44 protein-coding genes and 1 tRNA gene (2 of these 45 only partly in view) are annotated in these 57,671 nt (G+C 70.2%); 30 read left to right on the top strand and 15 right to left on the bottom strand.

Annotated elements, in window-relative coordinates; genetic code table 11:
• The 4 genes from ACMCNK_RS33415 to ACMCNK_RS33400 all read left to right on the top strand — a co-directional run.
• On the top strand, window positions 1–65 hold the end of the coding sequence (locus ACMCNK_RS33415; protein ID WP_412740308.1) for a protealysin inhibitor emfourin. 418 nt of this gene lie to the left of the window's left edge; 65 of the gene's 483 nt are visible here — the last part of the coding sequence; the start codon falls outside the window, past its left edge; its stop codon occupies window positions 63–65.
• A gap of 467 nt (window positions 66–532) precedes the next feature.
• Complete coding sequence (locus ACMCNK_RS33410; protein ID WP_412740307.1) at window positions 533–670, top strand: hypothetical protein; 138 nt, start codon at window positions 533–535, stop codon at window positions 668–670.
• Between the two features lie 359 nt (window positions 671–1,029).
• Window positions 1,030–1,956: an ATP-binding cassette domain-containing protein gene (locus ACMCNK_RS33405; RefSeq protein ID WP_412740306.1), complete on the top strand. Its 927-nt coding sequence runs from the start codon at window positions 1,030–1,032 to the stop codon at window positions 1,954–1,956.
• A complete protein-coding gene (locus tag ACMCNK_RS33400) occupies window positions 1,953–3,575 on the top strand; it encodes an ABC transporter permease (protein WP_412740305.1) in 1,623 nt (540 codons plus the stop codon). Before ACMCNK_RS33405 ends, ACMCNK_RS33400 begins: the two co-directional genes overlap by 4 nt.
• Before the next feature lie 878 nt (window positions 3,576–4,453).
• Here ACMCNK_RS33400 and ACMCNK_RS33395 read toward each other — a convergent pair.
• Together ACMCNK_RS33395 and ACMCNK_RS33390 are read right to left on the bottom strand one after the other, a co-directional pair.
• Complete coding sequence (locus tag ACMCNK_RS33395) at window positions 4,454–4,936, bottom strand: RICIN domain-containing protein (RefSeq protein ID WP_412740304.1); 483 nt, start codon at window positions 4,934–4,936, stop codon at window positions 4,454–4,456.
• A 614-nt stretch (window positions 4,937–5,550) separates the two neighbouring features.
• Entirely contained in the window at window positions 5,551–7,953 is a 2,403-nt protein-coding gene (locus ACMCNK_RS33390) for an EAL domain-containing protein (RefSeq protein ID WP_412740303.1), read from the bottom strand.
• Between the two features lie 70 nt (window positions 7,954–8,023).
• Here ACMCNK_RS33390 and ACMCNK_RS33385 point away from each other — a divergent pair, with 70 nt between their 5' ends.
• The 3 genes from ACMCNK_RS33385 (at window position 8,024) to ACMCNK_RS33375 (ending at window position 10,692) form a co-directional block, all read left to right on the top strand.
• A complete protein-coding gene (locus tag ACMCNK_RS33385) occupies window positions 8,024–8,515 on the top strand; it encodes a DUF6431 domain-containing protein (protein ID WP_412740302.1) in 492 nt (163 codons plus the stop codon).
• A gap of 59 nt (window positions 8,516–8,574) precedes the next feature.
• Window positions 8,575–9,732, top strand: coding sequence for a beta-ketoacyl synthase N-terminal-like domain-containing protein (locus ACMCNK_RS33380; protein WP_412740301.1), 1,158 nt, complete (start codon window positions 8,575–8,577; stop codon window positions 9,730–9,732).
• A 294-nt stretch (window positions 9,733–10,026) separates the two neighbouring features.
• A complete protein-coding gene (locus tag ACMCNK_RS33375) occupies window positions 10,027–10,692 on the top strand; it encodes a class I SAM-dependent methyltransferase (protein WP_412740300.1) in 666 nt (221 codons plus the stop codon).
• A gap of 785 nt (window positions 10,693–11,477) precedes the next feature.
• On the opposite strand, the gene ACMCNK_RS33370 is transcribed toward ACMCNK_RS33375, so the two are convergent.
• Complete coding sequence (locus ACMCNK_RS33370; RefSeq protein WP_412740299.1) at window positions 11,478–13,052, bottom strand: methyl-accepting chemotaxis protein; 1,575 nt, start codon at window positions 13,050–13,052, stop codon at window positions 11,478–11,480.
• Window positions 13,053–13,276: 224 nt separating this feature from the next.
• Between ACMCNK_RS33370 and ACMCNK_RS33365 the strand changes: the two genes are divergently transcribed.
• A complete protein-coding gene (locus ACMCNK_RS33365) occupies window positions 13,277–14,125 on the top strand; it encodes an ABC transporter substrate-binding protein (protein WP_412740298.1) in 849 nt (282 codons plus the stop codon).
• A gap of 229 nt (window positions 14,126–14,354) precedes the next feature.
• Here the strand turns inward: ACMCNK_RS33365 and ACMCNK_RS33360 are convergent, their stop codons facing one another.
• From ACMCNK_RS33360 to ACMCNK_RS33350, 3 genes are all read right to left on the bottom strand, one after another.
• Complete coding sequence (locus ACMCNK_RS33360; RefSeq protein WP_412740297.1) at window positions 14,355–15,359, bottom strand: hypothetical protein; 1,005 nt, start codon at window positions 15,357–15,359, stop codon at window positions 14,355–14,357.
• A gap of 31 nt (window positions 15,360–15,390) precedes the next feature.
• Window positions 15,391–15,738: a PadR family transcriptional regulator gene (locus ACMCNK_RS33355; RefSeq protein ID WP_412740296.1), complete on the bottom strand. Its 348-nt coding sequence runs from the start codon at window positions 15,736–15,738 to the stop codon at window positions 15,391–15,393.
• A 310-nt stretch (window positions 15,739–16,048) separates the two neighbouring features.
• Window positions 16,049–16,717: a LuxR C-terminal-related transcriptional regulator gene (locus ACMCNK_RS33350; protein ID WP_412740295.1), complete on the bottom strand. Its 669-nt coding sequence runs from the start codon at window positions 16,715–16,717 to the stop codon at window positions 16,049–16,051.
• Between the two features lie 541 nt (window positions 16,718–17,258).
• On the opposite strand from ACMCNK_RS33350, the gene ACMCNK_RS33345 reads away from it, so the two are divergent.
• The gene (locus ACMCNK_RS33345) at window positions 17,259–17,555 is read left to right on the top strand and encodes a helix-turn-helix domain-containing protein (protein WP_412740294.1); all 297 of its coding nucleotides are present in this window, start codon (window positions 17,259–17,261) and stop codon (window positions 17,553–17,555) included.
• 239 nt (window positions 17,556–17,794) lie between these two features.
• Window positions 17,795–18,439, top strand: coding sequence for a hypothetical protein (locus ACMCNK_RS33340; RefSeq protein ID WP_412740293.1), 645 nt, complete (start codon window positions 17,795–17,797; stop codon window positions 18,437–18,439).
• A 92-nt stretch (window positions 18,440–18,531) separates the two neighbouring features.
• Here ACMCNK_RS33340 and ACMCNK_RS33335 read toward each other — a convergent pair whose 3' ends face one another.
• Window positions 18,532–22,473: a S8 family serine peptidase gene (locus tag ACMCNK_RS33335; protein ID WP_412740292.1), complete on the bottom strand. Its 3,942-nt coding sequence runs from the start codon at window positions 22,471–22,473 to the stop codon at window positions 18,532–18,534.
• Window positions 22,474–22,697: 224 nt separating this feature from the next.
• On the opposite strand from ACMCNK_RS33335, the gene ACMCNK_RS33330 reads away from it, so the two are divergent.
• The 6 genes from ACMCNK_RS33330 to ACMCNK_RS33305 all read left to right on the top strand — a co-directional run bounded on the left by ACMCNK_RS33330 (window position 22,698) and on the right by ACMCNK_RS33305 (window position 31,496).
• Window positions 22,698–23,675 carry a TrmB family transcriptional regulator gene (locus tag ACMCNK_RS33330; protein WP_412740291.1) on the top strand — a complete coding sequence of 326 codons (978 nt, stop codon included), beginning with the start codon at window positions 22,698–22,700 and terminating at the stop codon, window positions 23,673–23,675.
• An 81-nt stretch (window positions 23,676–23,756) separates the two neighbouring features.
• Complete coding sequence (locus ACMCNK_RS33325) at window positions 23,757–24,248, top strand: zinc ribbon domain-containing protein (protein WP_412740290.1); 492 nt, start codon at window positions 23,757–23,759, stop codon at window positions 24,246–24,248.
• A gap of 153 nt (window positions 24,249–24,401) precedes the next feature.
• The gene (locus ACMCNK_RS33320; RefSeq protein ID WP_412740289.1) at window positions 24,402–25,247 is read left to right on the top strand and encodes a S1 family peptidase; all 846 of its coding nucleotides are present in this window, start codon (window positions 24,402–24,404) and stop codon (window positions 25,245–25,247) included.
• Between the two features lie 430 nt (window positions 25,248–25,677).
• Window positions 25,678–27,390, top strand: a complete 1,713-nt coding sequence (locus ACMCNK_RS33315; RefSeq protein WP_412741074.1) for a DEAD/DEAH box helicase — start codon at window positions 25,678–25,680, stop codon at window positions 27,388–27,390.
• A 490-nt stretch (window positions 27,391–27,880) separates the two neighbouring features.
• Window positions 27,881–28,993 (top strand): serine hydrolase domain-containing protein, encoded by a 1,113-nt coding sequence (locus tag ACMCNK_RS33310; RefSeq protein WP_412740288.1) that lies wholly within the window; start codon window positions 27,881–27,883, stop codon window positions 28,991–28,993.
• Window positions 28,994–29,669: 676 nt separating this feature from the next.
• Window positions 29,670–31,496 (top strand): acyl-CoA dehydrogenase, encoded by a 1,827-nt coding sequence (locus ACMCNK_RS33305; RefSeq protein ID WP_412740287.1) that lies wholly within the window; start codon window positions 29,670–29,672, stop codon window positions 31,494–31,496.
• A 225-nt stretch (window positions 31,497–31,721) separates the two neighbouring features.
• Here ACMCNK_RS33305 and ACMCNK_RS33300 read toward each other — a convergent pair whose 3' ends face one another.
• Window positions 31,722–32,978 carry an MFS transporter gene (locus tag ACMCNK_RS33300; protein WP_412740286.1) on the bottom strand — a complete coding sequence of 419 codons (1,257 nt, stop codon included), beginning with the start codon at window positions 32,976–32,978 and terminating at the stop codon, window positions 31,722–31,724.
• A 56-nt stretch (window positions 32,979–33,034) separates the two neighbouring features.
• Here ACMCNK_RS33300 and ACMCNK_RS33295 point away from each other — a divergent pair, with 56 nt between their 5' ends.
• Window positions 33,035–34,009 carry a helix-turn-helix domain-containing protein gene (locus ACMCNK_RS33295; protein ID WP_412740285.1) on the top strand — a complete coding sequence of 325 codons (975 nt, stop codon included), beginning with the start codon at window positions 33,035–33,037 and terminating at the stop codon, window positions 34,007–34,009.
• Between the two features lie 558 nt (window positions 34,010–34,567).
• Here ACMCNK_RS33295 and ACMCNK_RS33290 read toward each other — a convergent pair.
• Both ACMCNK_RS33290 and ACMCNK_RS33285 read right to left on the bottom strand, forming a co-directional pair.
• Window positions 34,568–37,177 carry a DEAD/DEAH box helicase gene (locus tag ACMCNK_RS33290; protein WP_412740284.1) on the bottom strand — a complete coding sequence of 870 codons (2,610 nt, stop codon included), beginning with the start codon at window positions 37,175–37,177 and terminating at the stop codon, window positions 34,568–34,570.
• 166 nt (window positions 37,178–37,343) lie between these two features.
• The gene (locus tag ACMCNK_RS33285; protein WP_412740283.1) at window positions 37,344–37,544 is read right to left on the bottom strand and encodes a hypothetical protein; all 201 of its coding nucleotides are present in this window, start codon (window positions 37,542–37,544) and stop codon (window positions 37,344–37,346) included.
• Here ACMCNK_RS33285 and ACMCNK_RS33280 point away from each other — a divergent pair.
• The gene (locus tag ACMCNK_RS33280) at window positions 37,509–38,327 is read left to right on the top strand and encodes a YwqG family protein (RefSeq protein WP_412740282.1); all 819 of its coding nucleotides are present in this window, start codon (window positions 37,509–37,511) and stop codon (window positions 38,325–38,327) included. The two genes, ACMCNK_RS33285 and ACMCNK_RS33280, sit on opposite strands and share 36 nt — an antisense overlap.
• Before the next feature lie 117 nt (window positions 38,328–38,444).
• Here the strand turns inward: ACMCNK_RS33280 and ACMCNK_RS33275 are convergent, their stop codons facing one another.
• Entirely contained in the window at window positions 38,445–39,239 is a 795-nt protein-coding gene (locus tag ACMCNK_RS33275; RefSeq protein ID WP_412740281.1) for an SCO6745 family protein, read from the bottom strand.
• Window positions 39,240–40,121: 882 nt separating this feature from the next.
• Here ACMCNK_RS33275 and ACMCNK_RS33270 point away from each other — a divergent pair.
• Both ACMCNK_RS33270 and ACMCNK_RS33265 read left to right on the top strand, forming a co-directional pair.
• Window positions 40,122–40,691 carry a recombinase family protein gene (locus tag ACMCNK_RS33270; protein ID WP_412740280.1) on the top strand — a complete coding sequence of 190 codons (570 nt, stop codon included), beginning with the start codon at window positions 40,122–40,124 and terminating at the stop codon, window positions 40,689–40,691.
• Between the two features lie 35 nt (window positions 40,692–40,726).
• A complete protein-coding gene (locus ACMCNK_RS33265) occupies window positions 40,727–41,062 on the top strand; it encodes a hypothetical protein (RefSeq protein ID WP_412740279.1) in 336 nt (111 codons plus the stop codon).
• A 314-nt stretch (window positions 41,063–41,376) separates the two neighbouring features.
• On the opposite strand, the gene ACMCNK_RS33260 is transcribed toward ACMCNK_RS33265, so the two are convergent.
• The 3 genes from ACMCNK_RS33260 to ACMCNK_RS33250 form a co-directional block, all read right to left on the bottom strand.
• The gene (locus ACMCNK_RS33260; protein ID WP_412740278.1) at window positions 41,377–41,964 is read right to left on the bottom strand and encodes a hypothetical protein; all 588 of its coding nucleotides are present in this window, start codon (window positions 41,962–41,964) and stop codon (window positions 41,377–41,379) included.
• A gap of 415 nt (window positions 41,965–42,379) precedes the next feature.
• Window positions 42,380–43,015 (bottom strand): hypothetical protein, encoded by a 636-nt coding sequence (locus tag ACMCNK_RS33255; protein WP_412740277.1) that lies wholly within the window; start codon window positions 43,013–43,015, stop codon window positions 42,380–42,382.
• A gap of 53 nt (window positions 43,016–43,068) precedes the next feature.
• On the bottom strand, window positions 43,069–43,284 hold the full coding sequence (locus ACMCNK_RS33250; protein WP_412740276.1) for a hypothetical protein: 216 nt from the start codon (window positions 43,282–43,284) through the stop codon (window positions 43,069–43,071).
• A gap of 439 nt (window positions 43,285–43,723) precedes the next feature.
• Here ACMCNK_RS33250 and ACMCNK_RS33245 point away from each other — a divergent pair, with 439 nt between their 5' ends.
• On the top strand, window positions 43,724–44,785 hold the full coding sequence (locus ACMCNK_RS33245; RefSeq protein WP_412740275.1) for a recombinase family protein: 1,062 nt from the start codon (window positions 43,724–43,726) through the stop codon (window positions 44,783–44,785).
• Between the two features lie 505 nt (window positions 44,786–45,290).
• Here the strand turns inward: ACMCNK_RS33245 and ACMCNK_RS33240 are convergent.
• Window positions 45,291–45,374, bottom strand: a tRNA-Leu gene (locus ACMCNK_RS33240).
• Window positions 45,375–45,586: 212 nt separating this feature from the next.
• On the opposite strand from ACMCNK_RS33240, the gene ACMCNK_RS33235 reads away from it, so the two are divergent.
• From ACMCNK_RS33235 to ACMCNK_RS33195, 9 genes are all read left to right on the top strand, one after another.
• Window positions 45,587–46,810, top strand: a complete 1,224-nt coding sequence (locus ACMCNK_RS33235; RefSeq protein WP_412740274.1) for a tetratricopeptide repeat protein — start codon at window positions 45,587–45,589, stop codon at window positions 46,808–46,810.
• A gap of 111 nt (window positions 46,811–46,921) precedes the next feature.
• Window positions 46,922–49,591 (top strand): fibronectin type III domain-containing protein, encoded by a 2,670-nt coding sequence (locus ACMCNK_RS33230; RefSeq protein ID WP_412740273.1) that lies wholly within the window; start codon window positions 46,922–46,924, stop codon window positions 49,589–49,591.
• Between the two features lie 25 nt (window positions 49,592–49,616).
• Window positions 49,617–50,603, top strand: a complete 987-nt coding sequence (locus ACMCNK_RS33225; RefSeq protein WP_412740272.1) for an AAA family ATPase — start codon at window positions 49,617–49,619, stop codon at window positions 50,601–50,603.
• Between the two features lie 269 nt (window positions 50,604–50,872).
• Window positions 50,873–51,973, top strand: a complete 1,101-nt coding sequence (locus ACMCNK_RS33220) for a DUF58 domain-containing protein (RefSeq protein ID WP_412740271.1) — start codon at window positions 50,873–50,875, stop codon at window positions 51,971–51,973.
• Window positions 51,967–54,579 carry a transglutaminaseTgpA domain-containing protein gene (locus tag ACMCNK_RS33215; RefSeq protein ID WP_412740270.1) on the top strand — a complete coding sequence of 871 codons (2,613 nt, stop codon included), beginning with the start codon at window positions 51,967–51,969 and terminating at the stop codon, window positions 54,577–54,579. The genes ACMCNK_RS33220 and ACMCNK_RS33215 overlap by 7 nt, the downstream gene beginning before the upstream one ends.
• Before the next feature lie 152 nt (window positions 54,580–54,731).
• Window positions 54,732–55,376, top strand: coding sequence for a DUF3159 domain-containing protein (locus tag ACMCNK_RS33210; protein WP_412740269.1), 645 nt, complete (start codon window positions 54,732–54,734; stop codon window positions 55,374–55,376).
• A 161-nt stretch (window positions 55,377–55,537) separates the two neighbouring features.
• Window positions 55,538–56,746, top strand: a complete 1,209-nt coding sequence (locus tag ACMCNK_RS33205) for a pyridoxal phosphate-dependent aminotransferase (RefSeq protein ID WP_412740268.1) — start codon at window positions 55,538–55,540, stop codon at window positions 56,744–56,746.
• 169 nt (window positions 56,747–56,915) lie between these two features.
• On the top strand, window positions 56,916–57,152 hold the full coding sequence (locus ACMCNK_RS33200; RefSeq protein WP_412740267.1) for a hypothetical protein: 237 nt from the start codon (window positions 56,916–56,918) through the stop codon (window positions 57,150–57,152).
• Between the two features lie 201 nt (window positions 57,153–57,353).
• Window positions 57,354–57,671, top strand: partial view of a hypothetical protein gene (locus tag ACMCNK_RS33195; RefSeq protein ID WP_412740266.1) — the start only. Its footprint extends 372 nt past the window's final position; only the first 318 of its 690 coding nucleotides appear in the window; its start codon is at window positions 57,354–57,356; the stop codon falls past the right edge of the window.

The raw sequence follows: 57,671 nt of genomic DNA, 5'->3' as shown, positions 1-57,671 counted from the left end.
TGTGGCAGACGATCAATCTCACCCGGCAAATCAGCCTCGACGTTTCGTCGACGCCCACCCACTGAGCAAACCCAACAGCCGGCCCGCGCCGTGGCGCGGGCCGGCGGCCTGCGCACAGGAGTTGCGTGACGTCCGTGCCGGACCGCGCACGCCCCTGGACTCCCACCCGAGGGCCCACGGGTCCACTCGCCGCGATCCGCCGGCCGGTCGACGGGCCCTGCGATTACGGGTCATCAGGCCCTGACCACCGACACGCAAGCGGCGAAGGCGGGGAATCGGAAGGAGTTAGCCATGCTCATCCGTACCCGGCTGCTGAGGTGGACCTTGACCGCCGTGGAGGGCACCGTCGCCGCCTCCGCGATGTACGGCGCCGTCATGCTCGTCGCCGGCGCCTGGCACCTTCCGGTCAGCGGCCTATCACCGCCTCCCTTGCACAGCGGCCGGAGTCAGCGGACTGGTCGCCGTCGCGCTCGGTGTGACCGGTGTTCTGTGCGAAAGGCCGTGGCCAGGTCCGGAGTCGTTGCCGGACTTCGTGACGGAGCATCGCGGACTGATCGTCGCGCAGAGCGTCTTCTTCGTGTCGAGTGCGGTCGTGCTGCTGATCTTCCTGAGCTCTCTGCGTGCGGTCCTGTCGGATTCCGCTGTGCCCGCGATGGCTACGTGGCGCTGACATTGGCCACGCTGCTCCCGTTCCCCTTCATCGTGTGGGGTGTCGACGATCTGGCCCGCTGGATCGGGCGGCGGGTGCCAGTGACCGGGCATTCGGGTTCCGGCCGATGACCTTCCGCCCCCTGCACACCGAACACCCCACCTGTCGTATTTCTCGCCCTACCCGGTCGTCGACAGCTGGGACGTCCACCGCCTGCGCCGACACTGCGGTACGCCGGGCCCATTGGCTGGTGATCAGGGGGCTACAGGCCCTGACATTCGACACCGCTACGGCGTGACCCTGGCCATGGACGATGTCGGCTTCCCATCAGCCGTTCGCGCGGCCGAATCCGGGCCTGACGACCTGGCGAGGTGACGACGATGACAGCCGTGATTTTGGCCTCGGGGCTCGTGAAGGCCTTCGGGCGGACACGGGCGCTGGATGGACTCGATCTGACGGTATCCGGCGGTGAGATCCACGGATTCCTCGGTCCCAACGGGGCCGGCAAGACCACCACCATCCGGATCCTGCTCGGGTTGCTGCGCCGCGACTCCGGCGAGGTGAGCCTGCTGGGCGGCGACCCATGGCGGGACGCGGTCCGGCTCCATCACCGCCTGGCATACGTGCCCGGTGAGCTGAACCTCTGGCCGAACCTGACCGGCGGCGAAGTGATCGACCTGCTCGGCGCGCTGCGCGGCGGGCTCGACCCGGCACGCCGCGCCGATCTGTTGGAGCGATTCGCGCTGGACCCGACAAAGCGATGCCGTGCCTATTCCAAGGGCAACCGCCAGAAGGTGGCGTTGGTCGCCGCCTTCGCCTCCGATGTGGAGCTGTATCTGCTCGACGAACCCACCTCAGGCCTGGACCCGCTGATGGAAATGACATTCCAGGACGTGGTACGCGACGCGCGTACGGCTGGGCGGACGGTGCTGCTGTCCAGCCACATCCTTTCGGAGGTCGAGGCCCTGTGCGATCGGGTGACCATCGTGCGATCCGGCCGGACAGCCGAGTCCGGCACGTTCGCCCAACTGCGTCACCTGACCCGGACGAGCATGGTGGTGGAAACAGCACGCCCCACCGCGGCGCTGGCCGCGCTGCCCGGCGTGCACGATGTGTACGCCGAGGGCGGGCGGGTGCACTTCACCGTCGACGACGGCCGTGTCACTCCGGTCCTGCGAGAGTTGGCGGAGCTCGACGTGCGTGCCTTGGTCAGCTCCCCGCCGACTCTCGAGGAGCTGTTCCGGCAGGCGTACGAGCAGGATGACGGCTCCGTGCGGGAGGGCGCGGACATGGCGGGTGCACGATGAACGCCATCGCCGGTGTCCTTCCGCTGACCCGGCTCGGTCTGCGCCGCGACCGGATCACCATCCCCGCCTGGGCGTTGGGGCTGGCCGCCTTTACCGCCGCCACTACGGCCCTGTGGGCCGCCGACTTCGCCGATCCCGCGGACCTGGTGCAGGAAACCCGGCTCGCGGCCGCCAGCCCCGGCATCCGCATGCTCGGGCTGACGTCCGCGCCCACCATCGGCGCGTACGCCATGGTCCGCAACTTTGTGCTGCTCGCGGTGCTGGCCGCGTTGATGAGCGTCTTCTCCGTGGTGCGGCACACCCGTCAGGGCGAGGAAACCGGCCGTGCCGAACTGGTGGGTGCGGCCGTCGTCGGCCGACACGCCGGCCTCGCCGCCGCACTGGCTGTCACGGTTGTCGCCGACGCCGTTCTGGCGGTCCTGCTCGCCCTGGCGTTTGTCGTCGTCGGGCAACCTGTTGCAGGGTCGTTCACCGCGGGGGCCGCGGTCGCGACGGTCGGTCTCGCCTTTGCGGGCGTGGCCGCGGTGACCACGCAATTGTCGACCACCGCGCGCGGCGCCAGCGGCGAGGCCGCCGCGGTCCTCGGCGTGGCGTTCCTGGTCTGCGGCGTCGGGAACATGGCCGGCCGGGTCGATTCCAGCGGTCTGCACGTACGCAGTGCTTGGCCGGCGTGGCTCTCCCCGATCGGATGGGGTCAGCAGGCCAGGCCGTTCGCGGGTGACCGCTGGTGGCCGCTCGGGTTGACGCTGGTGCTGTTCGCAGCCGCCGTCGTCTTGGCCGTCTGGCTGGCCGGACGACGCGACTTCGGGCACGGGGTCGTGGCGCAACCCGCCGGCCCGGCCCGGGCCAGTCGTCTGTTGGATGGTCCGCTGGGCCTGGCGTGGCGCCTGCAGACCGGCGCGTTGCTCGGCTGGGCGTCCGGCATGCTCGGCTTCGGACTGATCATGGGTGGCCTTGCCGAACAGGTCACGAACGCCACGGGCGCAGCCCGCGACTTCTACACCCGGATGGGTGGCAGTGACGTCATCCTCGACGCTTACCGTACTTCGATCCTGCAGATGGCCGGCATGGCCGCGGCAATCTACGTCGTCCAGGTCCTCGTGCGCCTGCATGCCGAGGAAGCCGACGGTACCGTAGAACCCGTTCTGGCCGCCGGAACCAGCCGGAGCCGATGGGCGCTCAGCTACGCGCTCGCAGCAGCGATCGGTGCGATCATACTGCTACTGCTGTTCGCGACCGGAGCGGGCCTAGCCGCCGGGGCGGCCCTTGGCGCTCCGGTCGGGCAGGTGCGTACGTTGATCCTGGCAGCCCTGGTGCAACTGCCCGCGGTCCTGACGATCGGCGCCTTGGTGGTTGTTGTCGTCGGCTTGCTACCTCGCTTCGCCGGCGTGCTGTCGTGGGTCGTCCTCGTCGCGGCCATTCTCATCGGTCCACTCTTCGGCGCCACGCTACGGCTGCCGCAAAGGGTGCAGGACCTATCGCCGTTCACCCATCTGCCGAAAGCACCCGCGATGCCTGTCACCGTTGCGCCGGTCGTCGCTCTGACCGTGGCACTCGCTGCGCTGACGCTGGGCGGCCTGTTCGCTCTGCGCCGTCGCGACCTGTCGCTCCCGGCCTGAGCGGTGGTTTCGGTGGCCGCCGCTCAAAGGCTGAGCTGGCCCACCAACGCGACCACCTACGGGTCACCAGCCGCAAAGAGCCGGCCAGTGGTGCCAGCGCGGAAGCGTCAGGAACGCCGCCACCGTCGCTGGCGTCATCCGCCGTATCGTTCGGGCCGAACCGCGGCCGACCGACCGTACCCAGGATCGGATCCCGTCGCGCATCGTCTCGTCGGGATGCGAGGCCGGCTGATCCATTCACGCCCCCCAATGTCGCGCCTATGGCGACGGTACGCGACGAGGACAACACGCACCGATACCCGGGCGTGGGTTGGGGGCGAGTCTTTGGCCGCTCCGCGCCACGGCGGCGGCACGTGCGCGACGATCCCATCGGCGCGGGCTGAAGCCCCGGTGGCGCACCTCGGTGACTGCCCGACGGCCACAGCCGCCCACCGGGAAGTCAACTTTGATCTCGCCGATGCCCTCGAGCTGCGGAGCATGCCGACGCCTCTGGCACGCTCGGCCGGCCAGGCGTGGATGCGATCGCATCCCAACGTTCGCCAAATGGACCGCCGTTGTTTGACCTATGCCGCCTCGGCCGCGATGCATTGTGAAGATATCGGTGGCCACCGATGTCCAAGACGTAGGCGTATCGCGGTCCGGCGCAATAGCACCGGTTCCCGCTCTCGCCGGGCCCCGGCAGTCAGCACGACTCGCTCCAGTCGGACGTGGACGCAACCTGCTCGCCGGGACTCCGGAACCCGGTCCGCCCAAGCCTGAATACCGAGGACCGGCAAGGCGTGGGTCCGAGGACGCGACGCCGGTTGATCGCGGATCTCACCGTCGGCGAGCATTGCCGGGTGCGCGAGGGAGCCGCACACCCGGGATGGGCTGCAGTCCTAGAAGCCGAGTCGCCACTGTTGGTCGGCGCTTCCCCGACAGGTCCGTGGAATGATGGGCGCGCCCTCTGCGGTGCTACCTCCGGCCACGGTCAGGCATTTGCCGCTGTGCCGTGCCACGGCCAGGTAGTTGTTGCCCCCAACGTACGGAAACGACCACTGCTGGTTGGCGGCGCCGGTGCACCTCTGCTGGACCACGCTGCCGCCATCGACGGTGCCGGCGTCCGCTTCGGCCAGGCACTTTCTGCTGCGCCCTGCGATCAACATGTAATGAACGTCGTCGACGTTCAGGAAGGTCCAGAATTGGTTGTACGCCGTGTCGCTGCACGTCTCCTGGACCACGGGGGCGCCATCGGCGGTGCTGGCGCCCGCCACGGTCAGACATTTGACACTCTTCGTCGAGGTGATCCAGAAGTAGTACGGCAGGGCGCTGCCGGGCCGCGTGGCGGCCTCCGAGGCCGTCGGACAGGTGAGCACAGCCACGGCGGCCACGATCAGGGCGGCGAGCTGGCGCCAGATGAGTCTCGGTACATGCATGGTTCCTCCCCCTGCTCGAACAATTAGATCGATATCGATCTATGACCTCCCCCATGTTCCCCGCACGTGCGAAAGTCCGCGTTAACGACCGACGAAGGTCTTGTTCCAGGCCAGGACCACGAATCCAAGCGCAGGACTCCGGGAGGCCTCCGATTCGATCGCGAACGGGGCCTCCGCGCAATTGGCGTAGGTCATGGTCTGGCAGCGGTCGACGATCAGTGGAACCGATGGAGGAAGGCCGGGGCGCCGACCTGTCGACGGCCCCGGCCGCGCTCCTGCTAGGCCGTGACGACCTGCTCAAGCAGGGTGCGGCGGCGGATCATCCACCCGGCGGCACGGGCTCGCCCACAACGGCGCCGGGTCGGTCGAGTCCGGAATGATCCCGGCCCGAACCGCCTCGGCGAAACAGTCCCGGATCGCGAACTCGATCATTCTGCTGACCACTGCTAGCCGATCAGCCTTGGGCAAATCGTATCCGTCGAGGAACAACCGCAGCTGCCGACGCGGGTGTCCGCGTCGGGCAGGGGCGCTGGACGGGCTGGTGGCCGTGACGCGAAGTCTCAGGCGGGGAAGGTATCCGGCTGCACCGTGGGACGGCCGAAATGGAAGCCCTGGGCCAGGTCGCAACCGAACTGCTGGAGTACCTCGAGCTGCTGCTCGGTCTCCACCCCCTCGGCGACGACGGTGAGGTCGACCGCGTGCGCCATGGCGATGATGCTGCGCACGATGGCGTCGGCGTCGCGGCTTTCGCCCAGGCCGTTGACGAACGACTGGTCGATCTTCAGCGTGTCCAGCGGCAGCCGGCGAAGCTGGGCGAGCGAGGAGTAGCCGGTTCCGAAGTCGTCGATGGCTAGCCGGACGCCGAGCTCGCGCAGGGCGTTCAGTCGCTGGGTGGCCGCGGCTTGATCGCGCATCAGCATGCTTTCGGTGATCTCCAGGCAGAGCGCGCTCGCCGGTAGCCCACTGCTGTCCAGCGCCGCCCGCACCGTCGAGCAGAGCCCCGGGTCGTCCAGCTGCGCCGGGGACAGGTTGACCGCGACGTGCAGGTCCGGGTGGGTAACCGCGCGGCGCCGGGCCACCTCGTGGCTGGTCTCCCACAGCGTGTGCGGGCCAATCTCGAGAATCAAGCCGCTCTCCTCGGCGACCGGGATGAACTCGGCGGGCGAGATCGGGCCGTGCACCGGGTGGTTCCAGCGCAGCAGCGCCTCGACGCCCACCATGCGGCCGGTGGGCAGCTGAACGACCGGCTGGTACGCCACCCAGAGCTCGTCATTGTCCGTCGCCGCCCGCAGGTCCTGCTCGAGGCCGAGCCGGCGCTGCATCCGCTCGCGCAGCGCCACGTCGAAGAACTCGTGCCGGCCGCGCCCGCGCGTCTTCGCCTGGTACATCGCCAGGTCGGCGTCGCGCAGTAGTTCCTCGGCGGTGCGCGGGTCGGCCGGTTCGGCGACGACGATGCCGACGCTCGCGTCGAGGTGTAGCTGGCGGCCGTCGATCGCGACCGGTTCGCGCAGCGCCGCGCCCACTCGCTCGGCCAAGCTACGCACCTGGTCCGGCCCGGTCACGTCGGCGGCCATAACGGCGAATTCGTCGCCGCCCAGCCGACTCACCAGGTCGGTACTGCGCACCGCCCGGCGCAGCCGCTCGCCGGCCACCTTCAGCACCCTGTCGCCAATGGCGTGGCCGAGCGAGTCGTTGATGACCTTGAACTTGTCGAGGTCTACGAAGAGGACGGCGGTACGCGTGGTACCCCGAACGGCGGTGATCCGCTGGATGGCCAGCGCCCGGTTCGCCAGACCCGTCAGCGGGTCGTGGCTGGCCTCGTACGCCAGCCGCTGCCCGATCGCGCGCTGCTCGGTGATGTCGGTGAACGAGGCCACGGTCGCGTAGGGCGCGCCGGTCTCGGCGTCCAGCGGGTGACAGCTCAGCGAGATCCAGACCTGCCGCCCGTCCGGGCGCCGTACTCGCACCGCCCGGCCGTTCTGGGAGCGCCCCGTGCGGCGGGTCTGCCCCACCGGTCCCATCAACGCCGAGTTGGACAGCTCCGAGTCGGCCACGTCCGCCGCAGTGACGCCGAGGATCCGTTCCGCCGCGGGGTTGACCGACTCGACGAGCCCGGTCGCGCCGACCACGAGTACGCCCTCTTCCAGCGCGGACACGACAGTCGTGTAGTGCTGCTCGGCTTGGCGCAGTGCCGCCTCGCTCGCCTTCTGCGCGCTGATGTCGCGCAGGATCACCTGGAACGCCGGCCGGCCCTCCCACATGGTCCGCACCGAGACCGACTCGGCCGGAAAGACGCCGCCGTCCAACCGCACCATCGCCGCCTCGGCCGGCTCGGACGCCGCGCCGAGGGCGTCGAGCGTGGCAAGTCGGCCCATCATTTCCGGTACCGAGTCGGGATGCACGAAGTCGCTGATCCGCAGGCCGATCACGTCGGCGCTCGACGTGGCACGCATGGACCGAAGGGCGGCCGGGTTGGCGTACACCACGAACCCGTCCTGGTGTACCGCGATCGCGTCCGGGCCGAGCTCGACCAGTGCGCGGTACCGCTCCGCCAGGTCGGCCAGCGCCTGCCGGGACTCGTGCCGGTCGGTAACGTCGGTCGCGATGCCGACCAACGCCCGCTGGCCGTCCTCGTCGACGATCCGGGCGCGGAAGTGGACCCAGCGGGTGGCGCCGTCAAACGCGACCGACGGCTGCTCCAGCTCGAGGTCCTGCCACACGGTCGCGGTGTGCGCCGCGGTGGTCATCGGCGCCAGCAGTTCGCGCAGCCGCGCACCGAGCGCGGCGCCGTCGGCACCGGGCAGGCCCAGGACCTCCGCGAAGCCCGGACTCCACCTCAGCGTCCCGTCGGACAGCGCCAACCGCCACATCACCATCGAGCTCGCCGACAGAGCCAGCTCGACGACGTCCTCCCGGCCACCGCTACGGGTGAGCCAGTCCAGGTCCACGAGATCCGTTCTCATGCTGTCCGATCCGCCCGCCTTGAACCCGCGCTTGCGGTTACCTCATCGGCGTGGCTGACTCGATGCTGAGATGCGATGGCGTTGCGGGAAACCGGACACCGGGGACGTTATGCGGGTAGTGAGCGGTAACGGGGCGGCGGTTGACGGGGCGCTGCACGCCGGTACCCTCGCATGTCCGCGCTGCGGCGGGGCGCTGCGGCCGTGGGGGCGGGCCCGGCCGCGCACCATCCGGCTGGGTAGGGCGGCGCAGCGTACGGTACGGCCGCGGCGGGCGCGGTGCGGCTCCTGCGGTACCACCCATGTGCTGCTGCCTGAGTGGATGCTGCCGCGCCGGGCGTACGCGGCCCGGGTGGTCGCGAACGTGCTCGCGGCCCGGTCGCGTGGCATCGGGTACCGGCGCATCGCCCGGCGGATGCGACTGCCGGCGGCGACCGTGCGGGACTGGGTGCACGCCCTCCCTGGTCTCCCTCTCCACAATGGGGCGGAACCGGCTCCTCTGAGCGCGCGCAACACGAGTCCGCGCCACCCCGCCGACGGGCGGCGGTCAGCTCGACCGCCCTGACCCCGATGAGTGCCGCGAGCCCGTTCGAATGCGGCGGGCGACGCGACAGGAGAGGGACGATGGTTTTGCGCGGAATCGACATCTGCGGCGTGGGTACGGTGACCGGGTACGGCTGGGGTACTGGGCCGTTCTGGGACGGCCTGGTCTCCGGGAAGCCGGCCGCCACCCTGACCCCGGGATACGGCCTCGATGGAAACGAGCTCGCCTGGGTGGCGCGAGTGCCGGACGGCGGCGAAAGGGCCGACGGCCGCAGCCGCTTCGCGCGGGCCATGCGGGCCGCCGCGCGCGCCGCCATCACCGACGCACGCGAGCGCGGCTGGCGCCCCGGCCGACAGGTCGGCCTGCTGCACGCGGTCGTACTCGGCGAGGTGGACCTGTGGCGGAACTTCTACCGCAGCGGGCCGCCGAAGCAGATGCGCGACTACCTCGCGCAGATGCCGTCGACGCCGATGTCCACGCTCATGCAGGAGTACGGCTTCCACGGGCCGGCGATGAACGTGTCGGCGATGTGCGCGTCCGGCAACGCCGGCCTGCTGACCGCAAAGGCGTGGCTGGACGCTGGGATCGTGGACGACGTCGTGTTCGTCGCGACCGACCTGTCGCTGACGCCGGACAACGTCGAACAGTTCGTCCGGTTGGGCGTCGCCGTGGCCGACACGGAACCGCTCGATGGCTGCCGGCCGTTCCAGGAGGGCAGCCGCGGTTTCGTCATGGGTGAGGCGTCGGCCGCGATGGTGCTGTCCCGGCAGACCGACCGGGCATACGCGCGGATCCTCGGCGGCGCGATGACGCACGACGGGCACCATGTGACGTCCATCGAGCCCGGGCTGACCGAGGTGCAGCGATGCTTCCGCGAGGCACTCGCGAACGCCGGGGTGTCGCCGTCGGACGTGCGGTACCTCAACGCGCACGGGCCGGGCACCGCGCAGTGCGACCGGGCGGAGGGGACGGTACTGGAGACGTTGTTCCCCGCCGAGGCGCGGGTGTACTCGGTCAAGCCGCTGGTCGGGCACTGCCAGGGCGCGGCGTCGGCGGTCGAGGTCGCCGCGGCGGCGCTCGCGTACGAGCACAGCGTCGTCCCGGCCTCGCCGATCGTCGCGCCAGCGCATCCGCAGCTGCTCGACGGCGCCACTCCCATGGACGGGGGCATCACCGTCAAGTCGTCGCTGGGCATGGGCGGGCACAACTCGGTACTGGTACTGGCGCCGCCGGCCTGAGTGGGCGCACCCGCGACCTGCGCCGCCCACAGGACTGGTCGTCGGGGACGGCATCCCGAGATCGTCCAGGCTGACCCTGAGCACATCGGTGGGCTCTGCAGCATGTGCACGGCCAGGCAGACCTGGCAGTCGTTGTCGGTTGGGGACGGCAAACTCTGAACCGGGACGCGCCAGTGCTCGGCGTTGGGGATCATGTCGCACATGTAGACGCGGCCCCGCGTCGCGGCCTGATGGCAGGACTTGCTGAGTCGTCGTGACGTCGATCGACTGTTCCGTGGTGGATACAGTGCGCCTATGCGTTACGCGGGTGCGGGGCCGGGTGTGATCACTCCGGACGGATGTGCGGTGGAGTACTACTCGCTGCTACCGACCATGGGGGAACCGGAGATCGTCCATGCAGCGGTGCCTGGCGGCGCGTCGATCCTGGAGCTGGGCTGCGGCACCGGCCGCATCCTGCGTTCCCTTGCTGCGCTCGGCCACCGGGTGCACGGGGTGGACGAGTCACCCGCGATGCTGCAGCGGCTGGGTGACCTACCCAGTACGTTGGCGCGTCTGCAGGATGTCCGCTTGAGCCAGTCCTACGACGTGGTGCTGCTGGCCAGCACCATGATCAACGGAGACCCGCAGCTGCGTCGGGCGTTTCTGGTCACCTGTCGGCACCACGTCGACCCCGCCGGTCTGGTCGTCTTCCAGCAGAACGCACCAGCCTGGTTCGACACGGTGACTGCGTCGTCCGCAGAGATCGCCGGCATCCGGCGCGTGGTACGTTCCGCGCGGCGCCACGAGGACCGGGTGGACGTCGTCGTTGACTATCACGTCGGTGATCAGAGCTGGACGCACGAGTTTCCCCGGTACGCCATCACCGAGGACGAACTTGTGCAGAACCTGCAGGAGGCAGGACTGCAATTCGACCGGTACCTCACCGAGGATCAGTCCTGGTTCACGGCCCGTCCCGTCTGACACGCGTATACCGGACAACTGAGTGCCGTCGCAGTACGAGAAACCCGGCCGAACCCGGCGGGCCACGTCTGCGGCAGACGCCTGACGCGCGCGAAGGTGGCGCTCAATCTCACCGACATTGATCACGCCGACCGGCCCGAGCCGGCTCTGCCGGGATCGGGCTACCGCATACGCGGCCCGAGAGATCACCGCGCAGGGCTTCACCGGCAGCTGCCCGATCGTCCGCAAGCTCATCGAGCCGTACCGCAGCAGACCCGACCTGACCATGTCGCTTCGCCCACCGTCGGTGCGGCAGGTGGCCGGATGGATCTGCCGGCACCCAGACAATCTTGTCAATCGCGACACCGAGCAGCTCCGCAAGATCCTGGACCGCTGCCGAGAGCAGCTATCCGACAGGCCCTGGCTACCGGGGACACGCCGCTGCACAAGGTGTCGTTCGGCGCCTACGGCACCATCCGGGCATCGAGAACGACGGCACGAGGCAACCAGTGACCGGCGACCTGACCACGCTGCCCCGCGTATACCGGCGGCCCCGACGGCCGTATGCAGGTTTCGACCCAGGAAATCGTCCGGGCGCTCGAAAGGCACGGGATAGTCGGCTCGATGGGGTGTACAGGGTCGATGGCAGCGGTCCTCTTAGGACAATGTCGGGTCGTTTGATATCGCCCACGGGCGCTCCCTGTGCCAGCGGGCGCCATCCGCGCTTGGCTGGGCACCGCCCAGCTCAACGGCGAACAGGGATGAGTGATCAGGGGGTTTGCGGCAGGCGCCGGTTCGCGATCGAATCAGTGTCGGAACTGCCCGACGAGGTTGCTCAGCCGGTGGGCGAGGGTGGCCAGTTCGCTTGCGGCCGTCTCCGTGTCGTTGGCGGCCTTGTGGGTCACCCGGGTCATCTCGACGACGCTCACGATTGAGTCTGCGACGCTAGCGGAAGATTCGTTGGCCACGTTGACGCTGTCGGCGATCTGTCGCGTCGCCTCCGACTGGTTTTCCACCGAGGAGGAAATGCTGCGTTGCAGCTCGTCGATGCGTCCGATGACCTCGGTGATCCGGGAAATGGCATCGATGGCGCCGGCGGTGTCGGTTTGCATGGCCAGGACCTTGTTGCGGATCTCCTCGGTGGCCTGCGCGGTTTCCCGGGAAAGATCCTTGACCTCGCTCGCCACCACGGCGAAGCCCTTGCCCTTCTCGCCAGCGCGGGCGGCCTCGATTGTGGCGTTGAGGGCGAGCAGGTTGGTCTGCTCTGCGATCGATGTGATCATGTTGACCACGGCCGATACTTCATCACTGGAGCTGCGCAGCCGGCCGATGGTCCGGTTGGTTTCCGCGGCGAGCTGTACCGACTCGTCCGCGACCGAGCTGGCCTCAAGGACAGCCTGGGAGATGTCGCCAATGGACTCCTGGAGCCCATGGGTGGCCGCGCTGGTCGCCGCGACGCTTTCCGTCACATGGTCGATGTGCGCGGTGGCGGTCTGGGCTTGCGACGAGGCGGTGCCGGAGCCGACGGCCAACTGTTGGCTGGTCACGGTCAGCTCCTCGGAGGCTGTGGAGAGCGTCCGAGCGTTCTCGGTGATCTCGGAGAGGGCCTCCCGCAGCGAAGTGACGATCTCGTCGAGGCTGGCGGCCAGCTCTGCCAGTTCGTCGCTGCCATCCATCGCGGCGCTGACGGTGAGGTCGCCCGCGGCGACCGCTCGGGCCACGTCCAGGCAAACCTGCACCCGGCGAGCGATGCGGCGGCCGACCAGCAGGGATGCCCCACCGAGCGCCAGGGCGGCCAGCAGACCGATGATCATGGTTAGCATCTTGCCCCGGTTGGCGTCGGAGACGGCGGCGTCAGAGCTTTGCCGGATCGTGGTGCTCAGAGCGGTTTCGAGGCCCTGCATCGCCTCGTGCAGCTGCTGGTTGTGGGCGTCGAAGTCGGGTCGGGCGGCGAGGGCACCCGTCCGTTCGGGGTCCGAGGCGACCTGGCTGGCGAGGGCTACCACATGTTGCCCGCTGGCGATGAAGTCGTTCAGCGGCTTGAGGGTCCCGTCGATCTGGGGACGCAGGGCCCGGTTGTAGCGGATCGCCTCGTCGAGGCTGCCGCGGATCCGCTGGACCTCTTTGCCCAACTGGTCAAGGGTAGCCTGCCGTTCGGTGCTGTTACGGGTGCTCAAGGCCACGAGGACTTCACTGTGGAAGCTCGCCCGGGCCGAGTCGGCGGACTGCACCGCACGCAGCGCGGTGGTGAAGTCCCGGGCTTTGACCTGCTGGTCCGCCAGCCCGGAGGCGCCCAGGTAGCCCACGGCGCCGGCGCCGGTGACGAACGCGAAGCCGGCGACGGCCAGAGCGGCCACCTGGCGACGGAGGGTGAGCTTCATTCGGATGGTCTCCCGGGCGCGTGTTTGAGCACGGGTCAAATCGGTCCACCGCCTGACCTTCTTGAACGATTTCGCCAGCGCCGTACCTCACTCATGGGCAGCGCCGTGTCCCGGTCGTGTGGGACAGGCGGCAAGGTGGTGAGAAGGCTCAGGTGAGGACAGGGCGGCGCCGATGGTTGCGGCCGACCGGGGTGGCTGACTTCGCGGAGACTGAGGAGCTTCCTATGCGCGTGCGCGCCGTTTCGTTGTTGGTAGGCGCTGTCGCGGTGATGCTTGCCACAGCCGGCTGCAATGGCACACAGCCGGCGTCGACGTCGGTGGACCGCCTCGCCGAGGCCCGGGCGGCGCTACCTGCCGAGGTGCGCAGTTCCGGCGAGTTGACCATCGGCACCGACCCGGTGTTCGAGCCGATCACCTTCATGAAGGACAGCCAGTACGCCGGGCTGGACATCGATCTGGGCAACGCGGTCGCCGCGAAGCTGGGGCTACGGGTGAAATGGGCCACGGTTTCCTTCGGCGACCTGTTGGGCAAGATCCAGGGCCGCAATATCGACGTTGCCATGTCGTCGATGACCGACAAGGCTGACCGTCAGAAGCAGGTCGACTTCGTCGATTACCTCAACGTCGGCACTTCGATCGTGGTGAAGAAAGGCGTAGGCGATATCGGCGGAATGCCCGGACTTTGTGGGCGTCGAATAGCGGTCCAGCCGGGAACGTTCTACGTGGACATGGTGCAGAACCAGGCAAAGCAGTGCGAGGCCAAGAAGGTCACCATCCTGCAGTCCCGTACCCCGTCGGCCGACGTGGCCGCAGGCAAGGCCGACGCCTCGATGGACGACTTCCCCATCATGGTCGCCGACGTGCAGCGCCTCCCGGGCCTGGAACTCTCCGGATCGCAGATCGAGGCACTGCCGTACGGAATGGCGGTGGCCAAGGACCGCCCTGCGCTGACCGGGGCGCTGCAGGCCGCCCTCTATGCAATCTTCGAGGACGGCACGTACGACCAGCTGCTCGCCAAATGGAAAGTCAAGGAGGGGGCTCTGAAGACGGGCGCCATCAACGGGGGCATCTGACCCTACGTGCCGCCCCTGCTCGTGCTGCACCTCCTGGGGCCCGATGCGGCGGCCTACGTCAACGTCCCATGGCCCATCGTGGTGAGCACCCAGATGCTGCTGTGGAATATCGGTACGGGCCTGCAGCCGCCGGTCGCCGTGCTCGAGAGCCCACTCCTGGACGCCGGCGAGCTCCCGCGCCGCCCCCGCGAGGTCACCGATCCGCCCGAGCATGTCGGCCCGGCTGGGTTCAGGCTTTCTCGGCTCGGCGGCCGAGCTCGACCAGCGTGCTCAGCCGCTCCCAGCGGTTGAGCCCGACCGCCGCCACGGCGAACGCCGCCACGGGAGTCGCCAGCAGAATCGCCCACTGGAACGGGCGCAGCAGGATCGGCGAGGGGAACTGCTGGCTGGAATACATGAAGCCGGCGAATCCGTAGGTGACCATCGCGGCGACGCCGGCCACCGGCGCGATCAGCGCCAGGATCCGGCGGCGGACCAGGCCGCCCTGCCGCCACCAGGCCCACACGGCAAGCGCGGCGGCGCTCACGTAGAGCGGCACGGCGTACCGGAAATGGAACTGACCGTTCATGGTGACCCCGTAGCTGAAGTCGGAGAACCAGCCCTGGTGAAAGTCGGTGACGCTGCCGGCACCCGCGAACGCCAGCGCCGCGGCGAACCACCAGAGGCCGCGCGGCGCGGCGACCCGCGCGCCGCCGGCGAGCCATGCCGAGCTGACCGCGACCAGCAGCGCCACGGTCACCAGCCAGCTTGATCGCAGGACCTGGCTCGGCGAATAGGCGTACCACTGTGCGACGTGCGCGATCTCGACAAGGGCGCCGCCCACCGCGGCGCCGGCGGCGAGGCGGCGCAGACCGGCCATCATCAGGGTGAACACGACCGCCCAGACGGCCGGACGGGCGAACTCCAGCACGTCCACCCCGGGGTAGAAGGTCAGGCCGGGCAGGATCCAGCGAATGCCCACGACGAGCAGGAACAGCGCCCCAACGACCTGGACCGCGAACGCCGCCCGGCGCCACGCAGGATCACCCAGGTCGCCGACCCACCCACGAACGCGGACAGCCAGCCCATGGAACAGGATGTCGGCGCAGTCCCGGGCACTCGGGCGGCGCTGCCCCGGCTCGGCCCCGGCCAGCAGCACGCCCACCATCTCCTCCTCGTATTCCCGCCGGTGCAGCATCGGGTAAGCCGCCATCAGGCGGCGGTAGCGGCCCTCGAGCTCGTCGTGCGCGGTCATGCAATCTCCGTCTCCAGTCGTCACCGGGACCTCAGGCCAGCGCGTTGCCGAGCCGGAAACGGCGCTCGCGAAGCCGCCGGCTGGCGACCGTCGCCTGCTGCAGCAGCCGTTCGCTCTCGTCGGCCAACCGCCGATCGCCGAGCGCCGTGAGCCGGTAGTAACGCCGCAGCCGGGACTGGACGACCTCTTCGCGTTCGACCTCGATAAGCCCGTCACCGCGGAGACGGTCGAGCACCGCGTAGAGCGTGCCCGCCCGCAACGCGACCCGCCCGCCGGTGAGGCGCCGAACGTCCTCGATGACGGCGTAGCCGTGCTGCGGCTCGGCCGCGAGCGCGGTCAGCACCAGGAACGTCGGCTCACGCATGGCCGAAGCAGTCATGCGGCAAGCATATACAGATAGGAAGCATATAAAGAGACCCACAATGGAACGCAGTGGATCGCGTTGCCGCGACGGCAATCTCAGCGCGGGCAGCCTCACCTCGCTGCCCACCTCTCGGCAGGTACTGCAACGACCCTGCGCTCGTGGCCGGCTGGATCAGTGAGACGACCACAATCAAGAAGGTGGATCGGAGTGCAGATGTTCTACCGGCCCGGCACCGAGACCGGCCTCGCGGAAGGTCAATCGAACGACGTCGATCATGCGCCTGCGTGGTGCCCGGGGATCGAGCTCACGAACGCGACGATCGCAGCTACCCCCGCGGAGTTCCGGTCCGGAACGACGGCTGCAACAGGCGGGCCGCCTCCGCCTTGTTGACCGCGTCGAGGCGCGAGACCGCCCCCAACTTGGTGTAGACGTTCGTGAGATGACGCTTGACCGTCCCCTCGACGATGCGCAGCCGGGTGGCGATCTGTGCGTTGCTCAGGGCCTGGGCGGCGAGCTCCAGCACCTGCAGCTCGCGGCGGCTCAGGGGGCTGCTGGCCGGCACGGCCAACTGGGACGCGTTGCGGTGCGAGACCATCAGCACGCTGGTGGCCTCCTGGCAGACGGTACGGATCACGCCGACCAGTTCCTGCCGGCTGGCCGACCTGACCAGCGCGGCATGCGCGCCCGCGGCCAGCACGTCGCGCAGCAGCCGCAGGTCGTCGTCCATGGCCAGCACGACGACGCGGGTGCGTGGCGAGATCCGCCGGATCTGCCGCACCGTGGCACAGACCGGCCGGTCGGGCATCTCGACGTCCAGCAGGACCACCCGTGGCCGGCGGGCGGCCACCGACTGGACGGCGGTCACGCTGTTCCCCGCCTGGCCGACGACGCGGAAATCGGGCTCGGCCGTGACCATCTCCACCAGCCCTTCGCGCAGCAGGGCGTGGTCGCCCGCGACCAGGATGTCGATCGATCCGATGGCCGGGGTGTGCATCTGGCGTCCCACCGGTGATCTCGGGGGTCGCCTGGTCACGCCCCGGGTGCGGCCCGGCGCCGGTGGGACGAACAGGTTTTGCCCGTTCCTGTCGAGCTTGCGCATGGCACCTCGTACTTCGATGGATACGCCTTCCCGGCGCGCATGATCCGGCGGTGGCAGCCGGGCTGCACAACGTCCCGCTCGACGACCGCCCCGCGTTCGACACATGCCTGACTTCGTCGATTCTGCCGACATCCGGCCGTGATTGTCCACATAGCCGGGTGCGATTGACGTCTTTTCACATACGCCGTCGGACTGTCAAAGTCGCCACCGGCCGGGCCACGGGAATTTGCACCCACGATCCCGCTAATTCAGATGGCGCACTACCCCTAAAGGTGTAGTTAGGCGCACTCCCTTGGTGCAACCCCGCACCCGCAACCGTCGTCGGCGTCCTGCTCATTGCGACGCGGGCAAAGGTTCGGCCGAGCAGCCTCCGGCATCGTCGATGTTGACTACGGAACCGAACCCCTGCACTCGTCGGAGACGAAGGAGGACTTCCATGACTCGATATGTCGAACCGCCCATCGGGCGGCTGATCAGGCGGTACCGGTTACGCCGCGCCATGACCCAGGTGGCACTGGCGAATGCGCTGGCGGCGGCCTCCGGGAACCGATCCGTCAGCCGCGACCAGGTCAGCCGTTGGGAGGGTGGGGGCCGCGTGCCCGGGCCCTACTGGCGCGGCTGGCTCGGCGTGGTGCTGGGTCTGTCCCGGCACGAATTGGACCGGGCGGCCGCCGAGGCGCGAGCGGTGCGTCTGCTGTCGACCGCGGGCGTGCCGGCCGGTCGCGGCTATTGACGACCAGCCCCGCAGCTGACGACCAGTCTCGCAGCGACCGGGACGGATAATCGCACAACGCCAAATTGACATTGTTAGATGACAATGTTTCCAGGACGGTGTGGCGGCAGGGCGAACCCGGGGGTGGCCAGAAAACGGACTCTTTCTCAGCACCGTGCCCGAGGACAGGATTTGTTTTCGGAAGGCCGGACCCGCACCACCGGCGGGATACCGGACAGTGTCGACTCCAGGAGGAACCCGTGTCTCTCATCACCCGGCGTATCGCAGCTCTCGGCACACTCCCGCTGGCCGTGGGTGCCGCCATGGCGCTGACCGTTGCGCCCGCCAGCGCGGCACCGCTCGTGCCCCCGGCGCCGGCGTCCAACATGGTGATCAGCCAGGTCTCCACGCAGGGACCCGGCGGGGTGACAGACGAGTTCGTCGAGCTGCGCAACATCGGTGAGCAGTCGATGGACATCTCCAACTTCAGCATCTGGAACTGCAACAACTCCGGCCTGCACACCCTGCTGGCCACGATCCCGGCCGGCACCATCCTGAGCGGCAGCGAGGATCAGCAGCCCGACACCGGCCAGTACTACCTGCTGGCGGCGCAGGGCTACGAGCGGCTGACGCCGCCGGACCAGACCTACAACGGCAACATCGCGCGCACCGGCGGGGTGCTGCTGCGCAGCGCTCCCACGCAGGAGAACTCCCTGGGCGCCCGGGTCGACTCGGTCGGCTTCTCGGCCAACAACATCTGCACCGAGACGGCGCCCGCGCCCGCGCAGAGCAACACGTTCGCCGACCAGTCCGTGCTGCGGGTGGCCGACCAGGACACCAACAACAACCAGTTCGACTTCCGCCGGGTGGCGCCCGCCATGCCGCGCAACAGCAGCTCTTCCTGAGCATCCGATACCGAGCGGCCCGCGACATGCCTGAGCCGAGCCGCCCGACGGGCACGGCCCGGTGGGAACCCCCACCGGGCCGTGCCGGGTCGTCACCGCGAGTGCACCTCACCGGTGGCGACCCGCTGGGACGGCGCCCGGCCCGCCGCCGCGAGACCGTACGCCCCCCGCACCGTCTGCTGGAGACGGTTGCCGGCGCTGTCCCACGCCTCCGCCTTCAGCCACACGCCGTCCGGCCCGGCGGCGGCGGGATTGCGTACGCCGATCTGATACCGGCCCGGGGCCAGCTGCCGAACCGTCGCCGGTCGCCAGGTCTGCCCGGCGTCGGCGGACGACCACAGCCAGAGTCCGGCCGGTACGCCGCCGTTCTCCGCCCCCTGCGGCTGCCCGGCCAGCACCTCGAAGGTGAAGTCCCGTCCGGCCGGGGCCCGGTTGTCCGGGTCCAGCCCCAGCCGGTAGGTCACCTGGATCAGCGGTTGGTGGACGCAGCCGCCCGCGACCGTGCCGGGACAGGGCAGCGACGGCGACCGCGGTGGCGCCGAACGGAACGTCCACGTCGAGGTCGTGTGCGTTACCGGCCGGACGTTCGGACCGGCCGGTGCCGGCCCGTCGACCTCCAGCCGGTAGTCCGCCGGCTCGGGCGACATCCGGAACGTCGGCATCGGCAGATCAGCAGTCTCCTGCGCCGGTACCTCGACACCGTCGCGGTAGAGCTGGACCCGGCTGCGGTAGTCCGGCCACGACTGGATGGTGTGCGTGCCCGTCGAGTCACTCAGGTGCCAGGCCGGGAAGAACAGGGCACCGTCGGGTCCGCCGCGGCACAGGCCGCAGCCGTCGGCGCCGCTACCCGGCTCCCCCTCCAGGACCGGACCCTCGTACCAGCGCTCCTCGGGCAGCGATCGGGGGCCGGTGCCGAAGACGTCGCGGCTGAGCAGCGAGGTCGTCTGCGCCGGGGCGTTCGCCGGCTGCTCGTTCTGGGTGGTCCATCGGATCCAGGTCACGGTGGCGTTCGCTGGTCCGACGTACTCGGCCCGGACGGCCGGTGCCGTGAACTGGACGCGTTCGCGGACGGCGCTGAGGCTGCGCGGGCCGAAGGCGTACCAGTTCTTCTCGTAGGTCATCGGCCGGTCGGCGTGGTAACGCGTCGGGATGACCACCAGCGTGGCCGGGGTGGCGACGTCGACGCGCCCGGCCGGGACGCCCGCGGTCGGATAGAACAGGTTGTAGTTGTTGTCCGGCGTGTCGTCGCCGGTCAGGCTGATCCACACCGCCTCGTCCGCCAGCCGCGCCCGCAGGGCCGCGCCCTCGGCATAGCCGAGGAACAGTTGCGGCACGGGCGCCGCAACGGGGCGGGCCAGCGGCACCGCGCCGGTGCGGTCCACGTACACCAGTACGCCGATGGCACCGGCGTCCGCCACCGCCCGGGTGGCCGCGGTGGCCGCCTGCGCGGCGGCGCCCACCGGATCCGGGGTGTCGTCGGATGCGGCGACGGCGACCAGGGCGAGCCGGCCGTGCAGGTCGAGCCCGGCCAGGTCGGCGGGCTGCCCCCGTCCGGCCCAGACCAGGTCGGCCTGCCGGGTGCCGGGCCAGCGGGCGGGCGTGTGGTAGACGTCGTACCGGGGGTGCAGGTCCACCGTGGTAGCGCCGGTCCCGGCCCGGACGCCCAGCCCCGAGGCGGCCAGCGTGCGCTTGTCGTAGGTGTCCAGGTCGCCCTTGCCCGCGGCGGGCTGCGGAGTGACGAAGATGCCCAGGTCGGGGTCAGTGCGTACCGCGGCCAGCAGGCTGACCTGGGCGCCGGTGGTGGTGCGCACCACCTCGACGGAGCGGGCCAGCTCGTCGGTGGCTTCCGCGGTGGTGACCGTGTGCCGCTGGCCCTTGCGGGCGTCCAGGGTGACCTCGGTGTCGCCGCTGACGGTGACCTCCGGCGACACCAGCAGATCCGTACGGCGGCCGGTCAGCTCAGCGGCGGACAGTGACGCCAGGGCGGTGTACACCCCGCCGCGGCGCACCGGGGCGGCCCCCGTCCCGTCCTCGACGGTGACGACGAGGGTGGCGGCGGCGAAGGGGTCGTTCGAGGTGGCCGGGTCGAGACCGGCGTCGACCAGGTACACGGTGCCGAAGGGGGCGGGACGGCCATGATGATCGGTCATCCGTACGGTCATCTGTGCGGTCTGCGGAGCGAGGTAGGCGCCGACCGCGGTGCGCAGGGAGACCTGTCCCCCGGTCGCCGTGACGGCCCCACCGTAGGCGCCGCTGGCGGCGGCCGGATCGATGGTGACCGTGGCGGAGGCCAGGCCGCCCGCCGGCACGGTGAGCTCGGTCGTGGACAGCCGGCCCAGGGTCGGCGCGGGCGCGCCGTTCCAGCCGGTGAACGTCATCCCCAGGTGCAGGTGCAGCGGCTCGGTGCCGTCGTTGACGTAGTTGATCGGGTACTGCTCCGAGTTCGGGGCGGGAGTGTCGGCTCCGGCCTGCAGGGCGCCGGTGGCGGCGATGTCCTGCCGGGTCGCGCGGGCCACGTCGACCCGGCCCGCCCCGACCGCCGCCCAGCCACCGTCGACCGGGGCGGCGCTGCTGATCAGGGCATCCTTGAGCCGGTCGGCGCGCCAGGTGGGACGTCGCTGGGCGAGGATCGCGGCGGCGCCCGCGACGTGCGGGGTGGCCATCGACGTGCCGGACAGCGTCGTGTACGCGTCGCCCACGGGTTCACCGAGGTCGGTGCCGGCGGCGCGGGCGGCGACGATGCCGACGCCCGGCGCCACGATCTCCGGCTTGATCAGCCCGTCGCCCAGTCGCGGGCCCCGGCTGGAGAACGCGGCGGGGTGGTCGTCGCGGTCCACGGCACCGACCGTCAGGGCGGTACGGGCCGCGCCGGGGGTGTTCACGCTGACCGGCGCACCGTCGTTTCCGGCGGCGACCACGAACAGCGCGCCGGTGCGTCGGCTCAGCTCGTCGACCGCCGCGCTCAGCGGGTCGGTGCCGTCGGTGGGGTCGCCTCCCAGACTCATGTTGATCACGCGGGCGCCGCCGTCGGCCGCCCACTGCATGCCCGCGATCACCATGGAGTCCAGCCCGGCCCCGTCGTCGTCGAGCACCCTGCCGATCATCAGGTCGGCGCCGGGCGCGACGCCCCGGTAGCGGCCGCCGGAGGCCGCGCCACTGCCCGCGATGATGGACGCGACATGGGTGCCGTGCCCGAGCCGGTCCGCCGTGGTGCCGGAGCCGGTGAAGTCCACCGCACTGGTGATCTTTCCCCGCAGGTCCGGATGGTCGGCGTCGATTCCACTGTCGAGCACGGCGACCGTCACGCCGGTCCCGTCGTATCCGGCCTGCCACGCCTCGGGCGCGCCGATCTGCGGCACGCTGTGGTCGAGAGTGGCGGCGACCCGCGCGTCGAGCCAGATCCGGCCGATGCCGCCGCGCAGTCCGGGCCGGGCCCGCCCGGCGGCGAGGGCGCCGGTCGGGCCGACCGCCTTCCAGAATCCGGAGCTGTCGCGGTCCACCCGCAGCGCCTCGCCACCCAGCGTGGGCAGGGCGCGGGTGCGATGGCTGGCCGGGAGTGCGCCCGCGCCGCCGCGCTGTGGGCGGGTGACGATGACCGGCAGGGTGGCCGAGCGGTCGTCATCCAGCCCCTGCCGGGTGAGGCCCCGTACGTTGAACAGCTCCCGGTCGAGTGCACCGGAGCTGATCAGCGGCTCGGCGTCCGAGGGCACCACGTAGAGCGCCGAGCGGCCCCCGGCCGCCGGGCGGGAGGTGGTGGCGAAGGTGACCGCACGCCGGTCGAGCGCTCCGGGTTGGACGGTGACCTGCGCCCGCCCGCCGGGCAGATCGCGGTAGCGAACCCGGTCTCCGGTGAGCAGAGTGACGGTGTGCGAGTCGTCCACGGTCGCGGACGTCGGCGCCGGTGGGCCGGACGTCACTGGTGCGGCCTGCGCGTGGGTGGGCGGCAATGTGGCACCGGCGCAGGCGACCACGGTGGCAAGGGGGATGCCGAGGCGCCAACGGCGGGCACCTCCGGAGCTGTGACTGGAGCTCATCGGAGCGTCCTTCCGTCCGGGTGGCGAAAGAACAGCACCTCGTCACGTGGGGCACGACGCGGTGCTGGTGGGCCGCTAGGGCGGGACTGTGAACCTGCCACTAACAACTTATGAAAAGAATGAGGTTCGCCGATGCGTTGCGGAACGGCTGTGCCCTGGCGAGAACTCGCCGCTGACACGATGACGCCAGGCCGATAGCGGATTTCCCGGCGACGATGAGCCAGATGTTCTCCGTAGCCGGTCTCGGACCCGACGACGAGGCCGTGTACGCGGCATTGATGGACGGCCCCGCGACCGTCCCGGAGCTCGCGCGCAGCACCCGCCTGGCGGAGGAACTGGTCCGGGTGGCATTGGACCACCTCGAGGACGCCGGGCTGGTCGGCCGGGGCGCCGGTCACCCCGAGCGACACACGGCGGCCGCCCCGGATGTGGCGCTGGAGGCGCTCCTGTTGCGCCAGGAGGAACAGCTGCAGCGCGCCCGCCTGCACGCCCACCAGATGGCCGCCCGGCACCGCCGGGCCCACGCCGGCGACGACCCGGCGTCGCTGATCGAGGTGGTCACCGGGCGGATGGTGGTGCTGGAGCGGTTCGAACAGGTCCAGCGGGCCGCCCGGCACCAGATCCGGGCCATCGACAAGCCGCCATACGCGGTGCCGTCCGGCAACCGCAACCCCGTCGAGCTGGACATGCTGGCCCGGGGCGTCCGCTACCGGGTAATCTACGACCCGCGCGGGCTGGTGGAATTCCACGACCTGCGCACCGACCTGGAACAGAGCACCGCGTGCGGCGAGGTGGCCCGGGTCCTGGCCGCCACGCCGACCAAGCTGATCCTCGCCGACGACCGGGTGGGGCTGATCCCCCTGCAGGCGGCGCCGTCGTCCATCGAGAGCATCGTCGTGGTGCATCCCTCGGCGCTGCTGGAGGCGCTCGGCGCGCTGTTCGAGTCGTTGTGGGACCGGGCGCTGCCGCTGGGGTCCGGACCGGAGGTCACGGTCACCGGACCCACCCCCGACGAGCGGCGGCTACTCACGCTGCTCACCACGGGCCTCCCGGATGAGGCGATCGCGCGTCAACTGGGCCTGAGCTACCGCACCTTCCAGCGGCGGCTACGCCGCCTGCTGGTCCGGCTGGACGCCGAAACCCGGTTCCAGGCCGGCGTACGGGCCGCGCATCTCGGCTGGATTCCGTCCGACGGTTCGTGAGGAGACTCGGGCGACGCCCGCACCACGCGTACGCCACGTGGCTGATGCCTCGCCGCCACCGAGGGGACATGCTGGGCCGAGGTGCCCGGTCATCCGTACCGGTTCCGCGGACTCATCACCTGCGGCGTGTGCGAGCGCAAGATGGTCGGCAATCCCAACCACAGCCGGTTGTACTACCGCTACACGGCGAGCCGCGACTTCGTCCGCCAACATCACATCAGCCACCCGCCCGCGCTCTACGTGCGCGAGGACACCATCACCGAACCGATCGACCGGTTCCTCCGCGCCGAACTCACCGGATCAACGCTCACCGACAACCTCCGCCGCGCCGCCGACGCCCAGTACCGGGCCGCGCTCGCTGCCCCCGACACCACCGGCGAGATCGACGAGCTGCGCCAGACGAGACCGACAGCGACATGGCCGGATGCGTGGAAACAGGAACGTCCGGTTCAGGTCGGCGGCCCAGGAAGCAGAACGCCAACGATGCTTTCACCGCGCCCTGGGCCGACCGCACAAGCCCAATTCACCTCATTGCTCCGGCCGGACGTTCCGGGTTCCATAAGGATGGCATGAGTGGTTGTTTGGGATATTGACGCGATTAAATGCTGATGGGACGGTGCCTATGCCAGAGCTACCGGCGTAGGCGTGCCGTAGACCCGTCATGCCCCGCCGCCACCTGTGCGGCAGGCCCTATCCGGGCTGCCGCCTCGCTGTGAGGGGAACTTCATGCGCTTCCGACGGGCATCAGCACTCGGCGTCGCCACGCTGGCGGCCACCGCCAGCATCCTGACCGGACCGGCTGCTCCGGCCCAGGCAGCCGCACCTGCCCCCACCGCCGTCGCGGTGACCCTGGCCAACACCATCGCGCTGAGCAACTGCTCGGCCTCGCTCGTCCGATTCCCCACCTCGGTCAGCACCGACAGCGCCATGATGCTCACCAACGGACACTGCTACGAGGGTGGCTTCATCCCCGCGGGCAGGGTCATCCAGAACGTCGCCAGCACTCGCACCGGCACGCTGCTCAACAGCTCCGGCGGCTCGGTGGCACGGGTCCGGGCGAACCTGGTGCTGTACGCGACGATGACCGGTAACGACGTCACCCTCTACCGGCTGAACACCACGTTCGCGGCGCTGTCCTCGTCGTACGGGGCCACGCCGCTGACCATCTCGGCCACGCATCCGGCCGCCGGTACCGCGATCGCGATCCCGTCCGGCTACTGGAAGAGGGTCTGGAACTGCAGCATCGACGGTTTCGTGACCACGCTGCGCGAGGACACCTGGACGTGGAGGGACTCGGTCCGCTACGACGCGGGTTGCGACACGATCGGCGGCACGTCCGGATCGCCGATCGTCAGCACGAGCACCGGCGAGTTGATCGGTATCAACAACACCGGCAACGAGGACGGCGAGCGCTGCACGCTGAACAACCCGTGTGAGGTCAGCCCGAGCGGCGAGGTCACCGTCCTGAAGGGACGCAATTACGGCCAGCAGACCTACTGGTTCACCACCTGCCTGAACTCCAGCCGGGCCATCGACCTGACCGTCGCCGGCTGCCTGCTCACCAAACCGTGACCCACCCACCCGGGCCGCCCCCCGGGCCCGCCCGATTCCGGAACGGCCACGATCAGCAAATTCCCCGGCATTCCCGTACATCTGAGGTTGTCCTCAGCGGTGATGCGATCGATACCAAACCCCACACGGCCGGGCCGCCACCCAGAAATCACCGTCGCCTGATCACGGCGTCGACCCGGACCTGGTGGACGGCGCGCTGCAACAAACTCGCGGCGCTGCTGCAACGGTCAGCGGTGGTATACGCCTGGCACGAGGCAGAACCGCAATTCCGCCTGCATTTCCTCGGACGTTAGTCAGCGCGTTCTGCCGGTAACGCCTGCTTGTCGGTTTCGCTACGGTCCTGGTCGTGTTCGTCGTCGTGACGAACCGGAGACGGCCGCCAGAAGTGGTGGCTCTGCAGGGAACCGGACCAGTTTCGTATCCTGTGGGCATGGATGAATACCCGCTCGCCGCCGCTGCGGACTTCGGCGCACTGGGGCTGCGTGCGGAGCTACTTCGCGCGTTGAGTGACCTCGGGTACGAGGAACCTACCCCGATCCAGCGGGAGGCAATCCCGCCGTTGATTGCCGGCAAGGATCTGGTCGGTCAGGCCGCGACCGGCACCGGCAAGACAGCGGCCTTCGCGTTGCCACTCCTTCAAGGGCACGCGGCCAGCGCGCTGGGGGGCCCGGCCTTGCTGATTCTGGTGCCGACCCGGGAACTGGCCGAGCAGGTGTCCCAGGCGGTCCACCGCTACGGCCGTGAACTGGGTGTCCGAGTCCTTCCCGTGTACGGCGGTCAGCCGATCAGCCGCCAGTTGCAGGTGTTGCGGCGCGGTGTGGACATCGTCGTCGGGACGCCGGGCCGGGTCCTGGACCACATCGAGCGGGGTACCCTGCAGCTTGGCGAGGTCCGCGCTGTCGTGCTGGACGAGGCCGACGAGATGCTGGACATGGGCTTTGCCGAAGACATCGAGGCCATTCTCGCCGAGACACCCGACACCCGGCAGACGGTGTTGTTTTCAGCAACCATGCCACCGCGGATCGATGCCATCGCCCGCCGGCACCTGCGCGAACCGCTGCGGATCCGGATGGGCCGCGAGACGGCGTCAGCGGACAGCCTGCCCCGGGTACGCCAGAGCGCGTTTCTGATCGCGCGCGCCCACAAGACCGCCGCTCTCGGACGGGTACTCGACGTCGAGGCACCTCGGGCGGCGATCGTGTTCTGCCGTACCCGGGAAGAGGTCGACGAAGTCACCCAGAGTTTGAACGGCCGGGGATTCCGTGCTGAGGCCCTGCACGGTGGCATGAGCCAGGACCAGCGCGACCGGGTGATGGGCCGCCTGCGCGGCGGCACCACCGAGTTGCTGGTCGCCACCGACGTCGCGGCCCGCGGCCTGGATGTGGAGAAGCTGACGCACGTCATCAATTACAACGTGCCGTCGGCCCCTGAGGCATACGTGCATCGCATCGGTCGGGTCGGCCGGGCGGGGCGGGCAGGCGCCGCCATCACGCTGGCCGAGCCGCGCGAGCAGCGGATGCTCAAGGCCATTGAGCGACTCACCGGACAGCGAATCGTTGCGGAGAAGCTGCCCACCGTGACCGATCTGCGGGCTCGGCGCCTTGAGCTGATCCGTACGACCGTGCGCGACGCCTTGGAGGATGACGACCTGGATCGGTTCCGGCCGATTCTGGAGTTGCTCACCGACGACGCAGACATCGAACTGGTGGCGTTGGCCGGGCTGAAACTGCTGCACGACGCCAACGGCGGCGACGTCGACGAGGCCGAGATCCCGTCGCCGGTACCGCTGCGCGAACGCGGGGGCCGGCGCCGAGACCTCCCGGATTCGCAGAACAGGGCGGCGGGAAACCGCTACGACGGTGAGCGGCAGGCTCACCCGGCACGCAACCGGTCGTCCGGCGACATGACCCGGGTGTTCGTCGGTCTCGGCCGCCGGTCTGGCCTGCGACCGCAGGATTTGGTGGGCGCTATCACCGGCGAGGCCGGCCTCAATGCCCGCGACGTGGGCGCTATCCAGATCACCGATCGCTTCGCCCTGGTGGAGGTGCCCGAAGCGGCCGCGGACCTGGTGATCCGGTCGTTGCAACGGAGCACCATCCGTGGACGGCGGCCGACCGTGCGGCGCGAACGGTTCGACCGTTAGACGCTCCGGACGTCACCACCATCAGCGTGGGTCACGACCGCGGCACTTCGCCGGGAACGGTCGCCGTTCGGGGTCGCCGGGCGAGCCACAGCGTCCATTGCAGCGCAGCTCACGACGACCATGGTGGCCAGCAGCGCCGCCATCTCTAGTCGGCGCACCGCGTGCGCCAGTCTTCCGTCGAATCACTGATTGATCGAGACTCACGTGTCACGCGCAAGCGTGCCCGCGAGGCGGGTACCGGACCCCCACCTGCCCAACCGCTCCGGAGACGTCATCGAGCGCTCGTCGTCGGCCAGCCGAACACGCAGTCAGCGCGCGAAGAAGCATCACCTCGCGAGACGCACGTTCGCAAGCCGGTTTGACCGTCCGACGCCGCCGCGTCGTCGGGTTGCGACCCGCTACTAGACTAAGTCAGGTACTCGTCATAGTCTCGTACCGTGGAAGCCCGTTGGGGGCCCGACCCCCGGTTCACCCGTCATGGAGGAGAGATATGAAGCGCCTGCTGGCAACCCTCGTACTGTCCACGGCGATGCTCGCTCCGAGCGCAACCCCGCCTGCGTTGGCCCGATCGGCACCGCCAACCGATGCCGTCGGCTTGCGGCACGCCCTGCAGTCCGTCGTGGCGGGGGGAGCCCCGGGAGCCGTTGCCCTTGTCGCGGACGGCCGCCGCACCCGCACCGCCGCCATCGGCTCCGCCGACCTCGCCACCGGCCGCCGCATGCACACCGACAACCGCGTCCGCGCCGGCAGCATCACCAAGACATTTGTGGCGGTAGCCGCGCTGCAACTCGTCGCCGAACGCCGGATACGTCTCGACGACCCGGTCGGTCACTGGCTGCCCGGGGTGCTGCCGTACGCCGACCACATCACCATCCGCCAGCTACTCAATCACACCGGCGGCGTGCCTGAGTACTTCGACAAGCTGCTGCAGTACAACGCGGACCATCCCGGCACGCCGCAGCTACGCCACTGGGACCCGGCCGACCTGGTCGGCTTTGTCGCTGCGAATCCACCCCTGTTCACGGCCGGCACCGGCTGGCAGTACTCCGACACCGATTACGTCCTGGTCGGCATGATCATCGAAAAGGTCACCCACCGAACCTTGGCCGGCGAGGTCGACCGACGCGTCATCGACCGGCTGCGTCTGCGCGACACGACGTTCCCCACCGACGAGACCGCCCTACCCGCCCCCGCCGCCCGCGGCTACTGGGACGTAGGTCCCGGTGCGGCACCACTCGACGTCACCGAGTACAACCCCAGCGCCCTGTGGGCCGCCGGCGCCATCGTGTCCACCGTCGACGACATCGCGCGGTTCTACAAAGAGCTGCTCGCCGGCCATCTGCTGCCCGCGCCTCAGATGGCGCAGATGTTGTCCTTCGTAGACACCGGCGGCGGTCTCGGCTACGGCCTCGGAATCGCCCAGATCCCGACCCCGTGCGGCCCTGCCATCGGCCACGACGGCACGGTGCCCGGCTTCGCCACCAACGCATACAGCAGCACCGACGGGCGCCGCCAGGTGGTGGTCACCGCCAATCTCTACCCCGGTAGGCAGTCCGAGGCCCAGCAAGAGCTGGTATCGACATTGCTGTGCAACCGTCATTGACGGGTGACACGGCTGCGTCTGGGCACGGCGGCCTGACCGCCGCGCCCAGACACGAGCGCCACGGGCGACGGGATGCCGGGCGTCCCGACCGGTCTACGTCGGTGGGGCGACGCTGTTCGCCGAAGAACAGCCAATTGTTGCCGGGTGGCGCCGCGGGGCTGCCGTTCCTGCAGGAAGCCGAGGAATGGGCGATCCCGGCGCCCGGGCCCGATCATGATCATCGAAGTGGTGGGGTCGGTCGTGGCCGGAAGTGCGGCGTCCGGCCTGGAGACGAACAACGCTTGGCCTTGCACGCGGTCGCTTCAGATCAACTCGATGTCGTCTGAAGTCAATTTTGATGGGTCGCCCTGCTGCAGAATTGCAGCGGAGTGGCGACTCCACCGATTTGCTTGTTCGAGGCGCGCCGCCCGAACGAGGCCGTGTACGCGCCAGCAACTCCGGCCACCTTGGCCAGCGAAAGGCAGACCTCGCCATGACGAGAACCACCCCGGGGACGGCAATGACGCCGCCATGCTCCGCGAGCATCGACGCGGTGACCAGGTCGAGGACGACGCGCCACGCCCTCGACGCCCTGTCGAACGCCGTCGCCGATCTTATTCCACGCCTGTCGACGACCTTCACCGGACGCTAGAACCACCTCCACACATCCCCGCCGCACCGCCACGAAGGATCAGGCATGACCACGACCGCACACACGGGCGGGAACCACACGTCAGCACGAGAGTTCATGTCGCGGCGCGACATCGACTTCCTCCTCCACGAGTGGCTCGACACCGATGCGCTTCTCGCCCGGCCGCGCTTCGCCGCCCACGACCGTGACACCGTCGATGCCATGCTCGGCCTCGCCGAGCAGGTGGCGGTGCACGAGTTCGCCCCCCACAACCGCGCAGCCGATCTCACCGAGCCGCGATGGGACGGCCATCTGGTCGAGGTGATCCCCGAGGTCGGGGCAGCGCTGAAGGTCTTCGCCGAGGCGGGCTTCTTCGGGGCTCCGCTTCCGGAGGAGGTCGGCGGCCTCGACCTGCCGCTGTCGGTATACGGCGCCTGCATGTCCTGGTTCCACGCCGCCAACGCCGGCACTACCGGATACGCGCTGCTCACCGTCGGTGCGGCCAACCTGCTGCGCGCCTACGGCACCGCGGATCAGGTGCGCCGCTACGTCAAGCCAATGGCCGAGGGACGCTTCTTCGGCACCATGGCGCTCTCCGAGCCCCACGCCGGGTCGAACCTCGCCGACCTCACCACGAGGGCGGAGGCGCAGGAGGACGGCACGTATCGCCTCTTCGGCCGCAAGATGTGGATCTCTGGCGGTGACCACGAGCTGGCCGAGAACATCGTCCATCTCGTGCTCGCGCGCACCGCCGACGCGCCCGCTGGCACAAAGGGCGTCTCACTGTTCCTGGTCCCGAAGCACCTCCTCGACGACGACGGCAACCCCGGAGAGCGCAACGACGTCACGTTGGCCGGCATCAACCACAAGATGGGCTTCCGTGGCACCGTCAACACCGCACCCGTCTTCGGAGACGGCGCGTACACGCCGGGCGGACGGCCGGGCGCAGTCGGCTACCTGATCGGCGAGGAGCACCGCGGCCTCGCGGCGATGTTCGGCATGATGAACGAAGCCCGGATCGGGGTTGGCCTGTGCGCGACCGCCTTGGGCTACGCCGGCTACCTCGAGTCGCTGACCTACGCGCGCGAGCGTCTGCAGGGCCGCCCCGTCGGCGCTCCCCAGACCGGCAGGCAGGTCGCACTGGTCGAGCATCCCGACGTACGCCGCATGCTGCTGGCCCAGAAGGCTTATGCAGAAGGGGCTCTCGCGCTAAACCTGTTCGCCTCCCGACTCGTCGACGACGCCGCCTCGCTCGATGGGGAGGAGGCAGTAGAGGCCGCACGCCTCCTCGGCGTCCTCACTCCGGTGGTGAAGAGCTGGCCCGCGCAGTGGTGCCTGGCCGCCAACGACCTCGCGATCCAGGTGCTGGGAGGCGCGGGCTACACCCGCGACTTCAACGTCGAGCAGCGCTACCGCGACAACCGGCTCAACCCCATCCACGAGGGCACTCATGGTATCCAGGCCATGGACCTCCTCGGCCGCAAAGTGCTGCTCGACGGAGGCCTGGGCCTCGGCATCCTACTGGCCCGCATCACCAGGACCGCTGACCGCGCTCGCCTCGTGGACGCCACCGGCGCCGCCTACGCCGAGCATCTGATGACAGTCGCCGAACGGCTCGCCACCGTCACCGCGTCCCTCCGCGGGCTCGGCGATCCGGCAGCGATCCTTGCCGACGCAACCGCCTACCTCGAGGCGACCGGACACCTCGTCGTTGCCTGGCTCTGGCTGGAGCAATGGCTTGCCACCAACGGCCAGACTGGAGCCTTCTACGACGGAAAGCGCGCGGCGACGCACTACTTCTTCACCCGCGAGCTCCCGAAGGTCGCCCCCATGCTCGACCTACTCGCTGCGGCCGACCGGTTCACCCTCGACCTCGACCCCCGATGCCTCTGAGGCCATCCGCCATGAGGGGATCGTGCTGCTACCCGGGCCTAGTCAGGTGGGTCTGCCCCGTTTTGACGGTCATCTTTGGCGGTAAGCCGAGATCGCGAACCGCCGCGAGCGGCGGCTGCCGCGGCTCTGGAAACCCAAGGCTTACTAAGCGGCCAGGGCACTGGCGATCTGAGAACTGGCCGACCTCGCGTAGGTGCGGAGTCGCAGCATGGTGAGGGGACGGACTTAAGCGAGACCGGCCGGGTGACCGACAAGATCGTCCTCGCCATCGGCGCCAGCTGGCCGTTCCTCCGCGCTCAGCCCGAGTTTCGGCACCCGCCGCCGAGCGCTCAGCGCTTGGGTTCCGGCGCCGGCGGCCAGGAACACGCTGCCGAGCAGGAGCCACCCGGGTAGCCCGAGTCCGATGACCGTCGACGTGACGACGACCGGGGCCACAGCCCGGCCGATGGCCACACCGGCCTGGCTGACGCCCTGGTAGGCGCCGGAATTGGCTGGATCGGCCCATTCGAAGGCCAGTTCCCAGCCGCCGGTCTCGGAGACGATCTCGCCGAGACTGTGCGCCACGACCGCCGCCACCAGCAACGCGACGGCGAACCCGGCACCGCTCGGGTATCCGGCGGCCGCGTAACAGAGACACGCCGCCAGCAGCAGGACCGTACCGTGAAAGACCGCCCGCCCGGCCGACGGCACGTCGCCGACCAGCCGGGTCGACCAGACCTGGAGGAACGCGACCAGGCCGGTGTTCAGCAACAACAGCAACGCGACAGTCACGTCCGGCGCGGCGGTGTGGCTGGTCACCCACAGCGGCATCCCGACGGTGAGCAGCAGGAACTGCACACTCACCACGGCGTGCAGCGCGGTCGTGGTCAGATACCGGCGATCTTCCAGCGGTGACCGGCCGCCCCGAGCCGGCCGGTCACCGCCGCCACCTACGACAGCGGGCAGAGCCCGCAAAGGCACAAGAGCGACCAGAGTGAGTACGGCCGCCGCCAGCACCGCCGCCAGATAGGCGGACCGGCTGCCCACCGCCAGCGCCACGGCGGCGAATCCGGATCCGGCCGCGATGGACACGTTGTCCACGACCCGCAGCCTGGCCCGCACCCCGACCCGGTCCGGGCCGGTGAACGCTCGGGCCAGCAGCGCGACGCGCGCTGTCCGCTGCACACTCTCGGCACCGACCGCCACGCAGGCGACCAGCACGAACGTGCCGGCGTCGCGGGTCAGGCAGTAGGCCGCGAGCGCCCCGCCCTGTGCCGTGGCCGCGACGATCAGCACACGCCGCGGCCCGAACCGGTCGCAGAGCCGCCCGGACGCGAACGCCGTCACCACTCCCCCGGCCCCGGCGACGGTCAGGCCCACCCCGACGGTCGCCGGGCTGATCCCGGCCACCGTGGTGAAGAACAGCGCGCTGACACTGAACATCACCCCCTTGGCTGTCGAGGTGGCCACGGTGGCCCAGGCCAGGACTTGTTTCACAGGCACGGGCACAGTTCACCCCGTCCCGGGTGGAGGACACGATTGATGTAGCGTTCTGCTTCATGCCAGTGCGATACAGGCTCGTCGGCCCCGACCTGGCGAGCGTCCGGTTCGCCGTCTCGCCCCTCAACGAACTGGTCCTGTCGCTACGAAGCTGGCGCGATCCCGGCCGCTTCCCGATCCACCTGCCGTGGATCCGCGGCATGCAACAAGCCCGCGACGCCCTCGACACCGAGATGCTGCTGGCCCTCATCGACGAGCGAAGGTGGACCCCCGACTTCCTGACACCGCCGCCACGCTCACCGCTGACCCGCATCGAGGACGAACTCGCCACGATCGCGGCCACCCCACCCGACGTGGTCCACCGGAACCTGCGCCTGCTCTACGGCGCCGACGAGCGCATCCCATCGCCGCTCCGCGAGCCGGGCGCGCTCTCCCGCGTAGTCACCGCCCTGGCCGGCTACTGGGACCGATGCTTCGCCGCCCACTGGCCCCGGATGCGCGCCCTGCTGGAGGGCGACGTCACGCACCGCGGGCGCGAGATCGCCCAGCACGGCCTGGCCACGATGTTCGCCGGCCTGTCCGACCGGGTCACCATGACCGGCGACACCGTGGAGGTACGCCTGCACTCCAACGTCCACTACACTCGTCCGACCCTGGACGGCCTCACCCTCGTCCCGACCATGTGGACCCCCGCGGTGGCGGCCCCCATCTCCCCCGACGAGCCCCCGACAATCATCTACCTGGCCCGAGGTTCCGGCACCCTGTGGCAGCCCGAACCCCTGCCCGCCCCGGGCGCCCTGGCCGCCCTGCTCGGCGCCCACCGAGCCGGCCTGCTCGCCCGCCTGGACACCCCCACGTCCTCCACCGAACTCGCCACCCGTCTGGGCGTCACCACCGCCGCGGTGAACCAGCACCTACGCGCTCTCCGCGCAGGCGGGCTCCTGGTCAGCGCCCGCCACGGCCGTTCGGTCCTCTACCGCCGCTCCGATCTGGGCGACCACCTCCTGGCCGGATCAGGGCATCCGGAGCGCTGATCCGGCCGAGAGGCCCGGCCTCCGCCGCATCGGTCGTCGCGGTGTCCGGTGCGGAAGCTGTCACGGCGCCAGAACCAGAACCCAGCCGACCTGATCACCTTCCTGCGAACCCACCAACTCATGATCGAATGCCCCACCGCAAGCGTCTCATTCGCCGTCTACGGACCGGCGTGCACATGCCGACGGACCAGCGGTCCGCCCCGGTGGCCGAATCCGGCATACCGCGACAGGACCGCGTCACGGCCTTGATGGTCTTCGGTCACCCAGGACGGCGACCGCGACGTCCCGCGACTGCAAATCGGCTCGGGGGCGACAGAAACAGCGGCCCGTTCCTGTCACCCCCGACCCGCCGCCGCAACGGGCATGATTGCCCTATGCAATGTCCGCGCTTTCCACACCTTCGCTGAGTCCATTTGCGTGGCGCCGCTTCGAGTACTCGTTCGCCGATGTGATCACGAAGTTCTGCAAGCAGTGCGTGCGAGTGGGTCGTGTTTTCCGCGGTCTCCGTGCCGTTGAGGGAGCCCGCGGCGCCCAGGTCGGCGCTGCGGGGCCGCCAATTCAGGAGCTCAGGAGCCGCTTCCGTTCCGATGCGACGACCTCGCGGGCCAGCTGCGCCTCGGACAGGTCGACCGCGTCCGGCGCCGCGTCGGCGATGTCGCTGCCTCGAGCGAAGTCCTCGAACAGCTTCCGCTTCGCCTCCAGCAGTTCGACGATGCGTTGGTCGACACTGTCCTCGGACAGCAGCCGGTGCACCTGCACCGAACGCACCTGACCCATCCGGTGTGCCCGTGCGATTGCCTGCGCCTCGATGGTCGGCTTGAGCTGTGGCTCGCAGAAGATGACCACCGATGCGGCCTGGACGTTGAGCCCGACACCGCCGGCCACGATCTGCGCTACGAGAGTGGCTCCGTGCGGTGCCGCTGAGAACTGGTCCACCATGTGCTGTCGCTCGTCGGAGCTGACCGAGCCGGTGAGCGGCCCGAAGATCGGTCCCGGTAGGGCCGCCGTCACCAGATCGAGAATGCTGCGGAAGTAGGAGAAGACAATGACCTTCCGCTCGTTTTCCTCCGCCTCGCGGACGAGTTCGACAAGCCGCCGCAACTTCTCGGATTTCGCGCCCTGGCGCATCGCCGCCTGACGCATCTCCATGAAGTTTCCGCTGTCGACCGCCGCCCGATAGACCGTAGCATCCTCTTTGGACAGCGATAGCCACTCGTCGACCTCCACCAGCCCCGGCAGCTCGGACAGCACGTCCTCCTGGTTGCGCCGCAGGTACGCCGGTGCGATCTGGCGTCGGAAGGCCTTCGCCGACAGCGCGTCGCCGTCGCTGTCGACCGTCAGGTCGGGCCGCACGTAGGAGGCGAGGCTGCGGAACTCCGACACCTTGTTCTCCAGCGGTGTGCCGGTAAGCAGCACGGCGCGGGCGGCGCGCTCGACGATGGCGGCGGTGCGCACGGAACGCTGTGCGTTCGGGTTCTTGATGTAGTGCGCCTCGTCGACGACGACACAGGCGAGGTTGGGACCGGGCTGCCACGCGGCCAGCGTCTCGAACGTGGTGACCGCGACACCGCCGTCGCGTTCCCAGACGCTGGCCGCGTGGTCCCGGTCGGCACCGTGCACGCGGTGGGCGCTCAGGGTCGACTTGCTCGTCACCTCGCGCACCCAGTTCGTCACGACGGCCGCGGGGCACACCACGACGAAGCGGTTCTCGCCCCGGCTGCGCAGGTGTGCCAGCACGGCGATCGCCTCGAACGTCTTGCCGAGGCCCATCTCGTCACCGATGATTACCTTGCGTTGCACGAGGGCGAAACGCACCGCGAAGCTCTGATAGCCGCGCAGCGATGCCTTCAGATGTTCGCCGTTGAGCGGCTGGTCGCGCACCGCCTTGACGATGTCGTCGGGAAGATTGCCGTGCGTGGCCTCCTCGTCGCCGGTGAGGAAGCCGAGTTCGGAGAGCATTGCGAAGTAGTCGGCCGGCCGGGCCAGGAAGTCTTCCCACGGGTCGCGGGTCCGGTGGCCCGACGGCCTGGTGCGACGCAACTGTTCGGCCCGGTGCCGCACAACGTTGATGCTCTCCCACAGCTCGCTCACCGGCAGCTCCCGCAGCGGAACCACCAGCAGATGCGATGTGGAGAAGGTGAGCCCCGCCACGATCGGCGCCAGTTCGGCCGCGCGTTCGAGGTCGGCGGCAGCGCCCCTGGTGCGGCGGCGGGCATCCCATTCGGCGAGGCAGCGCAGCAGTTCGGTCTCCTCGGGGCTGCGCCGGTTGACGTCGATGCGGACCGGCGTCTCCTCGAAGGTCGTGTGCCGCAACGTCTGCGCCGCGCCGAGAATGTGTCGCGCCGACACCTCACCGACGCCCGGCATCGTCGACAGCGTGTCGGCGTTGGCCAGGACCTGCTGGACGGTGTGGATGCCGGCCGGGGCGAGGCCGCCGAGCCGGAGCCGGTCACGGGTCGCTGTCTTCAACGCATCGGTCGACATCTCCCGCAGCACGCGCATCGTGTCGACCCGCCGCACGGTGATCGCGGCGTCCCTGGCCGTGGCGCGGTACTCCGCCTCGGCCTGCACGATCCTGTCGATGGCGGCCAGCGCCTTGGACAGGCCATCGAGCGCGGACCGTTGGATCACCTCGGGGCTGTGAGCCGGATCCTCGGGAACGACACCGAGCGTGGGATCGACCAGCGCCTCGACGCCGATGTCGTCGTCGAGGGTGTGCTCACTCAGCTCCTTGAGCCGCTGTGGCCAGCCCGTTTCCGCGAACACCCCATGCTGACGGCGCAGGAACGCGGCCGACGCCTCGGCCCGCCGGCGCCTACTCGGCCCGGCGAGATAGCGCCGCAGGCCCAGGGCGGCGTTCACGTCGACCCGCGCGCGGGGCACCTCGACCGCCAGCAGCCGGATCAGAGCCTGATCACCGCGAGTGAGCGTCGGCAGGACGGCGCGTTCGCGCAGGGGCCGCACGACGGAGCTGTGCTTGCGCTCCAGCGGCACCACCCGCCAAGCGTTGCGTCGTGCGTGCTGAACGAGGACGGCGCGTGACTCCAGGAGGAGTTCGGCAGCCTCCGCAGCCTCCCGCACGGCGGCATACCGGCGCTGAACGGCCGCGGCCTGCCGGCTCCACTGGGTGAAGTCGGCCATCAAGGCACGCAGCTCGGTCCGGTCCATAACGCCAGTCTGCCTGGGCACATCAATACCCCAGCGAGCTCGAATGCCGCGAGACGTGCGTATCCATCCCGGTTGACCGAAAGGTCGAGGCCAAGTCCTCCAGCCACGCCCGCGCAGCGGCGCGCGGATTTCTGCCTGCCGGATGCTGGCGACGGGATCAGACTGCTCAGTCGCCGGAGTAGCCCCAGATGCCGATGGCGGTTGGAGTGGCGGCTTCGCCGTCGTATAGCGGCATGGCGTAGCCGCTCCACCGCTGCGCGACGGTCAGCGGCGGACCGGTGCCGTCATCGTTAGGCGCGGTCGTGTCAGACCGCTGCGGCAGAATCCGATCATGGAACATGACACCGCACTCGTCGCCCTCGCCCACCAGCACCTCCCCCCGCGGACCGCCGACCAATGGTTGGGCCTGACTCTGCCCGCCGCGCGGCTGGAGCCGATCGGCGACGACGCGACCAGCCCGGTGGCGGGACATCTTGGCGGCAACCCGCGGCTGCCGGACGACGTGGAATGGCCGCAATGGCCCGACCACGGTCCCTTGACCTACATCGCCGGCATCGACTGCGCCGCGCTACCCGCTACCGACCTGGACATGCCGTTCCCCGCCGACGGCACCCTGTTGTTCTTCTACTTCGACGGCCAGCTCGACGACGGCGAGGCCCTCGTCCTCCCCAGTGAGCCGGACAGCACCGCAGGCGCCCGAGTGCTATACGTGCCGGTAGGCGCGGCCGCCCGCGAGCAGATCAGTCCTGACGGCATCCGTTCCTACCCGCACGTGAACCTGACCGTCCGGCTGCACTCCACGATCGGCGGCACCGACCACCCACGCACCGTCGACACGTTCGACCTCACCAATCACCGCGATCATCCACTGTACGGTGACGACTTCGAAGAAGCCCTCTACCAGTGGCACGACGACAAAGGTACGGGCCACCAGATCGGCGGCTATCCCAACCCTGTCCAAGGCCCCGTCGAATACGAGATCGCCGAGCCGTCCGAAGCCGCCCAATGGCTCCTACTCGCACAGATCGAATCCGACGACCGCGCGGACATGATGTGGGGCGACTCCGGCGCACTGTACTGGCTGATCCGCCGCGACGACCTCGCCGCTGGTCGCTTCGACCAGGCCCGGTTCACCTGGCAGTGCTCCTGACCAGCACCACACCAACTATTGAGCACCGTGCACGGCGGGCGGATCCTCAACGTCATCGACGCCAACCTTCTTGCCTGCGGTGTCCGAGCCGGGGTCGTGACGACCTGGCGCACCCGGTCAGGCGTCGACGGCCGAGATCGCGGCGGCGATCGGCTCGAGCCCCGCAACCAGTTCGTCAAGCTCGTCCACGCTGAGCGCGTCGTATACGGGCGCCGCAAGCTCGTCGGTCAAGGCCTCGATCCGCTCCTTGGTCACCCGGCCGGCGTCGGTGAACCCGCCGGCAGCGTCCACGAGGCCGCGGCCGCGCAGCCCGTCGACGACAGCAGCGAGTTGCGCCTCGGGCAGGTGATGAAGGCGGCCGAACTCCTCTGCCCTCATGCCGAGCGAAAGGGCGAGGAGCACATGGGCCTCGGTGCCGCCGATGCCGTGGGCGAGCAGGGCAGCGTTGTGGCCGTCCCCGCGGTGCTCCCGCAGCAGCGTCGCCGCGTGCCAGAGCCTGGCCACCGGCTCGTCAGGCACGCGAAGCGCCCGGAGCCCGGCATACAACGCTCGGCCCTCGCTCGGCGCGCTCACCGCTGCGCGGGTGGCCAGGTCGGCGATCCGCAGCAGGCCGGAAGAGTCGGCGAGTTCCCCGATCTGCTGTCGCAGCGCGGCGGCGCTGCCCCGTTCCCGCACCGCGATCGCCTGCTCTGGGGTGATCTTTCCCCAGACCCAAGGGATGTGACGCGCTACCTCACCGTCGGCGAAGTTGTAGAAGACCGCGTGCACCACCGCGGCTGGCACCAGCCCCAACGGAGCGGCCCGGCCCGCAAAGTATCCGTCCCAGTAGTTACGCATACCGAGCGCCAAAAACGCCTCATTCGGCACCTCCGAGAAGGTGACGGTGGCGATCGGCTCGCACAGCTCGAACATGTGGTGGATCTTGGCCCGTGGATGCGGCATCGATCATCAACTCCTCAGATCGTGACGGCGCCTGCGTGGACCACCTCTCGCCCTAGCTACGAACGACGCGGCCCGGATACGACAACTGCGGGCGCATACTGCCAGGCAACTCCGGGGATGTCCTATGGGATTCCTCAACCGCCGGTTGTGGGTTGGGGTGGTGTCAGTCGACAGAGGTACATCGCCCAATCAAAGCGGTGACATACGCGCGTGGCGCGTTCGCCGGCGTGTCGAGGCTGGGTACCGCGAACATCGAGATTGATTCAGCCTCGGAATTGAGGGACCGGCATGTCGACCACTGCCCTCACACCAGCCACTGAATCCGGCGACAACCTGCTCACCTCATGGCTCGGCGAGCCACCAGCACGGACGCGGATCCGTGGCCGACACCGGATACACCCGGCGTGTGCCGGGGCGACGGTTCGCGTTCTACGGCCGTACCTCGACCGGCCGGTTCCAGGACCCGGCCTCGTCGCTGGAATGGCAGCGTGACCACGCCCTGCAGGTGATCGACGGGGTCGGGACGATCGCGACCGAGTTCTTCGATGTCGGCTACTCCCGCGCCCCGACCGTGGCAGCACCGGCCACAGGCCGCCGCGCTGCTGGATGCGGCCGCCGACCCGAATCGCGGGTTCGACGCGGTGGTGATCAGCGAGTTCGAACGCGCCTTCACCGCCGGCCAGGCGCGCAGCATCATCGCCCTGCTGCACGCCTACGGCATCAGCGTGTGGCTGCCCGAACTCGACGGACCCATCGACCTCACCAACACCAGCCACCAAGCGCTGCTGATGCTGCTCGGCCACCAATCCCGACGCGAGGTCCTAACGGGCGCGCCGCCGCACCACCGCGGCGATGGCCGCCCAGGTCCGTACCCAGGGCCGGCACCTCGGCGGCCGACCACCGTACGGCTACCAGCTGGCCGACGCTGGCCCACACCCCAACGTGCAACACGCCCAGTGGGGACGACGCCTGCACCGACTCGACCCCGACCCGGACAGCGCACCCCACGTGAGGTGGATCTTCGCGCAGCGGCTCGCCGGACACAGCACCGCCGGGATCGCCCGCACCCTCAACGCCCTCGGCATACCCCCACCGTCAGCGCACGACCGGACCCGCAACCCCCACCGCAGCGGCGCGGCGTGGACTCTACGCACCGTCGCCGCGATCCTGGCGAACCCGCGCTACACCGGCCGACAGGTATGGAAACGCCAGAGCATCGACCACCACGAAACCCGACCCGGCGACAAGACCAGCCGCCTACCAGGCAGCAAACCCACCCGCACCTGGAACCCCCGCGACCAATGGGAGATCTCCCCACCCGGCACACACCCCGCCCTGGTCAGCGACGCCGACTTCCTCCGTATCCAGCGAACCACCGCGCTCGCCACACCCCACGACGGCACCTCGACCGGTACGGCCTGACCGGGCTGGTCATCTGCGGGCTCTGCGGACGCCGCATGGAAGGGCACCGGGCCCACGGCCGGGTCCGCTACCGCTGCCGGCACGGCCACACCAGCGCCAGCGACGCCGACCCCAGCCGGCTCAAGACCCTCTACGTGCGCCAAGATCAGCTCATCGCCCAAGCCAACGGTCAGCTGGCGTCTCTCCTCGTGCTCCGCCCCGACATGATCAACGCCATGGACATCGCTGAGCAGCTCGCAGACGCGGGATCACGATCGTCTGCACTCCTGTCAGCATCACCCTCGACACCGGGCTCGACGATCCAGACCCCGAGCCGGAGGAGGCAGCCTCGGCCGAGGACACGCCCTGCCAGCCGGCGCTCCCTGGACTGACCACGCTGATCCTGCCGCAGACAAGAAGAAACCCCCACCGAAGCCGTCCACAAGACGTGAATGACTTTGGTGGGGGTTAACGTGTCGACACGGGAGATATTCACACGGCGGTTGCCTCCAAGGAGCTGGCATGTGCGCTGCGACGTCTCCCGGATCGCACCAAGGGGCCATTCCTGGAACCAACGTGCCTCGATGCGCCTCCCTGACCAACTGCCGTCCTGCGCCACCGCCCCTTCCCGGGTCGTGTGCGTCAGACCCAGAGGCGCATCGCGCCGATCGGCGGGCCTCATCAACACGAGCCGCCGATCGGGTCGTCAGCCGGGCCAGCCGCAGACATAGTCGTCGAACGAGGGCCCTCCATCGGTACCGATCGCGGCGGTGGGCGTGGCGGGAACGGCGTCGACGGACAACTCGTGCATCACGTGCTCGGCAAGGAAGCGCCACAGCGACCGGTTCACCGGATCGTCGGTGGAGTTGCCCGGGCCACCGGGTGCTGCGACGTGGAAGAACGACACCTCGCCCGGGCCTGGACCGTACGCGGCGCCCAGCCACAATTGCCCGCCATCCTCGAGGCACCGCAGAACGCCGTGACCGATCGGCGACAGCCCAGCGACATCACCTTCTCGCCAGCCGTCCAGAAATCGCTCGAACGTGATGTCGCCGTCGGCATCGCCGCCGATCATGTCTGGCCCACCATCGCCCACGTACAGCGCATTCAGGCGGCTCGTGTCCTCATACAGGGCGGCGATGCGGTGCCCGGAATGCGTGGCGAGCAGTCGCCACAACACCGCCGACTCCTCGCGGTCTTGCGAGGAACGTGGCATCCCAGCGCCGCCCCGGTAGTGACTCAGCTTCTCCCACGTAGAGCTGGCCCGCACCGCGATCCCCAGCGGCAGCGTCACATCTCCACGAAGGCAGGCCAGGAACACCTCTGTGGACGACACATCGCTCCTTCGTCACGTGCGTCAGGCGCCAGGCACACCCATGCCTCGCGCTCCAAACATCCACAAACCGAGCGGTTTGCCGTCCGGGTCCCGGAATGCGGCGTATAGGTCGGCGTACTTTACCAGCAGACGGTCATCTCCACGTGCGGCCCAGAAAGCATCCATCAGCGCTTTCGGGTCCGTCCCTGCGGGCACCTGAACCAGAAGCTCGCCGCGACGGGCGAGGCCGATGGAAGGCTCGGAGTCAGCTTCTCCAGCATCTGACGGCGGGCATCCCGCAGAGTCCCTTCGCTGAGGGGTTTGTCCCTGCGGTGACGCCGTCGTCTTAGCAACGACCGACACTTCTGGAAAGGTGGCCGGTGCTCTGCCCGGCCTACCAGGCTTTCTCCAATGCCGACGCCGCACGACTGGCCACGGAGTTGGCTAGGGAGGATGCGACAGCATGGTCGTCAGCCTGAACGGTCACCCGGCTCAGCATGTCTTCCCGCGCCAGTAGGACCGTGCAGATCCGTTGCCGTGCATTGAGGGTCTCGCAGAACATGGCGGATCCGTCAATGTTCGGAAACCTGTCGACCGGATGCGTCGCAATCTCAGTGTGTTCACCACTTCGGTCCCGGTAACTGCCGCAAGCCAGCGATCCTTTGACCTGGTCGATGGCTTTGGTTGCAGTGATCGCACCGAACGCCGAGACGAATTGCTCGACGGCGACGCCTTTACCCCTCCATTGCCGCCGCAGTCCGAACATGCCCTCGTAGACACCGTTTCCTCGCTGGAGGCCGCAGACCCCGGATGCCACGTCATCGAGGCCTTCCACGTCGAGTGATACGGCCTCCAACGCCGGCATGCCGATGTCTTTCGGCAGCAGCGCCGGCTCCACCCGGTCCTCAACGCCCGCCTTCAGCGATACGAGGGGCTGCACGCCGCTGCCCGTCCATGCGGACGGCTTCCCGCTGGGTGCGGGGCCCGACGGTGTTTCGCCTGGACTGCCGCATCCGGTCAGCATGGCCACCGCAAGCAGAACGACGGCGGTGATCCGTCCGCTCGGGCGATTCCGAGTTAGCCTCACCAACGCTGCCTCAACGGCTCGGTGACCTCGGCCTTTCCAGGGTTGCCCATGGTCCATGAGACGTCGCGCACGAGCGATCCGGAAGTGTTGAACGACTTGGCCCAGCCCAGCTGCGCAAAGCGGCCGTTGGAAGCGTCCGGCTCGCCGGTCACGATGTCCTTGGAGCCGTTGTTGAAGGTGTATCTGTCGTACGCATGCACGGTGATCCGCATGTTGATCTGCTTTCCCGTGACAAAAACGTCTGCACTGGCCCAGACATCGTAGGAGCCCAGGACCTTCTGCCACTCATCGGCGATCGGATTGTGCTTAATGTTCCGGCTTCGCCCCGTAATGCTAAATTTTTCACCTTCGCCCCCTGCGAGATTTTCAGCCGCCCCGCTGGGGGCGCCAGCATTGTCGGCTGCAGCAACGGTGGGTGGGGGGCGCCGTCGCCTCCTGCGAGGACGCGGCGTGGGGATGGGTCACTCTCGACGGTGACAATCTCGATGCTCAGGTGACAACGCCTGCCGCGTTGGGTATCGGCGCAACATCTGCTTCCCCGGGTTTCGGTGATGTCGATGTTCACTCCGGTGTTCGGCTGCTGCGAGGTGATCGGCGATGCCTGTTCGCTCCTGCCCTCCACGAAACTTGTTCGACGTCTGGGTGTCAGCGGTGCCGTCAGCGCCACGGATTCGTGGTCGCGGGCAGACGCTGACGACCGGCGGAATCCGGTTCGCGTTCTATGGACGGATCTCGACGAGCGAGTATCAGGATCCGGTGTCGTCGCGGGCGTGGCAGCTCGAAGCGGCGCAACGGCTTGTCGCTGGCAGGGGCCGGATCGCAGTGGAGTTCTTCGACCCGGGCGCGTCCCGGGGCCTGCCTTGGGTCAAACGTCCGCAGGCGGCCGCTCTGCTGGCCGCGGCCGCGGAGCCGGATCGCGGGTTCGATGCAGTGGTGGTCGGCGAGTTCGAGCGGGCGTTCGCCGGTGGCGAGGCCGGCCGGGTGATCGAGACCTTGCGCGGGTTCGGGGTACAGCTCTGGTTTCCGGAAGCGGAAGGACCGGTTGACCTCGACGAGCCGGAGCATCGGGCGCTGCTCATGATGCTGGGCCACCAGGCGCAGCGGGAGGTGCTGCGGACCCGGTTCCGGGTCCGCGCGGCGATGGCGGCGCAGGTCCGCGAGCAGGGTCGGCATCAGGGCGGCCGACCGCCGTACGGCTACCAGCTCGTGGACGCGGGTCCGCACCCGAACCGGACCCAGGCGAGCTGGGGTCGACGCCGGCATCGTCTCGAGGTGGATCCGGTGACGGCCCCGCATGTGCGGTGGATCTTCGCCCGCCGTCTGGCCGGGATGAGTACCGCCGGGATCGCCCGGGAGCTTAACGAACGCCGGATCCCGTCGCCCGGTGTCTACGACCGGGTCCGTAACCCGCACCGAGCGCAGGCGGTGTGGACGCTGCGCACGGTCGCGGCGATCCTGGCGAACCCGCGCTACACCGGCCGGCAGGTGTGGAACCGGCAGTTCACCGACCACCGCGAAGCCGTGCCCGGTGATCGGCGCAGCAGCCTCGGCCCGGTGCGGATCTGGAATCCCCGCGCGGACTGGGTGATCTCCGAGGATCGCACTCACCCGGCTGGTCAGCGATGCCGACTTCACCGCCGCCCAGGACATCACCGCCCAGACGGTTCCGCAGGACGGGCAGCAGCGTCGGTACGCGCTGACCGGGCAAACTGATCTGCGCCAGCTGCGGGCGACGGCTGTCCGGGCACTGGGTCATCGGGCGCGCTGGATACCGCTGCCGCCACGGCCACACCAGCGCACAACCGAGCAACGAGAACGCGCCACGCTGGATCTACTGGTCAGAGGCCAGGCTCGTCGAGCAACTGATCGTCGGGGACCCGACCTTTGCCGATGTTGGCGGTGCCGCCGGCCTGGCCGCACAGCTACGGCGTGGGAACGCGGTCATCGTCTGCGGCTCGGGCGCGGTCTCGAGCGCGGTCTCGAGCGAGGCCGCAGGCAACCAACCATTCACCCCGCCAGCGAAGAAGGATGACCGGGACGCAGCTTGCGAACCGGACGAGCACCAACTAGCCGGAGCCCGGCCGCGAACCTCGCCCGAGCAGCACAAACTGGCGAGCGAACTGCCGCCACGGAGAACCGAGAACCCGCACCGGAACCGGGCAACAAGAAACCCCATCCGACCTCGCGGCGAGCGCAACGATCGATATGGGGTTTAACGTGTCCGAGGGGGGACTTGAACCCCCACGCCCGTTAAGGGCACTAGCACCTCAAGCTAGCGCGTCTGCCATTCCGCCACCCGGACCTGCTGAGCCAAGCCTAGCCGTTGCCGACCTGCGGTTCACACCGTGGATCGGCAGCCCGGCGGGCCGCTCAGCAGTGAACTCTACACGGCCCCCACCCCACCATGCACCGCGGCCCACCACTCCACCTCTCGGCGCCCTTTTCCGACATTTCGCCCAGATCTCGGCCGACCGGCCTGGCGTAACCGGCAGCGCACCAGGCAGCATGGCGGGCGTGCCCGAGCCGTCCTCCCTTGCCGCCGCGCGTCAGCTGGCGCTGAACTTCGCCGGCTTCGGCGACGTGGTCGCCGCTCGGGCCGTGCTGGAGCAGGCCGTCGAGACCGGGCGCGCAGGCTTGGGCGAGGACGACCCGGACGTGCTGGCGACCGCCCACCAGCTCGCGTCGGTGCACCAGCAGGCGGACGACCCGGCCGCCGCGCGCCGGGTGTTGGAGGAGGCGTACGCGGCCGGGCAATGGCGACTCGGCGACACCGATCCCCTCATGCTGGCGATCTCGTTCGACCTTGGCGTCGTCGCCTCGGAGCTGGGTAACCGGCACGAGGCGCGGAGGGCGTTCTCCCGGGTGGCCGAGCATGGGCCGGCGGCACTCGGGGCAGACCATTGGACCGTCGCTCAGGCCCGGGAATTCCTCGGCGACGCAGCGCCGGCACCGCAGCCGGAACAGCAGGCCACCCCGCCTCCCGCCATGAGCCCGACCTCCGGCACCGGCACCGGCACCGGCAGCATGACGCCCGGGCCGCCCAGCCCGGCGGTTCCGCAGGCAACCTCCGGCCGCGACGCGCTCAGCGAGGCGACGGTCACCGTACCGAGGGTCGAATCTCGGCCGACGCCGCGCGCCCCGGCGGACCCCGCCCCCCCGCCGGCCTGGCAGGTCGCTCAAACCTCCGCGCCGTCCGCTGCGGGGGCCGACCCCGCACCACCACCGGCCCGGCAGGTCGCTCAAACCTCCGGGCCCTCGGCTGCGGGGGCGCCGGTCGTCGCGGGGGTGGCGGGTGGCTCCACGTACGGTCGCAGGGGCCCCGCCCTGTTCGCCGCGATCGCCGCGGTCCTGGCCGCGATCATCGCGGTGGTCGCGCTGGTGGTGGTGCTGGCCCGGGGCAACGAGCGCCCCGACACGCCCGACCGGCCGTCGCTGGGTGGCGCCGCGCCGACGGACGTGCGGCTGCGCGATTCAGGCTCGTCCCTGGAGGTCACCTGGACCGATCCGGCCAGTGGGATGACCTCGTTCGTGGTTTCCGTCGGGCATCCCGGTGAAGTGCTCAAGCCGATGGGGCAGGTAGGGCCGGGCCAGACGTCGTTCAGCCTGAAGGGATTGAACGCGAAGCTGGACTACTGCGTCGCGGTGGTCGCCGTGTACAGCACCACCAAGTTCGCGAGCTCGCCGCAGACCTGCACCGGTCGCAACGGTACGGATGCGCGGCCGTCCACGACACAGTAGATGATCACACTGTGCGATCATGCGTATCCACAACGTTGTCTTCTTAGGTGCCCACACCGGCCCGTGAACCCCTATGATGGCCAGCGTCCTGCGGGGTAGCCGACCAGCCGTATGGGAGGACGCGAGGCCGTGACCAGTGCTGACGCCATCGTCGCCGAGGGCAGGCGGCGCCTGCGGACCCGCGGCGGTCTGGTCACCATCGGCACGGTGTTGAGCCTCGTCGCGGGCCTGGGCCTGACCGTCCTGGGGCTGGGCTCCGCCGATCAGGCGGTGGCGAGCTTCGACGCCGCGTCCTGGGTGTGGAGCCGCACCAAGGGCGAGATGGCCCGGATCAACGGCGTAACCGCCCGGGTGGACACCCGCGTCGACGTGCCCGGCGCCCGCGGCCATCAGATGCAGGTCAGTCAGAACGACCGGTTCGTGATCCTGCGCGACGTGAACACCGGCAAGATCAGCTCGATGGATCTGACCACGCTGCAGGAGTTCGCGAACACGCCGAGCGGCTCGGGCCTGGGGGTCAGCGTCGCCATGGACGACGACGCGGTGTTCGTCATCGACGCGGTCCGCGGCGAGGTCAGCCAGCGCGACCCGCGCACGATGGCCGCCATCGGCGAGACGCTGCACTACGCCCCCGGCATCACCGGCGGCGTCTTCGACGGCAAGGGCCGGCTCTGGATCGCGATCCCCAGCGAGGGCACGGTCTCGGCGATCACCCCCGCACCCGTGCCCTCCGACGCCCCGTCCGGCGGGCAGGCCGCGGGCGCCCCCGCCGGGCCCCGGCAGGTCTCCACGACCCCGGTCGCCCCACCGAGCCACGACCTGGCCATCTCGACGCTCGACACCGGCGTCGCGGTGCTCAACCGTACGACCAACGCGCTGACCACGATCCGCGACGACCAGCAGCACACCACCCAGCTCAACCTGACCGGGCCGGGCACGCTCGCGCCGCACACCGACGGGAAGGTCGTCCCGGTCACCGTGGCCGACGCCCGGAAGGTGTATGCGGTCAATGACGCCGGCGCGACCCGTGACTTCGCGGTCCCCGGCCAGGGCGCCCAGTTGCAGCCCGCGGTGGCGTGGGAAGGCTACTTCTACGTCGCCGACGGCGACACCGGCACGGTGCACGTGTTCGACGCGGCGGGGCAGCCGCAGCAAGGCATCGCGATCAAACGGCCCGGCGGGCCGCTGGAGCTCGAGGTCCGGGAAAATTACCTGTTCATCAACGCTCCCGGCGCCTCCACCGCCCGCGTCGTGGACGACGCGCACCAGGTGCGCTCGGTGGACAAGTACGCCGACGACGTGCTCGGCGGCGACCCCCCGCCCACCCCGCCGGCCCCTCCCCCGCCGCCCCCGCCGGCCAAGCCGCACAAGCCGCAGGCCGACAAGCCGGGCGCCCCGCGCAACGTACGCGCGGCCGCGGGCAACGCCGAGGCCCGCGTCACCTGGCAGGCCGCCGACCCGAACGGCGCAGCGATCACCAAGTACGTGGTGACCGGCGCCGACAAGACCTTCCAGGTCGGCGCGGACCAGCGCGCCCTGAACGTGACCGGGCTGACCAACGGCGAGACGTACACGTTCGCGGTACATGCGGTGAACCGCAAGGGCGACGGGCCCGAGCGGGAAAGCAACGCGGTGCGCCCCACCGCCGAGGTCCCGGACGCGCCGGAATCCGTGACCGCCGAGGCGAAACCCGACGGCACCGTGGTCGTGAGCTGGCCCGCCGCCAACGGCCAGGGCCTGGGCATCGCCCGCTACACCGTCACGGCCGTCTCGGCGGGCAGCAGCGCGCCGGCCGGCGACGTCACCGACGGCACCTCGCTGACCGTCAAGGACGGCGCGCTGGAGTACGGCACGCAGTACGCGTTCTCGGTCGTCGCGGTCAACGAGCGCGGCGCAGGGTCGAAGGCGTCACCGATCAGCAACAGCGTGGTGCCGTTCGCCAAGCCGGGCCGCCCGGAGAACGTGGACGCGGCAACGGTCGGCGACCAGGCCGGCACCATCAAGGTGACGTGGACCCCGGCCGCCGACCACGGCCGTCCGATCACCAAGTACACGGTGCAGGCGGGTGGGCGCACCAGCGAGGTCACCGACGCGACCGCCGCGACCCTCAACGGCTTCGGCGCGGGCGAGAACGTGACGGTCGAGGTCCGCGCGGTCAACGAGGCCGGCGACAGCGAGCCGGGCACGGCCACGGCCCGCACCGTGGCCCAGCCGGTCGTCACGGTCACCGGATCGTCGGCCACGTTCAACTCGGCCACGGTGTCGTTCAGCGTCGACGCGGGCGGCGGCAGCGCCACCTGCGCGATGACCGCGGACAACGGCGGCGGCAACACCTCCGGCAGCTGCTCCAGTCTCAAGCTCGGCAGCCTGAAACCCAGCACCAGGTACACGTTCACGGTGAGCGCGAAGAACGCCGCCGGGACGGTCAGCAAGGCCCGCGTCCAGCAGACCGACGCCCTGTACGGCACCGCAACCTGCAACAACGGCGAGAACGGCGACACCGCCCACTACTGCGACAAGGACGTCGACGGGCGCAACGGCAACGAGATCTTCAGCGTCACCCGGCAGGACAACGCCAAGCAGGTCGGCTGGGCGAAACCGGGCACCCGGCTGGAGGCGTACTGCAAGAAGTCGGGCGAAGAGGTGTACGCGTACATCTACAACCACGACAAGCGCAGCACCTGGTGGATCCAGGTGAACTATGCAGGCAAGAACTACATCCCGTGGGCGTGGCTCAACCTGGACGGTGGGGACGACCTGGGCAACCTTCCCACCTGTTGACGTCACACCCCCCGAGGTTCTGGCTGTGCACAACGAAACCCTCCCGCCCGCGCACGTTCAAGGTTTCGCCGGCGTCGCGGCTCAGCTCGCCGACCGGATCGGCTCGGTCGTGCTCGGCAAGCCCGAGGTGGTCAGGCTGGCCCTGACCGCATTGTTCGCGCAGGGACACGTCCTGCTCGAAGACGTGCCCGGGGTCGGCAAGACGACGCTCGCGCGAGCCTTGGCGGCGGCCGTGCGGGGGCAGTGGCGACGGATCCAGTTCACCCCCGATCTGCTGCCCTCCGACGTCTCCGGCGTGACGATCTTCAACCAGGCCAGCCGCGGCTTCGAGTTCCACCCTGGGCCGGTGTTCGCCAACATCGTCATCGCCGACGAGATCAACCGGGCCTCACCGAAGACTCAGTCCGCGCTGCTGGAGGTCATGGAGGAACGGCGGGTCACCGTGGACGGCGTACCCCACCCGGTGCCTCAGCCGTTCCTCGTGGTGGCCACCCAGAACCCGGTCGAGATGGATGGCACGTACCGGCTGCCCGAAGCGCAGCTCGACCGGTTCCTGGTGAAGCTCTCCGTCGGCTACCCCGACGAGGACGTCGAGGTGGAGGTCCTGCGCGGGGCCGCGGCGCGCTCCCCGGAGGCGATCGAGCCGGTCACGGACACCGCTACGGTCGGCGAGATGGCCCGGATGGCGTTGCGGGTGCACGTCGCCGACCCGCTGTACACCTACGCGGTCCGGCTCGCCGCCGCCACCCGCAACCACCCGCAGGTGCGCGTCGGGGTCAGCCCGCGTGGGGTCATCGCGCTGACCCGGGCGGCGTCGGCGTACGCGCTCATCAACGGCCGCGGCTACGTGCTGCCCGAAGACCTCAAGACGCTGCTCGGGCCCGTGTTCGCGCACCGGGTGCTGCTGTCGGCCGACGCGCAGCTGCGCGGGGTGACCGCGGCGGAGGTACTCGACGACGCGGTGCGCTCGGTGCCGGTGCCGCTGCCGGACAACCAGCACGTCGGGGCGTGACCACCCCACCGGACCCGCCCGGCGCACCCCGCCGAAGCGGGGGAAACGGACCGACAGGCTCATTCCAGCCGGTCGACGCGAGCACGGCCGGACCGACACCGCTGCGCGCAACGGCCGGCGCGAGCGCAGCCGGTGCGCGTGCGACGGCTGGCGCGAGCACGGCCGGACCGACGAGGCCGCGTGCCACGGCCGACGCGAGCACGGCCGGCGCGAGGCTGCGCCGGACGGTTGCTTTGCCGGGCATTACCGCCCGCGGCGCCGGTGTCGCCGTGGCGGCCTTCGTGCTGCTGGGGACCGGGTTCCGGTTCGGCTACCCCGATCTGGCCGTGCTCGGGGCCGCCGCGGCGATCGCCGTGCTGGGCGCGGCCGGGTTCGCGTTGTGGCGGCCCCGGCTGGGCGTCGACCGGGTCGCCGACCCCGACCGGGTGGCACGCGGCGAACCCGCGCGCATGACGCTGACCGTCCGCAACACCAGCCGGTTGCGTGCGGCGAACCTGGTGGCCCTCGACCGCTGTGGCCCCGCCTCGGTTCCCGTGCCGCTGCTGCGCCTGCGGCCGGGGCGCGACACCACGGTGGACTACCCCGTACCGACACTGCGCCGCGGCGTTGTGCCGGTCGGGCCGCTCCGGGTGACCCGTGGTGACCCGCTGGGGTTGATGCGGCTGTCCCGCACGTACGGAAAGACCACCACCGTGTGGGTGCACCCGCGTATCCATCTGCTGCGCGCGGTGCCGGCCGGGATGGCCCGCAGCCTGGACGGGCGCATCGACAAGGTGCCGCACGGCACGATCACGTTCGATTCGCTGCGCGAGTACGTGGTCGGCGACGAACTGCGCCGGGTGCACTGGCGCAGCAGCGCGAAGGTCGGCGAGCTGATGGTGCGCGAGCAGCTCGACACCAGCGAGCCCACCATCGTGGTGCTGCTCGACGACCGGGCCGCCGCCCATCCGGGTGCACGCGCGGGCTTCGCGGAGTCGTTCGAGGTGGCCTGTGAGGCGGCCGCGTCGATCGTCGCCGCCGCCGTACGCGAGGACCTGCCGGTCAGCCTTCACCTGGTGTCGGGTCCGGCGTCCGGGCCCTACCTCGACGTGCTCACCGAGGCGACGTTGCAGCCCGCGGACCTGGCCCAGCGGATCAGGCATCTGCGTACCCAGCGCCTCGGGGACACTCTGGTCTTTCTCACCGGGCCGAGCGGGCGCGCCGACCTCGGCGCGGTGAGCGGGCTGCGCGGGCCGTACCCGGTGGTGCTGGCCGGGTTGTTCGGCGACCGGGACGCGGCGCCGGTCTCGGCGTCCGACGGCCTGATCGTCATCGAGGCGGACGACGGCGCCCAGTTCGCGGCCGCGTGGGACGGGGTCCGCGGATGGTGAGGTGGCTGCGCGCCGCGGTCGCGCCGCTGGCGCTGGCCGGTCTGATCGCGCTCGCCGGGATGGCGTTGGGCCGCATCTACGCCGATGCCCTGCTGGCCCAGTTGGTGGCCGGTGCCGCCGTCGGCTCCATAGGGGTGAGCGTGGCGGCGCGCCGGCTGCCGTCGTGGTCGGTCGCGCCGCTGTCGGTGCTCGTGCTGGCCGGATACGCGGTCGGGGCCGTCCGGATCGCCGCGGCGCACGCCGCCCTGACCGATCCGCTGCCGACCGTCGTTGCCGATGCCCTGGCCAACGGCATTCCGCGTCTGCTGACCGCGATGATCCCGGTCGAGCCGACCCCGGACACGGTGATCGTGCCGGTCGTGGCGGCGTGGCTCGCCGGGCTGGCGGGCGCCGAGCTGGCCCTGCGCGGCGGGCGGGTGCTGCTCGGCTGCCTGCCGCCGGCTCTGCTGTATGCAGGCGCGCTGTATGTCGTGGGACCCAACGAGGCGGCCGCGGGGCGACCCACGCTGGCGTTCGCGGGCCTGGTCATAGCCGCACTGGCGGCCACCGCCCGCCCGGACGGGTCCACGCCGGACGCATTCACGCCGGACGGAGCCACGCCGGACCGGCCCGCATCGGACGGATCGGACGGAGCTGCGCCGGACGCGGGCCTGTCCGCACGGACCCGCGCGGCGATGCGCGGGCGGGCCCTGGCCGGCGCGGCGGCGGGCCTCGCGGTGCTCGTTGGGCTCGTCGCGATGGTCGGCCCGTGGGTCAGCAGCCGGGTGTCGGCCGCCCCTTCAGACCCCCGACGGTACGTGCAGCCGCCGCAGGTGGACAGCCTCGACGAGAGCCCCCTCAACCGGATCTCGGGCTGGGCGTTGGACCCGGGGCAGCGCCTGCTGGACGTGAGCCCGGATCCGGCCGTGTCGGCGTCGGCCTCCGCCCGCCCGTCGGGCGCCGAACCGGCGAAACGGACCGGCGGCGACGGTGCCCGGCGGCGCACGCTGCGGCTGCGGCTGGCGGTGCTGCCCGACTACGACGGAGTGACCTGGCGGGTCGGGGCCACGTACCGCAACGCGGGCCGGGTGCTGCCCACACAGGCGCCCCTGCCCGGTGCCGACGTCCACGAAGTGCACCAACGCATCCGCGTCGAGGGTCTCACCGGGCGGCTGCTGCCCGCGCTGCCGACCCCCGCCACGGTTTCGGGGGCGCGGGTGGCGTTCGACCCGGCGACCGGCACCCTGATCCGCCCCGAGGGCCTCACCCCGGGCCTGCAATATGAGGTCACGTCGCAGGTCCAGGCCCCCGACCTCAATCTGCTGCCGACCGCCGGAACCCCGTCCGGCGACGCAGTGGCCCGGTACCTGACCGTGGGCGGTGTGGCGCCACCGCAGATCCAGCGGCTCGCCGATCAGCTCGCCGACGGCAACGGCGCCGCGTACGACCGGGCGGTGGCGATCGAGAACTTCCTCGCCGAGCACTACCGGCAGGTACCGGACGCGCCGAGCGGGCACGCGTACCCGAATCTGTCGTTCTTTCTGTTCGGCCCGCGCGGCCGGGGCGGTCAGGTGGGTACGTCGGAGCAGTTCGCGGCGTCGTTTGCGCTGCTGGCGCGGCTGACCGGGCTGCCGAGCCGGGTGGTCGTGGGCTTCGACGCGCCCGTGCAGGGCGGCGCGGTCACCGCCGGCGACGCGATCGCCTGGCCGGAGATCCTCTTCGACGACCTGGGGTGGGTGCCGTTCGACCCGTTGCCCAAGAGTAAGCAGCCGCCGCGGCCGGTCGAGCAGGACTTTACGCCGAAGCCGCCCACCACCTCGCCCAGCACGCCGGAGGCGCCCACCCCCAGCGACACCGCGACGGCGTCGGCGCCGCCGTCGGCCCTGGCCGCCGGAACGGGCCGCGGCGTGTCCGCGCCCGTGGTGGCCGGCGGCGCGGGCGGCTCGATCCTGGTCGTGCTGCTGGCCGCGGCCGCCACGGTGGTCACGCTGCGCCGCGGGTTGCGGCGGCGGCGACTGACCGAGGGCGGCTCCGCGGAACGGATCACGGGTGCCTGGTTCGAGGTGACCGACGCGCTGCGGCTGGCAGGCCATCCGGTGCCGCACCACTTGGCGGCCGCCGAGGTGGCCCGCTTCGCCGCCAACCCCGGGCGCCGGCTCGCCGCCGGCAACCTCCTGCCCGGGCACCCACCAGGCGATCCCGTGAGCCGGCGCGGACACACGTCAGGCGATGCCGCGGGCCGGTCCCCGCACGCACTGGACGACCTCGCGGACCGGCCCGGGCACACTCCCGGCGATCCCGTGAGCCGGCCCCGGCAGGCACCAAGCGACCCCGCGGGCCACTCCGGGCACGCACCGAAGGCGGCCGGTCGGCGGCTGCGCCGGGCCGCCCCGCACACTCGGCCCGGCCGGACAGATCCGGGACCGCTGCCGCCGCTGGACGAACTGGTGGCGGGCGTCAACACACTGTTGTTCGCGCCGGACGCCGCGGACGGCGACCAGGCGCGCCGCGCCGGTGACCAGGCTGTCGCGTACGCGGACACGCTGCGCGCGCACCGGTCCTGGTGGCGCCGCCTGTGGTGGAGCGTGCACCCCGGCCCGCTGCGGTGGCACCGGCGCCGCGAGTAACGCCTCAGGTCGTGGCGGATCGCGGTACGCGAGAAGGCGACCGGTGGTCCCACACCGCTGCGGTTTCCGTGCCGTGCACCCCGGCGGCCCGCCATGGGCACGAGCCGCCTCACCGGTTAGGCTGACCTAACTTTCGACGGCGGGGGTGGGGCGTGACGCAGCCGGAATCGCTGGCCGGGCTGCTGGGTGGGCGGCGGGCTGCGATGGACGCGACCGTACCCCCGGCGGTGTTCGTGGTGGGCTGGCTGGTCGCCGGGCATTCTCTGGGGATCGGCGCGGTGGCGGCGATCGGGGCCGCGATCGGGGTCGCGGCGTGGCGGCTGCGGCGCGGGCACCGGCCCCGCGCCGTTCTGGTCGGCCTGCTCGGCGTATGCGTGGCCGCCCTGGCCGCGCTGCGCACGGGCCGGGCCGAGGATTTCTTCCTGTTGCAGCTCGTGAGCAACGCGGCCAGCGCACTGGCCTGGGCGCTGAGCATCGTGGTGCGCTGGCCACTGCTGGGGCTGGTGGTCGGCGTGGTGCTGGGTCAGCGCACCCGGTGGCGCCGCGATCCGGCGCTGCTGCGGGCGTACGCGTACGGAAGCTGGGTCTGGGTCGCCCAGTACGCCGTGCGCGTGGCCGTGTTCCTGCCGCTGTACGCGTCGGGTCAGGTCGTGGCGCTCGGCGTGGCCCGGATCGCGCTGACCTGGCCGCTGGTCGCAGCGTGTCTGGCGGCGAGTTGGTGGGTGATTCGCCGCAGCCTCCCGCCCGGGCATCCGGGTCTGCGCCACCCGCAGACCGCGGACGTCGCGGCCCAATAACGGCGACCCGCGGACGGCAGCCCGCGGACGTCGCCCGGTAACGGCAGCCCGGGACATCGCGGCCCGGTAACAGCAGCCCGGGGACATCGCGGCCCGAAAGCAGCGGGCCGGGTAGCGACGGCCCGGGCCGGGCGCCGATGGCCGCGTCTTAGGCTGAGCGCATGGTGGCGCAGGCGAACAGACTCAGGGACGTCCGGTACGACATCCGCGGCCCGGTGCTGCGCCGCGCCCAGGAGCTGGAGGCCGCGGGGCACCGCATCCTCAAGCTCAACCTCGGCAACCCGGCACCGTGGGGGCTGAACGCGCCCGAGCCGATGGTCGCCGACATGGTGCAGAACCTGCCCGAGGCCGAGGGTTACAGCGACGCCCGCGGCATCTATTCCGCCCGCGTGGCGGTCGCCCAGTACTACCAGACCCTGGGCGTGCAGGGGGTTCAGCCGGACGACGTGTTCCTGGGCAACGGCGTCTCCGAACTGATCGTCATGACGTTGCAGGCGCTGCTCAACTCCGGCGACGAGGTGCTGGTGCCCAGCCCGGACTACCCGCTCTGGACGGGCGCGGTCACGTTGTGCGGCGGCAAGGCGGTGCACTACCGCTGCGACGAGGCGCAGGACTGGGCGCCGGACCTGGAGCATGTCGCGGCGCAGATCACGCCCCGCACCCGCGCCCTGGTGATCATCAACCCGAACAATCCGACCGGGGCGGTGTACTCGCGTGAGACGCTGCTCGGACTGCTGGACATCGCCCGCAAGCACCGCCTGCTGGTGCTCTCCGACGAGATCTACGACAAGATCCTGTTCGACGACGCCACGCACGAGTGCGCGGCCGCGCTCGCCCCGGACCTGCTGGTCATCACGATGAGCGGGCTGTCGAAGACGTATCGGGCGGCCGGGTTCCGGTCCGGCTGGATGGCGGTCAGCGGGCCCACCACGCACGCCACCGACTACCTGGAGGGCGTGCAGCTGCTGGCCAACATGCGGCTGTGCCCGAACGTTCCGGCGCAGCACGCGGTGCAGACCGCGCTCGGCGGTTTCCAGAGCATCTCGACCCTGATCCGGCCGGGCGGCCGCCTGTACGAGCAGCGCAACCACGCCTGGCAGCGGCTCACCGAGATCCCCGGGGTGAGCTGTGTGCAGCCGCGGGGCGCGCTGTACCTGTTCGCCCGCCTCGACCCGGCGGTGCACAAGATCCGCGACGACCAGCAGCTCATCATCGACCTGCTGGAACAGCAGTTGCTGCTGCTCTCACACGGCACCGGCTTCAACCTGCCGACCCCGGATCATCTGCGAATGGTATTCCTGGCCCCGGTGGACGTGCTGGACGACGCGGTCGCCCGCCTGCGCCGCTTCCTGGAGACCTACGAGCAGTAGGCGACCAGACCGACGCGCAGCCGGCGACCAGACCGACGAGAAACCGGCGAAAAGTCCGACGAACAGCAGGTGAACCGGCGCAACCCGACGGCAACCCGGGAGCAGCGGGCCTGCAGCCGCCTGCCGGTGTGCTGTACAGAACACAGCACGCCGCATGCAGGGGGACCCGATGACTGCTCTCGACTACGACACGCGCACCGAGGCGCTGTTCGTCTCCGACCTGCAGCGTTCCGAGGAGCCGAGCCTGGAGCTGATCCGCGCCGCGGTGACCGAGACCGTCGACCGGCTCGGCGAGACCGGCTGCGCCGCCCTGGTCGCGCAGGAGTTCGGCGAGCACCCCGACTGCGCCCTCACCCGGATGCAGTGGGCCCGCACCGCCATCCAGGAGGCGTTCCGCGCCGAGTGAGCGCCGAGTGACCTCGGCCGGGCGTCGACCCCGGCGGCCGCTTCGGCGCGGTCACCCGCCGGTGATCCGGCAGGACATCATCCGTACGGCCGAACCCGCCGATCAGCCCTTCCGCTCGAACACGAAACGTAACGTCTGACCGCGTAGCCCGTCCCGCACCTCTACGGTGAGTTGGCCGCCCAGCAGGGTGGCCGATCGTCGATGTCGAGGAGCGTGTGGGTGCCGCCGTACGAGGTCTCCGGCCGGCACCGCGATCCTCGCCTCGCCCCCGGGTACACCCAGCAGCCACGACGCCCCGGCCCGAGCGCACCGACCCCGTCCCGGCTGCGCCAGGCACTGCTGGCCGCGCTGGTGGTCACGCTGGTCATCGACATCACGCTGTTCGTCCTGCACGAGATGCAGGCACGCGCCAACGAGCGGGACGCCTTTCTCCCGCTGCCGCCCGCGGTGTCGTTCCCGGCGCCCGCGACCACCACGCCGAAGCCGTCGCGCTCACCCGCCCGGGCAAAACCCCGCGCC

This window comes from Krasilnikovia sp. MM14-A1259 (assembly GCF_047159535.1).
Lineage (GTDB): Bacteria > Actinomycetota > Actinomycetes > Mycobacteriales > Micromonosporaceae > Actinoplanes.
This window is presented reverse-complemented; position numbering and strand designations above follow the sequence as displayed.

What these genes read in the sequence shown, in the direction of transcription:
- ACMCNK_RS33380 (WP_412740301.1), top strand. Translation starts at nt 8,575, where the DNA reads ATGGTTTTGCGCGGAATCGACATCTGCGGCGTGGGTACGGTGACCGGG.
- ACMCNK_RS33390 (WP_412740303.1), bottom strand. Translation starts at nt 7,953, where the DNA reads ATGAGAACGGATCTCGTGGACCTGGACTGGCTCACCCGTAGCGGTGGC.
- ACMCNK_RS33320 (WP_412740289.1), top strand. Translation starts at nt 24,402, where the DNA reads ATGCGCTTCCGACGGGCATCAGCACTCGGCGTCGCCACGCTGGCGGCC.
- ACMCNK_RS33335 (WP_412740292.1), bottom strand. Translation starts at nt 22,473, where the DNA reads ATGAGCTCCAGTCACAGCTCCGGAGGTGCCCGCCGTTGGCGCCTCGGC.
- ACMCNK_RS33310 (WP_412740288.1), top strand. Translation starts at nt 27,881, where the DNA reads ATGAAGCGCCTGCTGGCAACCCTCGTACTGTCCACGGCGATGCTCGCT.
- ACMCNK_RS33230 (WP_412740273.1), top strand. Translation starts at nt 46,922, where the DNA reads ATGGGAGGACGCGAGGCCGTGACCAGTGCTGACGCCATCGTCGCCGAG.
- ACMCNK_RS33295 (WP_412740285.1), top strand. Translation starts at nt 33,035, where the DNA reads ATGCCAGTGCGATACAGGCTCGTCGGCCCCGACCTGGCGAGCGTCCGG.
- ACMCNK_RS33370 (WP_412740299.1), bottom strand. Translation starts at nt 13,052, where the DNA reads ATGAAGCTCACCCTCCGTCGCCAGGTGGCCGCTCTGGCCGTCGCCGGC.
- ACMCNK_RS33375 (WP_412740300.1), top strand. Translation starts at nt 10,027, where the DNA reads ATGCGTTACGCGGGTGCGGGGCCGGGTGTGATCACTCCGGACGGATGT.
- ACMCNK_RS33365 (WP_412740298.1), top strand. Translation starts at nt 13,277, where the DNA reads ATGCGCGTGCGCGCCGTTTCGTTGTTGGTAGGCGCTGTCGCGGTGATG.
- ACMCNK_RS33355 (WP_412740296.1), bottom strand. Translation starts at nt 15,738, where the DNA reads ATGACTGCTTCGGCCATGCGTGAGCCGACGTTCCTGGTGCTGACCGCG.
- ACMCNK_RS33350 (WP_412740295.1), bottom strand. Translation starts at nt 16,717, where the DNA reads ATGCACACCCCGGCCATCGGATCGATCGACATCCTGGTCGCGGGCGAC.
- ACMCNK_RS33215 (WP_412740270.1), top strand. Translation starts at nt 51,967, where the DNA reads ATGGTGAGGTGGCTGCGCGCCGCGGTCGCGCCGCTGGCGCTGGCCGGT.
- ACMCNK_RS33280 (WP_412740282.1), top strand. Translation starts at nt 37,509, where the DNA reads ATGGAACATGACACCGCACTCGTCGCCCTCGCCCACCAGCACCTCCCC.
- ACMCNK_RS33200 (WP_412740267.1), top strand. Translation starts at nt 56,916, where the DNA reads ATGACTGCTCTCGACTACGACACGCGCACCGAGGCGCTGTTCGTCTCC.
- ACMCNK_RS33385 (WP_412740302.1), top strand. Translation starts at nt 8,024, where the DNA reads ATGCGATGGCGTTGCGGGAAACCGGACACCGGGGACGTTATGCGGGTA.
- ACMCNK_RS33270 (WP_412740280.1), top strand. Translation starts at nt 40,122, where the DNA reads ATGGCCGCCCAGGTCCGTACCCAGGGCCGGCACCTCGGCGGCCGACCA.
- ACMCNK_RS33345 (WP_412740294.1), top strand. Translation starts at nt 17,259, where the DNA reads ATGACTCGATATGTCGAACCGCCCATCGGGCGGCTGATCAGGCGGTAC.
- ACMCNK_RS33405 (WP_412740306.1), top strand. Translation starts at nt 1,030, where the DNA reads ATGACAGCCGTGATTTTGGCCTCGGGGCTCGTGAAGGCCTTCGGGCGG.
- ACMCNK_RS33275 (WP_412740281.1), bottom strand. Translation starts at nt 39,239, where the DNA reads ATGTTCGAGCTGTGCGAGCCGATCGCCACCGTCACCTTCTCGGAGGTG.
- ACMCNK_RS33265 (WP_412740279.1), top strand. Translation starts at nt 40,727, where the DNA reads ATGGAAGGGCACCGGGCCCACGGCCGGGTCCGCTACCGCTGCCGGCAC.
- ACMCNK_RS33360 (WP_412740297.1), bottom strand. Translation starts at nt 15,359, where the DNA reads ATGACCGCGCACGACGAGCTCGAGGGCCGCTACCGCCGCCTGATGGCG.
- ACMCNK_RS33400 (WP_412740305.1), top strand. Translation starts at nt 1,953, where the DNA reads ATGAACGCCATCGCCGGTGTCCTTCCGCTGACCCGGCTCGGTCTGCGC.
- ACMCNK_RS33315 (WP_412741074.1), top strand. Translation starts at nt 25,678, where the DNA reads ATGGATGAATACCCGCTCGCCGCCGCTGCGGACTTCGGCGCACTGGGG.
- ACMCNK_RS33290 (WP_412740284.1), bottom strand. Translation starts at nt 37,177, where the DNA reads ATGGACCGGACCGAGCTGCGTGCCTTGATGGCCGACTTCACCCAGTGG.
- ACMCNK_RS33330 (WP_412740291.1), top strand. Translation starts at nt 22,698, where the DNA reads ATGTTCTCCGTAGCCGGTCTCGGACCCGACGACGAGGCCGTGTACGCG.
- ACMCNK_RS33205 (WP_412740268.1), top strand. Translation starts at nt 55,538, where the DNA reads ATGGTGGCGCAGGCGAACAGACTCAGGGACGTCCGGTACGACATCCGC.
- ACMCNK_RS33305 (WP_412740287.1), top strand. Translation starts at nt 29,670, where the DNA reads ATGACCACGACCGCACACACGGGCGGGAACCACACGTCAGCACGAGAG.
- ACMCNK_RS33250 (WP_412740276.1), bottom strand. Translation starts at nt 43,284, where the DNA reads ATGCGGATCACCGTGCATGCGTACGACAGATACACCTTCAACAACGGC.